61 protein-coding genes and 1 pseudogene (1 of these 62 running past the window's edge) are annotated in these 55,901 nt (G+C 70.9%); 56 read left to right on the top strand and 6 right to left on the bottom strand.

The window, feature by feature from the left end; translation table 11 throughout:
* The 5 genes from GQS09_RS03325 to GQS09_RS03305 all read left to right on the top strand — a co-directional run.
* On the top strand, positions 1-958 hold the 3' portion of the coding sequence (locus tag GQS09_RS03325) for a hypothetical protein (protein WP_165984440.1). The gene continues 59 nt to the left of window position 1, outside the view; only the last 958 of its 1,017 coding nucleotides appear in the window; its start codon lies beyond the left edge, outside the window; its stop codon occupies positions 956-958.
* Positions 959-1,299: 341 nt separating this feature from the next.
* The gene (rplJ, locus tag GQS09_RS03320) at positions 1,300-1,851 is read left to right on the top strand and encodes a 50S ribosomal protein L10 (RefSeq protein ID WP_165984439.1); all 552 of its coding nucleotides are present in this window, start codon (positions 1,300-1,302) and stop codon (positions 1,849-1,851) included.
* A gap of 105 nt (positions 1,852-1,956) precedes the next feature.
* Positions 1,957-2,346 carry a 50S ribosomal protein L7/L12 gene (rplL, locus tag GQS09_RS03315; protein ID WP_165984438.1) on the top strand — a complete coding sequence of 130 codons (390 nt, stop codon included), beginning with the start codon at positions 1,957-1,959 and terminating at the stop codon, positions 2,344-2,346.
* Between the two features lie 612 nt (positions 2,347-2,958).
* Positions 2,959-6,444: a DNA-directed RNA polymerase subunit beta gene (rpoB, locus tag GQS09_RS03310; protein ID WP_165984437.1), complete on the top strand. Its 3,486-nt coding sequence runs from the start codon at positions 2,959-2,961 to the stop codon at positions 6,442-6,444.
* Positions 6,445-6,551: 107 nt separating this feature from the next.
* Positions 6,552-10,454 (top strand): DNA-directed RNA polymerase subunit beta', encoded by a 3,903-nt coding sequence (locus GQS09_RS03305; protein ID WP_165984436.1) that lies wholly within the window; start codon positions 6,552-6,554, stop codon positions 10,452-10,454.
* A 268-nt stretch (positions 10,455-10,722) separates the two neighbouring features.
* Here the strand turns inward: GQS09_RS03305 and GQS09_RS03300 are convergent, their stop codons facing one another.
* From GQS09_RS03300 to GQS09_RS30245, 3 genes are all read right to left on the bottom strand, one after another.
* Positions 10,723-11,928: an ABC transporter substrate-binding protein gene (locus GQS09_RS03300; protein ID WP_165984435.1), complete on the bottom strand. Its 1,206-nt coding sequence runs from the start codon at positions 11,926-11,928 to the stop codon at positions 10,723-10,725.
* Between the two features lie 129 nt (positions 11,929-12,057).
* Positions 12,058-12,438 carry a hypothetical protein gene (locus tag GQS09_RS03295; RefSeq protein WP_165984434.1) on the bottom strand — a complete coding sequence of 127 codons (381 nt, stop codon included), beginning with the start codon at positions 12,436-12,438 and terminating at the stop codon, positions 12,058-12,060.
* Positions 12,439-12,676: 238 nt separating this feature from the next.
* A complete protein-coding gene (locus GQS09_RS30245) occupies positions 12,677-13,606 on the bottom strand; it encodes an LCP family protein (RefSeq protein WP_165984433.1) in 930 nt (309 codons plus the stop codon).
* A 667-nt stretch (positions 13,607-14,273) separates the two neighbouring features.
* On the opposite strand from GQS09_RS30245, the gene rpsL reads away from it, so the two are divergent.
* From rpsL to truA, 42 genes are all read left to right on the top strand, one after another.
* The gene (gene rpsL, locus GQS09_RS03285) at positions 14,274-14,645 is read left to right on the top strand and encodes a 30S ribosomal protein S12 (RefSeq protein ID WP_093836613.1); all 372 of its coding nucleotides are present in this window, start codon (positions 14,274-14,276) and stop codon (positions 14,643-14,645) included.
* Between the two features lie 3 nt (positions 14,646-14,648).
* The gene (rpsG, locus tag GQS09_RS03280) at positions 14,649-15,119 is read left to right on the top strand and encodes a 30S ribosomal protein S7 (RefSeq protein ID WP_093836614.1); all 471 of its coding nucleotides are present in this window, start codon (positions 14,649-14,651) and stop codon (positions 15,117-15,119) included.
* Positions 15,120-15,158: 39 nt separating this feature from the next.
* Positions 15,159-17,276 (top strand): elongation factor G, encoded by a 2,118-nt coding sequence (fusA, locus tag GQS09_RS03275; RefSeq protein ID WP_165984432.1) that lies wholly within the window; start codon positions 15,159-15,161, stop codon positions 17,274-17,276.
* 263 nt (positions 17,277-17,539) lie between these two features.
* Complete coding sequence (tuf, locus tag GQS09_RS03270) at positions 17,540-18,733, top strand: elongation factor Tu (protein ID WP_165984431.1); 1,194 nt, start codon at positions 17,540-17,542, stop codon at positions 18,731-18,733.
* A gap of 380 nt (positions 18,734-19,113) precedes the next feature.
* On the top strand, positions 19,114-19,476 hold the full coding sequence (locus tag GQS09_RS03265; protein WP_165984430.1) for a DUF485 domain-containing protein: 363 nt from the start codon (positions 19,114-19,116) through the stop codon (positions 19,474-19,476).
* Positions 19,476-21,176 (top strand): cation acetate symporter, encoded by a 1,701-nt coding sequence (locus GQS09_RS03260; protein ID WP_207957405.1) that lies wholly within the window; start codon positions 19,476-19,478, stop codon positions 21,174-21,176. Before GQS09_RS03265 ends, GQS09_RS03260 begins: the two co-directional genes overlap by 1 nt.
* A 495-nt stretch (positions 21,177-21,671) precedes the next feature.
* Positions 21,672-22,751 (top strand): sensor histidine kinase, encoded by a 1,080-nt coding sequence (locus GQS09_RS03255; protein WP_243761069.1) that lies wholly within the window; start codon positions 21,672-21,674, stop codon positions 22,749-22,751.
* Positions 22,752-22,917: 166 nt separating this feature from the next.
* Positions 22,918-23,802, top strand: coding sequence for a LytTR family DNA-binding domain-containing protein (locus tag GQS09_RS03250; RefSeq protein WP_165984429.1), 885 nt, complete (start codon positions 22,918-22,920; stop codon positions 23,800-23,802).
* Entirely contained in the window at positions 23,799-24,290 is a 492-nt protein-coding gene (locus GQS09_RS03245; RefSeq protein WP_207957404.1) for a hypothetical protein, read from the top strand. The genes GQS09_RS03250 and GQS09_RS03245 overlap by 4 nt, the downstream gene beginning before the upstream one ends.
* On the top strand, positions 24,287-25,777 hold the full coding sequence (locus tag GQS09_RS03240) for a cation acetate symporter (RefSeq protein WP_165984428.1): 1,491 nt from the start codon (positions 24,287-24,289) through the stop codon (positions 25,775-25,777). Before GQS09_RS03245 ends, GQS09_RS03240 begins: the two co-directional genes overlap by 4 nt.
* 424 nt (positions 25,778-26,201) lie before the next feature.
* A complete protein-coding gene (rpsJ, locus tag GQS09_RS03235) occupies positions 26,202-26,510 on the top strand; it encodes a 30S ribosomal protein S10 (protein WP_016473429.1) in 309 nt (102 codons plus the stop codon).
* A 16-nt stretch (positions 26,511-26,526) separates the two neighbouring features.
* Positions 26,527-27,186 carry a 50S ribosomal protein L3 gene (gene rplC, locus GQS09_RS03230; protein ID WP_165984427.1) on the top strand — a complete coding sequence of 220 codons (660 nt, stop codon included), beginning with the start codon at positions 26,527-26,529 and terminating at the stop codon, positions 27,184-27,186.
* Between the two features lie 5 nt (positions 27,187-27,191).
* Complete coding sequence (rplD, locus tag GQS09_RS03225) at positions 27,192-27,875, top strand: 50S ribosomal protein L4 (protein ID WP_165984426.1); 684 nt, start codon at positions 27,192-27,194, stop codon at positions 27,873-27,875.
* The gene (gene rplW / locus GQS09_RS03220) at positions 27,875-28,222 is read left to right on the top strand and encodes a 50S ribosomal protein L23 (RefSeq protein WP_165984425.1); all 348 of its coding nucleotides are present in this window, start codon (positions 27,875-27,877) and stop codon (positions 28,220-28,222) included. Before rplD ends, rplW begins: the two co-directional genes overlap by 1 nt.
* A 33-nt stretch (positions 28,223-28,255) precedes the next feature.
* Positions 28,256-29,092, top strand: a complete 837-nt coding sequence (gene rplB, locus GQS09_RS03215; RefSeq protein ID WP_165984424.1) for a 50S ribosomal protein L2 — start codon at positions 28,256-28,258, stop codon at positions 29,090-29,092.
* 12 nt (positions 29,093-29,104) lie between these two features.
* Complete coding sequence (rpsS, locus tag GQS09_RS03210; protein WP_165984423.1) at positions 29,105-29,386, top strand: 30S ribosomal protein S19; 282 nt, start codon at positions 29,105-29,107, stop codon at positions 29,384-29,386.
* Between the two features lie 46 nt (positions 29,387-29,432).
* On the top strand, positions 29,433-29,780 hold the full coding sequence (rplV, locus tag GQS09_RS03205) for a 50S ribosomal protein L22 (protein WP_165984422.1): 348 nt from the start codon (positions 29,433-29,435) through the stop codon (positions 29,778-29,780).
* Positions 29,780-30,652: a 30S ribosomal protein S3 gene (gene rpsC, locus GQS09_RS03200; protein WP_165984421.1), complete on the top strand. Its 873-nt coding sequence runs from the start codon at positions 29,780-29,782 to the stop codon at positions 30,650-30,652. The genes rplV and rpsC overlap by 1 nt, the downstream gene beginning before the upstream one ends.
* Positions 30,653-30,658: 6 nt before the next feature.
* On the top strand, positions 30,659-31,078 hold the full coding sequence (gene rplP / locus GQS09_RS03195) for a 50S ribosomal protein L16 (protein WP_165984420.1): 420 nt from the start codon (positions 30,659-30,661) through the stop codon (positions 31,076-31,078).
* Positions 31,078-31,302 (top strand): 50S ribosomal protein L29, encoded by a 225-nt coding sequence (gene rpmC / locus GQS09_RS03190; protein ID WP_093836627.1) that lies wholly within the window; start codon positions 31,078-31,080, stop codon positions 31,300-31,302. The genes rplP and rpmC overlap by 1 nt, the downstream gene beginning before the upstream one ends.
* Positions 31,302-31,595 (top strand): 30S ribosomal protein S17, encoded by a 294-nt coding sequence (gene rpsQ, locus GQS09_RS03185; RefSeq protein ID WP_165984419.1) that lies wholly within the window; start codon positions 31,302-31,304, stop codon positions 31,593-31,595. The genes rpmC and rpsQ overlap by 1 nt, the downstream gene beginning before the upstream one ends.
* Positions 31,596-31,693: 98 nt before the next feature.
* A complete protein-coding gene (rplN, locus tag GQS09_RS03180; RefSeq protein ID WP_093836629.1) occupies positions 31,694-32,062 on the top strand; it encodes a 50S ribosomal protein L14 in 369 nt (122 codons plus the stop codon).
* 3 nt (positions 32,063-32,065) lie between these two features.
* The gene (rplX, locus tag GQS09_RS03175; RefSeq protein WP_165984418.1) at positions 32,066-32,389 is read left to right on the top strand and encodes a 50S ribosomal protein L24; all 324 of its coding nucleotides are present in this window, start codon (positions 32,066-32,068) and stop codon (positions 32,387-32,389) included.
* Positions 32,389-32,955, top strand: coding sequence for a 50S ribosomal protein L5 (gene rplE / locus GQS09_RS03170; RefSeq protein WP_165984417.1), 567 nt, complete (start codon positions 32,389-32,391; stop codon positions 32,953-32,955). Before rplX ends, rplE begins: the two co-directional genes overlap by 1 nt.
* 5 nt (positions 32,956-32,960) lie before the next feature.
* Entirely contained in the window at positions 32,961-33,146 is a 186-nt protein-coding gene (locus tag GQS09_RS03165; protein ID WP_004571834.1) for a type Z 30S ribosomal protein S14, read from the top strand.
* 181 nt (positions 33,147-33,327) lie between these two features.
* Entirely contained in the window at positions 33,328-33,726 is a 399-nt protein-coding gene (gene rpsH, locus GQS09_RS03160) for a 30S ribosomal protein S8 (RefSeq protein ID WP_165984416.1), read from the top strand.
* Positions 33,727-33,749: 23 nt separating this feature from the next.
* Positions 33,750-34,289 carry a 50S ribosomal protein L6 gene (gene rplF / locus GQS09_RS03155; RefSeq protein ID WP_165984415.1) on the top strand — a complete coding sequence of 180 codons (540 nt, stop codon included), beginning with the start codon at positions 33,750-33,752 and terminating at the stop codon, positions 34,287-34,289.
* A gap of 3 nt (positions 34,290-34,292) precedes the next feature.
* Entirely contained in the window at positions 34,293-34,676 is a 384-nt protein-coding gene (rplR, locus tag GQS09_RS03150) for a 50S ribosomal protein L18 (protein ID WP_165984414.1), read from the top strand.
* Positions 34,677-34,728: 52 nt separating this feature from the next.
* The gene (gene rpsE, locus GQS09_RS03145; protein WP_165984413.1) at positions 34,729-35,331 is read left to right on the top strand and encodes a 30S ribosomal protein S5; all 603 of its coding nucleotides are present in this window, start codon (positions 34,729-34,731) and stop codon (positions 35,329-35,331) included.
* Positions 35,331-35,513: a 50S ribosomal protein L30 gene (gene rpmD, locus GQS09_RS03140; RefSeq protein ID WP_165984412.1), complete on the top strand. Its 183-nt coding sequence runs from the start codon at positions 35,331-35,333 to the stop codon at positions 35,511-35,513. Before rpsE ends, rpmD begins: the two co-directional genes overlap by 1 nt.
* A 1-nt stretch (position 35,514) precedes the next feature.
* Entirely contained in the window at positions 35,515-35,979 is a 465-nt protein-coding gene (gene rplO, locus GQS09_RS03135; protein ID WP_165984411.1) for a 50S ribosomal protein L15, read from the top strand.
* A 269-nt stretch (positions 35,980-36,248) separates the two neighbouring features.
* A complete protein-coding gene (gene secY / locus GQS09_RS03130; RefSeq protein ID WP_165984410.1) occupies positions 36,249-37,553 on the top strand; it encodes a preprotein translocase subunit SecY in 1,305 nt (434 codons plus the stop codon).
* Positions 37,553-38,206, top strand: coding sequence for an adenylate kinase (locus tag GQS09_RS03125; protein ID WP_165984409.1), 654 nt, complete (start codon positions 37,553-37,555; stop codon positions 38,204-38,206). The genes secY and GQS09_RS03125 overlap by 1 nt, the downstream gene beginning before the upstream one ends.
* 124 nt (positions 38,207-38,330) lie before the next feature.
* Entirely contained in the window at positions 38,331-39,167 is an 837-nt protein-coding gene (gene map / locus GQS09_RS03120) for a type I methionyl aminopeptidase (RefSeq protein WP_165984408.1), read from the top strand.
* Positions 39,168-39,492: 325 nt separating this feature from the next.
* The gene (gene infA, locus GQS09_RS03115; protein ID WP_093836641.1) at positions 39,493-39,714 is read left to right on the top strand and encodes a translation initiation factor IF-1; all 222 of its coding nucleotides are present in this window, start codon (positions 39,493-39,495) and stop codon (positions 39,712-39,714) included.
* Positions 39,715-39,774: 60 nt separating this feature from the next.
* Positions 39,775-39,888 (top strand): 50S ribosomal protein L36, encoded by a 114-nt coding sequence (gene rpmJ / locus GQS09_RS03110; protein WP_009740505.1) that lies wholly within the window; start codon positions 39,775-39,777, stop codon positions 39,886-39,888.
* A 207-nt stretch (positions 39,889-40,095) separates the two neighbouring features.
* Positions 40,096-40,476 (top strand): 30S ribosomal protein S13, encoded by a 381-nt coding sequence (gene rpsM / locus GQS09_RS03105; protein WP_165984407.1) that lies wholly within the window; start codon positions 40,096-40,098, stop codon positions 40,474-40,476.
* A gap of 66 nt (positions 40,477-40,542) precedes the next feature.
* A complete protein-coding gene (rpsK, locus tag GQS09_RS03100) occupies positions 40,543-40,947 on the top strand; it encodes a 30S ribosomal protein S11 (RefSeq protein ID WP_093836643.1) in 405 nt (134 codons plus the stop codon).
* 27 nt (positions 40,948-40,974) lie between these two features.
* The gene (gene rpsD, locus GQS09_RS03095; protein ID WP_165984406.1) at positions 40,975-41,601 is read left to right on the top strand and encodes a 30S ribosomal protein S4; all 627 of its coding nucleotides are present in this window, start codon (positions 40,975-40,977) and stop codon (positions 41,599-41,601) included.
* A gap of 166 nt (positions 41,602-41,767) precedes the next feature.
* A complete protein-coding gene (locus GQS09_RS03090) occupies positions 41,768-42,790 on the top strand; it encodes a DNA-directed RNA polymerase subunit alpha (RefSeq protein WP_165984405.1) in 1,023 nt (340 codons plus the stop codon).
* Positions 42,791-42,975: 185 nt separating this feature from the next.
* On the top strand, positions 42,976-43,539 hold the full coding sequence (gene rplQ, locus GQS09_RS03085) for a 50S ribosomal protein L17 (protein ID WP_165984404.1): 564 nt from the start codon (positions 42,976-42,978) through the stop codon (positions 43,537-43,539).
* Between the two features lie 110 nt (positions 43,540-43,649).
* On the top strand, positions 43,650-44,513 hold the full coding sequence (truA, locus tag GQS09_RS03080) for a tRNA pseudouridine(38-40) synthase TruA (protein WP_165984403.1): 864 nt from the start codon (positions 43,650-43,652) through the stop codon (positions 44,511-44,513).
* Between the two features lie 47 nt (positions 44,514-44,560).
* Here truA and GQS09_RS03075 read toward each other — a convergent pair whose 3' ends face one another.
* Positions 44,561-45,493, bottom strand: coding sequence for a hypothetical protein (locus tag GQS09_RS03075; RefSeq protein WP_165984402.1), 933 nt, complete (start codon positions 45,491-45,493; stop codon positions 44,561-44,563).
* Positions 45,494-45,837: 344 nt separating this feature from the next.
* On the opposite strand from GQS09_RS03075, the gene rplM reads away from it, so the two are divergent.
* From rplM to glmM, 3 genes are all read left to right on the top strand, one after another.
* A complete protein-coding gene (rplM, locus tag GQS09_RS03070) occupies positions 45,838-46,281 on the top strand; it encodes a 50S ribosomal protein L13 (RefSeq protein WP_165984401.1) in 444 nt (147 codons plus the stop codon).
* Positions 46,282-46,322: 41 nt separating this feature from the next.
* Positions 46,323-46,838 (top strand): 30S ribosomal protein S9, encoded by a 516-nt coding sequence (gene rpsI, locus GQS09_RS03065; RefSeq protein WP_165984400.1) that lies wholly within the window; start codon positions 46,323-46,325, stop codon positions 46,836-46,838.
* A 204-nt stretch (positions 46,839-47,042) separates the two neighbouring features.
* Positions 47,043-48,431, top strand: a complete 1,389-nt coding sequence (gene glmM, locus GQS09_RS03060) for a phosphoglucosamine mutase (RefSeq protein WP_165984399.1) — start codon at positions 47,043-47,045, stop codon at positions 48,429-48,431.
* Between the two features lie 38 nt (positions 48,432-48,469).
* On the opposite strand, the gene coaA is transcribed toward glmM, so the two are convergent.
* Positions 48,470-49,459 (bottom strand): type I pantothenate kinase, encoded by a 990-nt coding sequence (coaA, locus tag GQS09_RS03055; protein WP_165984458.1) that lies wholly within the window; start codon positions 49,457-49,459, stop codon positions 48,470-48,472.
* 160 nt (positions 49,460-49,619) lie between these two features.
* Here coaA and GQS09_RS03050 point away from each other — a divergent pair, with 160 nt between their 5' ends.
* From GQS09_RS03050 to tsaE, 5 genes and pseudogenes are all read left to right on the top strand, one after another.
* Positions 49,620-50,333: a glucosamine--fructose-6-phosphate aminotransferase gene (locus GQS09_RS03050; protein WP_207957402.1), complete on the top strand. Its 714-nt coding sequence runs from the start codon at positions 49,620-49,622 to the stop codon at positions 50,331-50,333.
* The gene (locus tag GQS09_RS03045) at positions 50,330-50,698 is read left to right on the top strand and encodes a holo-ACP synthase (RefSeq protein ID WP_165984398.1); all 369 of its coding nucleotides are present in this window, start codon (positions 50,330-50,332) and stop codon (positions 50,696-50,698) included. The genes GQS09_RS03050 and GQS09_RS03045 overlap by 4 nt, the downstream gene beginning before the upstream one ends.
* Positions 50,699-50,892: 194 nt before the next feature.
* Positions 50,893-52,322 (top strand): annotated as a pseudogene (locus GQS09_RS03040) (NAD(P)H-hydrate dehydratase).
* A gap of 136 nt (positions 52,323-52,458) precedes the next feature.
* On the top strand, positions 52,459-53,736 hold the full coding sequence (gene alr, locus GQS09_RS03035; protein ID WP_165984397.1) for an alanine racemase: 1,278 nt from the start codon (positions 52,459-52,461) through the stop codon (positions 53,734-53,736).
* Positions 53,737-53,747: 11 nt separating this feature from the next.
* A complete protein-coding gene (gene tsaE, locus GQS09_RS03030; RefSeq protein WP_165984396.1) occupies positions 53,748-54,347 on the top strand; it encodes a tRNA (adenosine(37)-N6)-threonylcarbamoyltransferase complex ATPase subunit type 1 TsaE in 600 nt (199 codons plus the stop codon).
* A 49-nt stretch (positions 54,348-54,396) separates the two neighbouring features.
* Here tsaE and GQS09_RS03025 read toward each other — a convergent pair whose 3' ends face one another.
* Positions 54,397-55,053, bottom strand: a complete 657-nt coding sequence (locus GQS09_RS03025) for a hypothetical protein (protein WP_165984395.1) — start codon at positions 55,051-55,053, stop codon at positions 54,397-54,399.
* 205 nt (positions 55,054-55,258) lie between these two features.
* Here GQS09_RS03025 and tsaB point away from each other — a divergent pair.
* On the top strand, positions 55,259-55,901 hold a 643-nt coding region (gene tsaB / locus GQS09_RS03020; RefSeq protein ID WP_165984394.1), incomplete at its 3' end, for a tRNA (adenosine(37)-N6)-threonylcarbamoyltransferase complex dimerization subunit type 1 TsaB.

Here is a 55,901-nt window from a genome sequence, read left to right as displayed (position 1 = left end):
GCTGGTCGTCACCGCGGCCTGCAGCGGCTCGTCCGGGGAAGCGCCCAAGGCGCGCTCCGAGAAGGACTCCGCCCGTTCGCAGAGCGCCGCGGTGGAGGCGCTGCAGGCCACCGCCAGGAAGAGCCAGGAGGCCCGTTCCGCGGTCTTCGAGTCCGTCACCACCATGGACATCATGGGCATGGACGGGATGGAGACGTCGGTGGGCGGCACCATCGGCTGGCAGCCGCTCGCCATGGATGCCACCGCGGACATGAACGGCTACATCCAGGCGATGCTGGACCTGTTCGCCGAGCTCGCCGCCGAGGACCCGGAGGCGTCCGGGGAGCTGGACCGGCTCGCCGAGCTCGACGCCACCATGCGTGTCCGCCTGGTCGACAATGTGATGTACATGAGCAGCCCGCTGATGGAGGAAGGGCTGTCCGGCAAGTCCTGGATCAAGGTCGACCTGGAACAGGCGATCGCGGAGGAGGGCGAACCGCAGCTGGACCGGATGCTGGACCAGCTCAACAGCGCCTCGTACAGCCCGGCCGCCCAGGTGGGGCTGATGCTGGAGTCCCCTGACATCGAGTGGAAGGGCGAGGAGACCCTGGACGGGGCCACCGTCAACCGCTACGAGGGGACCCTCACCGCCGAGGACCTGATGGCCATGGACCCGTCCACGGAGTTCCTCTCCGAGGAGGAGCTGGAGCTGATGCGCTCGGAGCTGGCCGAGTCCGGGGACGAGGAGTACCAGCTGGCCATCTGGGTGGACGAGAACGACTACCCGGTGCGGATCGACATGACCATGGAGATGCCCGAGGGGTCGGTGGTGCAGTCCACCCGGTACAGCGACTACGGCGCCGCGCCGGCCGTGGAGCACCCCCCGGCCGGGGACGTGGTCGACGCCGCGGAGCTGGAGGAGGGCTTCGACCCCTTCGGCCTGGACGCTCTCGGGTCCGGCGCAGGCCCCCGCGCCTGAGCCGCCCGCCCGCACACCGCGCCCCGCGCAGCCTCGCCCTCCCCGTGCCCGCCGTCCGGCGGGCACGGGGAGGGCGATTTGCCTGGCGGGAGCGGCGTCGCCTACTCTTGCCGTGAAGCCAGAGACCGCTGGTTGCCGCCGGGCCGAACCCGGTGGCCGAAGGATCCGCGAACGCGGACAGCCCGCGCAGGTGACGAGGAAGACCACGCCGCTTCCGGCCGGGGCCCCGCCCCGGGAACCGGTTCGCGGATGTTGCGCCCCGTGCCCTGCGCCGGGGCTTTTTCTGCATCTCGCCTCCCCTTCCGAGCGGTCCGACATTCCCGGAAGGAGGGCAGAGGTTCATGGCAGCACCCGACAAGATCGCGGCCGTTGCGGAGATCAAGGAGAAGTTCGAGAACTCCACCGGCGCGGTCGTCACCGCCTACGTCGGTCTGAGCGTGGCGCAGATGAAGGATCTGCGCCGGGCCCTGGGCGAGAACGCCCAGTACCGTGTGGCGAAGAACACCCTGACGAAGATCGCGGCCAACGAGGCCGGGATCACCGAGCTGGATGCCTACTTCTCCGGCTCGACCGCGGTGGCGTTCGTCACCGGTGACCCGGTCGCCACGGCGAAGAGCCTTCGGGACTTCGCCAAGGACAACGACGCGCTGGTCATCAAGGGCGGCGTGCTCGACGGCAAGCCCCTGACCGCCGAGGACATCCAGAAGCTTGCGGACCTCGAGTCCCGCGAGGTGCTGCTCGCCAAGCTGGCCGGTGGCATGAAGGCGTCCATGGCCAAGGCCGCGGCGACCTTCCAGGCCCCGCTCTCGAAGTTCGTCCGCACCGCGGACGCGCTGCGCAGCAAGGTCGAGCAGGGCGGTGCCGGAGCCCCGGCGCCCGCCGACGCCGAGTGAGGCCGGCCACACCGGCTCCGCACCCGGCCTGGCGGGCCAGACCCGCCGCACTCACCATCCGGCAGACATTCCGGCACCAGCCGATCTAGTGGAAGGACCGCCATCATGGCGAAGCTCAGCCAGGACGAGCTGCTCGAGCAGTTCGAGACCATGACCCTGATCGAGCTCTCCGAGTTCGTGAAGAAGTTCGAGGAGAAGTTCGACGTCGAGGCCGCCGCCCCGGTCGCCGTGGCCGCCGCTGGGGGTGCCGCCGCCGGCGGTGCCGCCGAGGCCGCCGAGGAGAAGGACGAGTTCGACGTCGTCCTGACCGCCGCCGGCGACAAGAAGATCCAGGTCATCAAGGTCGTGCGCGAGCTGACCTCGCTGGGTCTGAAGGAGGCCAAGGAGCTGGTCGACGGCGCCCCCAAGGCGGTGCTGGAGAAGGCCAGCAAGGCCGACGCCGACAAGGCCAAGGAGTCCCTGGAGGGCGCCGGCGCCTCGGTCGAGCTCAAGTGACCTCGCTCGTCTGACACCGGACCGGTCCGCGTCCCGGGCGACGCGGATCAACCGGACCGCGCGAAGGGCGATCACCCGATGGGGTGGTCGCCCTTCGTCGTGCTGGACACGGGGTTGCCCTGTCGGCGGCGGCGGGTATGGTGATCTTCGGTTCCGCGTCGTCCCGGGGGTCCCGGGCTCCCCCCGGGGGCCCGCCGCCGCACGGTCCCCTTGACGAACCGCATCCGCCGCGCGATTCTCAGGACGCACTTCACGCGTACGGGCATGGCACGGCGGAGCGGGTCCCGCGATTCGGGTCGCATTCGATGCATGGATAGGTGCGGAAGCGGGAAGTGATGCGGCAGACGGTGTCGTCCGGCTACGAGGAAGCCGCGGCGCCGCGCTCCGGTTCACGAGGCGGCCGGAGCGGACGGCAGGCGGTATGCGCGTGTCTGCGCGCACTACAGTGGCCTGCCGGATCGAGGGACGGTGACGATCCCCGGATCCGGCAGTGGACATCAGTGGGTCTTGTGGCTACACTGTCCCTTTGCGCTGCCTAATAGCCGCCCCCTGCCCGTCACCAGGGGGACAGGTATGCGCGCAGAGAGTCCGAGCCCTCGGAAGGACCCCCTCTTGGCCGCCTCGCGCAACGCCTCGACTGCACAGACTCAGAACGGCAACGGCACAGCTCCGCCGCGTGTCTCGTTCGCGAAGATCAAGGAACCGCTGCAAGTTCCCGACCTCCTTGCGCTGCAAACCGAGAGTTTCGACTGGCTGCTCGGCAACGCGGCCTGGCAGAGCCGCGTCGAGGCCGCGCTGGAGCGTGGGCAGGATGTCCCCACCAAGTCCGGACTGGAGGAGATCTTCGAGGAGATCTCGCCGATCGAGGACTTCTCCGGGTCGATGTCGCTGACCTTCCGCGACCACCGCTTCGAGCCGCCGAAGAACTCCATGGACGAGTGCAAGGAGCGCGACTTCACCTACGCCGCTCCGCTCTTCGTCACCGCCGAGTTCACCAACAACGAAACCGGTGAGATCAAGTCCCAGACGGTCTTCATGGGCGACTTCCCGCTCATGACCACCAAGGGCACCTTCATCATCAACGGCACCGAGCGGGTGGTGGTCTCCCAGCTCGTCCGCTCGCCCGGCGTCTACTTCGACTCCAGCATCGACAAGACCACCGACAAGGACATCTTCACCGCCAAGATCATCCCCTCCCGGGGTGCCTGGCTGGAGATGGAGGTCGACAAGCGCGACATGGTCGGCGTGCGCGTGGACCGCAAGCGCAAGCAGTCGGTGACCGTGCTGCTCAAGGCGCTGGGCTGGACCTCCGAGCAGATCCTGGAGGAGTTCGGCGAGTACGAGTCCATGCGCGCCACCCTGGAGAAGGACCACACCCAGGGCCAGGACGACGCGCTGCTCGACATCTACCGCAAGCTGCGCCCCGGTGAGCCGCCGACCAAGGAGGCCGCCCAGGCGCTGCTGGAGAACCTCTACTTCAACCCCAAGCGCTACGACCTGGCCAAGGTCGGCCGCTACAAGATCAACAAGAAGCTGGGCGGCAACGAGCCGCTGGACGCCGGCGTCCTCACCATCGAGGACATCGTCAACACCATCAAGTACCTGGTGAAGCTGCACGCCGGGGAGACCGAGACGACCGCGCAGGGCGGCCAGACCATCGTGGTCGAGACGGACGACATCGACCACTTCGGCAACCGGCGGCTGCGCACCGTGGGCGAGCTCATCCAGAACCAGGTGCGCACCGGTCTGGCCCGTATGGAGCGGGTGGTCCGGGAGCGGATGACCACCCAGGACGTCGAGGCGATCACCCCGCAGACGCTGATCAACATCCGGCCGGTGGTGGCCTCCATCAAGGAGTTCTTCGGCACCAGCCAGCTGTCCCAGTTCATGGACCAGACCAACCCGCTCTCCGGGCTGACCCACAAGCGGCGGCTGTCCGCGCTGGGCCCGGGCGGTCTGAGCCGGGAGCGGGCCGGCCTGGAGGTCCGGGACGTGCACCCGTCGCACTACGGCCGGATGTGCCCGATCGAGACCCCGGAAGGCCCGAACATCGGTCTGATCGGCTCGCTGGCCGCCTTCGGCCGGGTGAACGCCTTCGGCTTCGTGGAGACCCCCTACCGCCGGGTGACGGGCGGTGTGGTCACCGACGAGGTCGACTACCTCACCGCGGACGAGGAGGACCGCTTCGTCATCGCCCAGGCCAACGCGCCCCTCACCGAGGAGATGACCTTCGCGGAGAACCGGGTGCTGGTCCGCCGCCGCGGCGGCGAGGTCGACTACGTCCCCGGCTCGGACGTGGACTACATGGACGTCTCGCCGCGCCAGATGGTGTCGGTGGCCTCGTCCATGATCCCGTTCCTGGAGCACGACGACGCCAACCGCGCGCTGATGGGCTCGAACATGATGCGGCAGGCGGTGCCGCTGATCCAGGCCGACTCCCCGTTCGTGGGCACCGGCATGGAGTACCGCGCCGCCACCGACGCCGGTGACGTCATCGTGGCCGAGCAGGACGGCGTGATCACCGAGGTCTCCGCCGACTACATCACCTGCCAGAACAACGACGGCACCCACGTCACCTACCGGCTGTCCAAGTTCCACCGCTCCAACCAGGGCACCTGCTACAACCAGAAGGTCCGGGTCTCCGAGGGCGACGAAGTGGTGGCCGGCCAGGTCATCGCCGACGGCCCGTCCACCCAGAAGGGCGAGCTGGCCCTGGGGAAGAACCTGCTGGTCGCCTTCATGTCCTGGGAGGGCTACAACTACGAGGACGCGATCATCCTCTCCCAGCGCCTGGTCCAGGACGACGTGCTGACCTCGATCCACATCGAGGAGCACGAGGTCGACGCCCGGGACACCAAGCTGGGCCCGGAGGAGATCACCCGCGACATCCCGAACGTCTCCGAGGAGGTCCTGGCGGACCTGGACGACCGGGGCATCGTGCGGATCGGCGCCGAGGTGGTGGCCGGCGACATCCTGGTCGGCAAGGTCACCCCCAAGGGCGAGACCGAGCTGACCCCGGAGGAGCGGCTGCTGCGCGCGATCTTCGGCGAGAAGGCCCGCGAGGTCCGTGACACCTCGCTGAAGGTCCCGCACGGCGAGTCCGGCACCGTCATCGGTGTGCGGATCTTCGACCGCGAGGAGGGCGACGAGCTGCCCCCGGGCGTCAACCAGCTGGTCCGGGTCTACGTGGCCAAGAAGCGCAAGATCACCGACGGTGACAAGCTGGCCGGCCGGCACGGCAACAAGGGTGTCATCTCCAAGATCCTCCCCGTCGAGGACATGCCGTTCCTGGAGGACGGCACCCCGGTCGACATCATCCTCAACCCGCTGGGCGTGCCCTCCCGGATGAACCCCGGCCAGGTGCTGGAGATCCACCTGGGCTGGCTCGCCTCCCAGGGCTGGGACGTCAGCGGGCTGGACGAGAACTGGGCCAGGCGCCTGGACGCGGCGGGTTACGGCAGCGTGCCGCAGCGCTCCAAGGTGGCCTCCCCGGTCTTCGACGGCGCCCGCGAGGAGGAGCTGTTCGGCCTCTTCCGGCACGCCAACCCCAACCGGGACGGCGACCGCATGGTGCAGCCCACCGGCAAGGCCAACCTGTTCGACGGCCGCTCCGGCGAGCCGTTCCCGGAGCCGGTCTCGGTCGGCTACATGTACATCCTCAAGCTGCACCACCTGGTGGACGACAAGCTGCACGCCCGCTCCACCGGCCCCTACTCCATGATCACCCAGCAGCCGCTGGGCGGCAAGGCCCAGTTCGGCGGCCAGCGCTTCGGTGAGATGGAGGTCTGGGCGCTGGAGGCCTACGGCGCGGCCTACGCCCTCCAGGAGCTGCTGACCATCAAGTCCGACGACGTCACCGGCCGGGTCAAGGTCTACGAGGCGATCGTCAAGGGCGAGAACATTCCGGAGCCCGGCATCCCGGAGTCCTTCAAGGTGCTCATCAAGGAAATGCAGTCGCTGTGCCTCAATGTCGAGGTGCTCTCCAGCGACGGCATGTCCATCGAGATGCGCGACACCGACGAGGACGTCTTCCGCGCCGCGGAAGAGCTCGGCATCGACCTGTCCCGGCGCGAGCCGAGCAGCGTCGAAGAGGTCTGACGGGCCGGGCCGGGCACCCCTTGCCACCGGGCGGGGAGTGCCCCGGCCCCACCCCGGACCCCGACAGACCAATTGATGACACGAGACCCTGAGAGGGATTGACGAGAGTGCTCGACGTCAACTTCTTCGACGAACTGCGGATCGGCCTGGCCACCGCCGACGACATCCGTCAGTGGTCGCACGGCGAGGTCAAGAAGCCGGAGACCATCAACTACCGCACCCTGAAGCCCGAGAAGGACGGACTCTTCTGCGAGAAGATCTTCGGCCCCACCCGGGACTGGGAGTGCTACTGCGGCAAGTACAAGCGCGTCCGCTTCAAGGGCATCATCTGTGAGCGCTGCGGCGTCGAGGTGACCCGCGCCAAGGTGCGCCGGGAGCGGATGGGCCACATCGAACTGGCCGCGCCCGTCACCCACATCTGGTACTTCAAGGGCGTTCCCTCGCGGCTGGGCTACCTGCTGGACCTGGCCCCGAAGGACCTGGAGAAGGTCATCTACTTCGCCGCGTACATGATCACGTACGTGGACGAGGAGCGGCGCACCCGTGACCTGCCCTCCCTGGAGGCACACGTCTCCGTGGAGCGGCAGCAGATCGAGCAGCGCCGGGACGCCGACCTGGAGGCCCGCGCCAAGAAGCTCGAATCCGACCTGGCCGAGCTGGAGGCCGAGGGCGCCAAGGCCGACGCCCGCCGCAAGGTGCGCGAGGGCGCCGAGCGGGAGATGAAGCAGCTCCGCGACCGCGCCCAGCGCGAGATCGACCGCCTGGACGAGGTCTGGAACCGCTTCAAGTCGCTCAAGGTCCAGGACCTGGAGGGCGACGAGCTGCTCTACCGCGAGCTGCGCGACCGCTTCGGCACCTACTTCGACGGCTCGATGGGCGCCGCCGCCCTGCAGAAGCGGCTGGAGACCTTCGACCTCGACGCCGAGGCCGAGAAGCTGCGCGAGATCATCCGGACCGGCAAGGGCCAGAAGAAGACCCGGGCGCTGAAGCGCCTCAAGGTCGTCTCGGCCTTCCTGCAGACCTCCAACAGCCCCAAGGGCATGGTGCTGGACTGCGTCCCGGTGATCCCGCCGGACCTGCGCCCGATGGTGCAGCTGGACGGCGGCCGGTTCGCCACCTCCGACCTGAACGACCTCTACCGCCGGGTGATCAACCGCAACAACCGGCTGAAGCGTCTGCTGGATCTCGGCGCGCCCGAGATCATCGTCAACAACGAGAAGCGGATGCTCCAGGAGGCCGTGGACGCCCTGTTCGACAACGGCCGGCGCGGCCGTCCGGTCACCGGGCCGGGCAACCGTCCGCTGAAGTCGCTGTCCGACATGCTCAAGGGCAAGCAGGGCCGGTTCCGCCAGAACCTGCTGGGCAAGCGCGTCGACTACTCCGGCCGGTCGGTCATCGTGGTCGGCCCGCAGCTCAAGCTGCACCAGTGCGGCCTGCCCAAGGCCATGGCGCTGGAGCTGTTCAAGCCGTTCGTGATGAAGCGGCTGGTGGATCTCAACCACGCGCAGAACATCAAGTCGGCCAAGCGCATGGTGGAGCGCCAGCGCACGGTCGTGTTCGACGTGCTGGAAGAGGTCATCGCCGAGCACCCGGTGCTGCTGAACCGGGCGCCCACCCTGCACCGGCTGGGCATCCAGGCCTTCGAGCCGCAGCTGGTGGAGGGCAAGGCGATCCAGATCCACCCGCTGGTCTGCACCGCCTTCAACGCCGACTTCGACGGCGACCAGATGGCCGTGCACCTGCCGCTGTCCGCGGAGGCGCAGGCCGAGGCCCGCATCCTGATGCTGTCCTCGAACAACATCCTCAAGCCGGCCGACGGCCGGCCGGTGACCATGCCCACCCAGGACATGATCATCGGTCTGTTCTTCCTCTCCTCCGGCCCCGAGGGCCGCGAGCTCAAGGGCGAGGGCCGGGTGTTCGCCTCCACCGCCGAGGCGCTGATGGCCTTCGACGCGGGCGAGCTGGCGATCCAGTCGCCGATCGAGATCCGCTTCCCGGTGGGCACCGTGCCGCCGCGCGGCTGGACCCCGCCGGAGAGCGCCGAGGGCGGACCCGAGGAGTGGCAGCCCGGGGACGGCTTCCGGCTCAAGACCACCCTGGGCCGGGCGCTGTTCAACGAACTGCTGCCCGACGACTTCCCGTACGTGAACTACGCGGTCGGGAAGAAGCAGATCTCGGAGATCGTCAACGAGCTCGCCGAGCGCTACCCGAAGATCGTGGTGGCCGCGGTGCTGGACAACCTCAAGGCGGCCGGTTACTACTGGTCGACCCGGTCCGGTGTGACCATCGCGGTCTCCGACATCGTGCTGCCCGCGCAGAAGCCGGAGATCCTGGCCCGCTACGAGGCCCAGGACGAGAAGGTGCAGAAGCAGTACGAGCGCGGCCTGATCACCAAGGACGAGCGCACCCAGGAGCTGATCGCGATCTGGACCAAGGCGTCCAACGAGGTCGCCGAGGCCATGCAGGCCAACTTCCCGAAGACCAACTCCATCTTCATGATGGTGGACTCCGGGGCCCGCGGAAACATGATGCAGATGCGGCAGATCGCCGGTATGCGCGGCCTGGTGTCCAACGCCAAGAACGAGACCATCCCGCGTCCGATCAAGGCGTCCTTCCGGGAGGGCCTGTCCGTGCTGGAGTACTTCATCTCCACGCACGGCGCCCGGAAGGGTCTGGCGGACACCGCCCTGCGGACCGCCGACTCCGGCTACCTCACCCGGCGTCTGGTGGACGTCTCGCAGGACGTCATCATCCGCGAGGAGGACTGCGGCACCGACCGCGGCCTGAAGCTGGCCATCGCCGAGCGCGGCGCGGACGGCGTGCTGCGCAAGGCGGAGAACGCCGAGTCCGCCGTGTACGCCCGCTGCCTGGCCGAGGACATCGTCCAGGACGGGAAGGTGCTGGCCACGGCCGGCGCCGACCTGGGCGACGTGATGATCGACGAGCTGGTCGCGCACGGGGTCGAGGTCGTCAAGGTCCGCTCGGTGCTCACCTGCGAGTCCGCGGTCGGCGCCTGCGCCATGTGCTACGGCCGTTCGCTGGCCACCGGCAAGCTGGTGGACATCGGTGAGGCGGTGGGCATCATCGCCGCCCAGTCCATCGGCGAGCCCGGCACCCAGCTCACCATGCGGACCTTCCACACCGGTGGTGTGGCCGGTGAGGACATCACCCAGGGTCTGCCGCGTGTGGTCGAGCTGTTCGAGGCCCGCCAGCCCAAGGGCGCGGCCCCGATCTCCGAGGCCACCGGCCGGGTGCGGATCGAGGAGACGGAGAAGACCAAGAAGATCGTCGTCACCCCCGACGACGGCTCGGACGAGGTCTCCTACAACGTCTCCAAGCGGGCCCGGCTGCTGGTCGAGGAGGGCGGCCACATCGAGGTCGGCCAGCCGCTCACCGTCGGCGCGGTCAACCCGCACGACGTGCTGCGCGTGCTGGGCCAGCGGGCCGTCCAGATCTACCTGGTCGGCGAGGTCCAGCGGGTCTACAACTCGCAGGGTGTGTCCATCCACGACAAGCACATCGAGATCATCGTCCGGCAGATGCTGCGCCGGGTGACGATCATCGAGTCCGGCGACGCCGAACTGCTGCCGGGCGAGCTGGTGGAGCGGTCGCGCTTCGAGTCGGAGAACCGCCGGGTGGTGGCCGAGGGCGGGCAGCCGGCCTCCGGCCGTCCGCAGCTCATGGGCATCACCAAGGCGTCGCTGGCCACCGAGTCGTGGCTGTCGGCGGCGTCCTTCCAGGAGACGACCCGGGTGCTGACCGACGCGGCGATCAACGCCAAGTCGGACTCCCTGATCGGCCTCAAGGAGAACGTGATCATCGGTAAGCTCATCCCGGCCGGTACGGGCCTGTCCCGGTACCGCAACATCCGGGTGGAGCCGACCGAGGAGGCCAAGGCCGCGATGTACTCGTCCGTCGGCTACGACGACATCGACTACTCGCCCTTCGGCCCGGGCTCCGGCCAGGCCGTCCCGCTGGACGACTACGACTACGGCCCCTACAGCCCGTGACCGCCATGACCGGCTGAGGCTGGATGCACCGGTGGCCCCGCGCATCGTGCGCGGGGCCACCGGCGTGTGGTCAGCTGCTCACCGGCCACCGGCCGCCGGGCAGTCTGCGGTGTCGCGGCTCCCGCCCGTTCTCCCGGGCAGGACCACCACGGCGCGCCCCGGTGCGGTGCGGCAGCCCCATGGGCCCTCACCGCAGTCCGGCCCGGGTGCTCCGGACGGACTGCCGGTGCGGCCGGTTCCGGTTCCGGAACCGGAGCGGCGGGGGAGACTACCGGGCGGCGATGAGATCGCCGGTGAGGGGGAGGCCGGGGTGGCCGGCGTTGCTCACCAGGGCGAGGCGCGGGCCGTCCGGGCCGGGGTGCCACTGGCCGCCGGTCAGGGGCAGGAGCGCGATGTTCGGGGCCGGCCCCCGGGACCAGTCGAGAGTGCCGGCGATGGTGTCCACGGGTGTTTCGCCGATGGCCTGTGCGACGGACGCGCGGTCCGTGGGATCGGCCGCGGTGGTCAGCGCGTGGTGGGCGGTCTCCAGCAGGGCGTGCGCCAGGCCCAGGGGCTGGAGCCAGGGGCTGCCGGTGGCCTGCCGGTAGGCGTCGGCGAGTTCCGCGCAGGTGGTGCCGTCCAGGCTGGAGCGGCAGGGGTGGTCGGGGCTCCAGTACACGAGTGTGGCCACGCGCGCGTCGGCGAGTTCGCCGTGCACCCCGGGAGCGGCGGTGCGGGTATGCGGGTAGGTCAGCCAGCGCGAGCAGGTGATCAGCCGGGGGCGGAGCCCCGCCTCGCGGGCCCGGCGGTGGAAGAGGGCCAGGTCGGTGGCGGTGGCGGCGCTGGTGATGATGCCGGCGCCGCTCTCGCGCATCCGGTCCACCTGCGCGCGGAAGTCCGCGGCCGGTTCCCGGTAGGCGCCGAGGTCGGCCAGGGTGTGCCCGTGCGCGGACGCCACGGGCGGGAAGCCGTACCGTTCGTGGCGCAGCAGGGTGCCCTGCAGATCGTCGTTCCACAGGCAGCCGATGGGGCCCCGGTGACCGGTCCGTTCCCACAGGCCGGCGAAGACGCGGGCGATGTCGTCCAGCCCCCAGGCGAAGTGGTACGTCCAGCGGAACCGGTGCCCGGGACCGGCGCCGCGCGCGTGAAGGTACGCCTGCCAGGGGAAGGTGGTCGAGACGCAGGGCACCCCCTCCTGCTCGCAGGCGTCGGTGACGGCCGGCAGCACGCGGGTCCCGGCCATGGCGAGCACGATGTGCGCGCCGTCCTGCCCGGCCAGTTCGCGGACCGCCTGCCGAGCTGCCCGCGAATCGGAGCGGGAGTCACGCACGGTGACGGTCACGGCGTGGCGGCGGCCCCCGCTGCGCACCTGCGGCAGCCGTGGGGCCAGTGTGCGGGCAACGTACAGCAGCGGTGCCCCGAGGGGCGCCAGCCGCCCGGTCAGCGGTGCCACCACCCCGATGCACAGAGAAGAAGACGACGACACAGAAGGCATATCAGACCACTTCGCTCGCCCTGCTCGGTTCCTGTCCTGTGGTGTTGCGCGGCCGGTGCCCGCCGGATCTGGGGAATCGGGCGGCGGGCGCCGGGCCCTTCCCCGTACCGCCGGGGTGCCGTGGACCCCTCAGTGGCCGGAGCGGTCCACGGTGACGCAGGTGGTGCGGGTGAGGATCGCCACGGTTTCGTTGCCGCAGTTGTTGCTGTGGCCGGAGGCGTTGCGGGCGAACAGGAGGTTGGACAGCAGACCGCCGACGGGGCCGGCGTGGTCGCCGCCGCCGTGGCCGGTGTCCTCGGTCACGCAGGTCAGCTCCTTCAGGAGTCCCAGCTTGCCCGTGCCGCAGAGATTGGCGTGGCCGGAGGAGTTCCTGCCGGAGAGGTTGGACAGCAGACCGCCCACCCCGGTGTCGCTGTCGCCGTCAAGGGCGGTCGCCGTGCCGGCGGGGAGTGCCAGCAGGATCGCCGCTGCCGAGGCCGCCACGGCCAGATGCCGTGCTCCGTACGTCATCGTTGGTTTCCTTCTCCTGGATCGGGTCTCGGCCGGGTCGCCGAGTTCACCAGGCGAAACGATGCTGCAAGCGATCGGTACGGGTGGTGGCCGGCTGATCACCTGTCCGGATGATCAGTGGGTACTCCGATGGGATGGCTGGGGGCGCGGGCCGCCGTGGGCTGTGGGCGCCGGCGCCGGTTGTCCAGCGGGTCCTCCCGCACCACGTCGCGCAGCGTGAACGCCCCCCCTCGGTGGCTCAGCGGACGGTCTGCCCGAGCAGCGGCGGGGCCTCCCCGGAGGCGAGGAACTCCTCCATGGTGTCGGTGCGCATGGCGTCCCACAGGGGGGCGGCGGCCTCCCAGTCCAGCAGCACCACGGACTGGCCCTGGACGGTGCCGGTGCCGATGACCGGGGCGTTCATGAAGCTGATGTCGGAGCTGCGCACCGAGCGCAGCTCCCAGGCCAGCGCGCGCATGTCGCCGTTGGAGAGCCGGTCGTCCACGCTGACCACCTCGCCGATGGTCTCCATCAGCCCGTTCAGCCGCCCCACGTCGGTCATGGTGTCGCCGGACAGCGTCTGGGCCAGCAGCGAACGCAGGAAATGCTGCTGGCGGCGGGTGCGGTCGAAGTCGCCCTGCGGCAGGTTCTTGCGCTCCCGGACATAGGCCAGGGCCTGCTTGCCGTTCATGGTCCGGCCGTCGATGGTGACGCCGCCGACCGCGTCGGTCAGCTCCCGGAAGCCGGACCAGTCCAGCACGGCGAGGTGGTCGATACGCAGATCGGTGTACTCCTGGACGGTCCGCACCAGCAGCGGGGTGCCGCCCCAGGAGTAGGCGGCGTTCAGCTTGGCCTCGCCGTGCCCGGGGATCTCCACCCAGGTGTCGCGGGGGATGGAGACCAGGGTGGCGGAGGAACGGTCGCCGGGTATGTGCATCAGCATCATGGTGTCGCTGCGCGCCGCCCCGGCCTGCCAGGCCGGTCCCGGACCGGCGTCCGGCTCGCTCTCCGCGTCCAGGCCGATCAGCAGGTAGATCTGGGCGTCGCCGGCCGAGCGGGGCGGCTGCTCCTCCTCCGGCAGGTCCGGCAGGGCGTCCGGGATGCGGTCCACCGAGTCGAAGGTCTGCTCCGTCTTCCACCACAGCCAGCCGATCCCGGCCAGCACCAGGGCCAGCAGCGCGGCCGTCACCCCGAGCAGGATCCGCGGCCACCGGCGGCGGCTGCGCCGCACCGGGGCCTCGGGGCCGCCGCCCGCGCCGCCGTCACCGGGCCCGCCGGTTGCACCGGGTGCGCCGTCCGCGGGTGTAGGGTCGGCAGCGGCCCCGCGGTCCGGTCCGGCCGATGGCTCCGGGACCGCCGTCCCGCCGCCTCCGCGTCCGTCCGCCCGCCCCCGACCTTCCGCCCCGGCCGTCTCCGGCCGGTCGCTCGCACTGGTGCCACGCACGGCGTCCGCAACGGATCTGCCGCCGTCCCCTCCTGTTTCCATTCACACATTGTGCCCATCTCCCGCTGCACAGGGGGAGTTTCGCAACAGGTTCCGCCGGTGGGCGGCGGGGCCGGGAGCGGGGGGCGGCTGGGCGCGTCTTGCTGTTTTGACCCAGGCGGACGGGCTGGGTAGGCTCTGACCTTGTGCCTGGGCTGTCCCCTGCGCGCTCACGTTTTCCCGCCCTGTCGCGGGGTGAGGCCGGACGGGGCGGACGTCAAGCCGGTGCATCCTCTCCCGGACAACACTCCCCGCCCGGCGGGCGGGCAAAACCCGCGGGATGATGGACGGGCGCCGACACGCCCGACCGCGTGGGTCGGTCGCGTGGCCCAGGTTAGCTTTACCGAGACGGCACACAGAAACCGGAGAAACTGTGCCAACGATCCAGCAGCTGGTCCGCAAGGGCCGGCAGGACAAGGCCGAGAAGAACAAGACGCTCGCGCTGAGCGGGTCCCCCCAGCGGCGCGGCGTCTGCACGCGTGTCTTCACCACCACCCCCAAGAAGCCGAACTCGGCCCTGCGCAAGGTCGCGCGTGTGCGTCTGACCAGCGGGATCGAGGTCACGGCTTACATTCCGGGTGAGGGCCACAACCTCCAGGAGCACTCCATCGTGCTGGTGCGCGGTGGCCGGGTCCGGGACCTGCCGGGTGTTCGCTACAAGATCATCCGCGGTTCCCTGGACACCCAGGGCGTCAAGAACCGCAAGCAGGCCCGCAGCCGCTACGGCGCCAAGAAGGAGAAGTAAGCAATGCCTCGTAAGGGCCCTGCCCCGAAGCGTCCGGTCATCATCGACCCGGTTTACGGATCCCCCCTGGTGACGTCCCTGATCAACAAGGTGCTGCTGCACGGCAAGCGCTCCACCGCCGAGCGCATCGTGTACGGCGCCCTGGAGGGCCTGCGGGAGAAGACCGGCAACGACCCGCTGATCACCCTCAAGCGTGCGGTGGAGAACGTCAAGCCGACCCTTGAGGTGCGTTCCCGCCGGGTCGGCGGTGCGACCTACCAGGTGCCGGTCGAGGTCCGGGCGTCCCGGTCCGCCACGCTGGCGCTGCGCTGGCTGGTCGGGTACTCGCGCGCCCGCCGGGAGAAGACCATGACCGAGCGGCTGATGAACGAGCTGCTCGACGCGTCCAACGGCCTGGGCGCCTCGGTCAAGAAGCGCGAGGACACCCACAAGATGGCCGAGTCCAACAAGGCCTTCGCGCACTACCGCTGGTAGTCGCTACCCCATCGAGAACCGAGAGAAGACTGAAGCCTCATGGCTACCACTTCACTTGACCTGGCCAGGGTCCGCAACATCGGGATCATGGCCCACATCGACGCGGGCAAGACGACGACCACCGAGCGGATCCTGTACTACACGGGCGTCAGCTACAAGATCGGTGAGGTCCACGACGGCGCTGCCACGATGGACTGGATGGCCCAGGAGCAGGAGCGGGGCATCACCATCACCTCCGCGGCCACCACCTGTCACTGGCCGCTGGAGAACGTGGACCACACGATCAACATCATCGACACCCCCGGGCACGTGGACTTCACCGTCGAGGTGGAGCGTTCGCTGCGGGTGCTGGACGGTGCGGTGACCGTGTTCGACGGGGTCGCCGGTGTGGAGCCGCAGTCGGAGACGGTGTGGCGTCAGGCCGACCGCTACGGCGTGCCGCGCATCTGCTTCGTCAACAAGCTGGACCGTACCGGCGCCGATTTCATGCGCTGCGTGGACATGATCGTGGACCGGCTGCACGCCACCCCGATCGTGATGCAGCTGCCGATCGGTGCCGAGGCGGGCTTCAAGGGCGTGGTCGACCTCGTCCGGATGAAGGCCCTGGTGTGGTCGGAGGAGGCCAAGCTGGGGGAGATGTACGACGTGGTCGACATCCCCGCCGGGCTGCAGGAGCAGGCCGAGGAGTACCGGGCCAGGCTGCTGGAGACCGTGGCCGAGAACGATGACGAGGCCATGGAGAAGTACCTGGAGGGCGAGGAGCTTTCCGAGGAGGAGCTCTACGCGGCGATCCGCCGGGCGACGCTGTCCTCCATCGGTGGTGGCACCACGGTCACTCCGGTGTTCTGCGGTACCGCGTTCAAGAACAAGGGTGTGCAGCCGCTGCTGGATGCGGTGGTGCGTTACCTGCCCTCGCCGCTGGATGTGGAGGCCATCGAGGGGCATGACCCGAAGGATGCGGAGAAGGTCATCTCCCGGCGGCCTTCGGAGGAGGAGCCGCTGTCCGCGCTGGCGTTCAAGATTGCCAGTGATCCGCATCTGGGGAAGCTGACCTTCATCCGGGTGTACTCCGGTGTCCTGGAGGCCGGCACTCAGGTGCTGAACTCGGTCAAGGGCAAGAAGGAGCGGATCGGCAAGGTCTACCGGATGCATGCCAACAAGCGGGAGGAGATCAGCCGGGTGGGTGCCGGTGACATTGTCGCCGTCATGGGTCTGAAGCAGACCACCACCGGTGAGACGCTCTCCGATGCGGCGCAGCCGGTGATCCTGGAGTCGATGGACTTTCCCACTCCGGTGATCGAGGTGGCGATCGAGCCGAAGTCCAAGGGCGACCAGGAGAAGCTGGGCGTGGCGATTCAGCGGCTGGCCGAGGAGGATCCGTCCTTCCAGGTCAAGACCGATGAGGAGACCGGTCAGACGATCATCGCGGGTATGGGCGAGCTGCACTTGGATGTGCTGGTCGACCGCATGAAGCGGGAGTTCCGGGTCGAGGCCAATGTCGGCAAGCCGCAGGTGGCCTACCGGGAGACGATCCGCCGGCCGGTGGAGAAGCTTGAGTACACCCACAAGAAGCAGACGGGTGGTTCGGGTCAGTTCGGCCGTGTGATCATCGCGGTCGAGCCGCTGGAGGGCGGCGGTTACGAGTTCGTCAACAAGGTCACCGGTGGCCGTATCCCCAAGGAGTACATCCCTTCGGTGGATGCGGGCTGCCAGGAGGCGATGGAGTTCGGTGTGCTTGCCGGCTACCCGCTGACCGGTGTGAAGGTGACCTTGCTCGATGGTGCCTACCACGAGGTGGATTCCTCGGAGATGGCGTTCAAGATCGCCGGTTCCATGGCCTTCAAGGAGGCCGCCCGCAAGGCCAGCCCGGCCCTGCTGGAGCCGCTGATGAAGGTGGAGGTCACCACGCCCGAGGACTACATGGGCGATGTGATCGGCGACCTGAACTCCCGCCGCGGCCAGATCCAGGCCATGGAGGACCGCAGTGGCGCCAAGGTCGTCAAGGCCCTGGTCCCGCTGTCGGAGATGTTCGGCTATGTCGGTGATCTGCGGAGCAAGACCTCCGGCCGGGCGAGCTACTCCATGGAGTTCGACTCCTACGGCGAGGTTCCCAAGAACGTCTCCGAGGAGATCGTGGCCAAGGCCAAGGGCGAGTAGGGCCGGGCACTCCGTCCGGTCTCACACCCCTTAAGCTGGACCAATAAGGCATACGGGGCATTTGCCCCCCCGGTCGGGTGGGCCGTGTCCGTCGCGGCCCGCCCGGCCGGAGCACCGTCCCGGCCTTCGAAGAGCCAGCCAAATCCCAAAGCGAAACGGTCAAGGGCGTCCCCCTCGGGGTCCTGACCGGTTCGGTCTACGACCATCTGGCCCTCTCCGCAAGACGCGGAGGGCGTACAGCACCAGTCCACAGGAGGACCCCAGTGGCGAAGGCGAAGTTCGAGCGGACTAAGCCCCACGTCAACATCGGCACCATCGGTCACATCGACCACGGCAAGACCACTCTTACCGCGGCGATTACCAAGGTGCTGGCTGACACGTACCCGGAACTCAACGAGGCGTCGCCGTTCGACCAGATCGACAAGGCGCCCGAGGAGCGGCAGCGCGGTATCACCATCTCCATCGCGCACGTCGAGTACCAGACGGAGAACCGTCACTACGCCCACGTCGACTGCCCGGGTCACGCGGACTACATCAAGAACATGATCACCGGTGCCGCCCAGATGGACGGCGCGATCCTGGTGGTGGCCGCCACCGACGGCCCGATGCCGCAGACCAAGGAGCACGTGCTCCTGGCCCGCCAGGTGGGTGTGCCGTACATCGTTGTCGCGCTGAACAAGGCCGACATGGTGGACGACGAGGAGATCCTGGAGCTGGTCGAGCTCGAGGTGCGCGAGCTGCTCTCCGAGTACGAGTTCCCCGGTGACGACGTTCCGGTGGTCCGCGTCTCCGCGCTGAAGGCGCTGGAGGGCGACGCCGAGTGGGCGAAGACCATCGTCGAGCTGATGAAGGCCGTCGACGAGAGCGTGCCGGAGCCGGAGCGCGAGACCGACAAGCCGTTCCTGATGCCGATCGAGGACGTCTTCACCATCACCGGCCGCGGTACGGTCGTCACCGGCCGTATCGAGCGCGGTGTGCTGAAGGTCAACGAGACCGTGGACATCATCGGTATCCACGAGACCAAGACCACCACCACCGTCACCGGCATCGAGATGTTCCGCAAGCTGCTCGACGAGGGCCAGGCCGGTGAGAACGTCGGTCTGCTCCTCCGCGGTGTCAAGCGCGAGGACGTCGAGCGCGGCCAGGTCGTCATCAAGCCGGGTTCGGTCACCCCGCACACCGAGTTCGAGGCGCAGGTCTACATCCTGTCCAAGGACGAGGGCGGCCGGCACACGCCGTTCTTCAACAACTACCGCCCGCAGTTCTACTTCCGGACCACCGACGTGACCGGTGTGGTGAACCTCCCCGAGGGCACCGAGATGGTCATGCCGGGCGACAACACCTCGATGCGCGTGGAGCTGATCCAGCCCATCGCCATGGAGGAGGGCCTGAAGTTCGCCATCCGCGAGGGTGGCCGCACCGTGGGCGCCGGCCAGGTCACCAAGATCCTCAAGTGATCTGAGGACCACCAGGGCAGAAGTCCACAAGGGCCCCGGTCCGCCGTATCAGCGGCGGACCGGGGCCCTTGGCCGTCCCCGCCGCCGGACCGCACCGGGCTCGCCCACCACGGCGCGCCGGGACGGCGCGCGGCGGCGCAGCGGGCCGGAAAACCGCCGGGCCCCGGAGCACCGGTCGCCGTGCTCCGGGCCCGGCGGGCGTCCCGCCGTCCGTTCGGCGTCCGTTCGGCGCATGGCGGCCGTCCGTTCGGCGCGGGACCTCAGCTTTCGGCGACTGGGCCGGTAAGGGCACTGCCCAGGGAAAGTGAGCTTCCTTACATTCCCACGACACGTGCCTCGTTCATCAGGCCGACATATCGTCCCCGAAACAGGAGCCGGACATGAGCTCTTCCCACGCCTTGCACGAATCCACCGATCCACCCCGTGGAGATCTCCAGGCCCGCTCGGTGACCATGCACAGCGACCCACGCTTCCTGGAGCTGCGCAGCCGGCTGCTGAAGTTCGTCGGTCCGATGAGCATCGCGTTTTTCGCCTGGTACCTGCTCTATGTGGTGATGTCCGCCTACGCCCGCGACCTGATGGGCACCAAGGTCATCGGCAGCTTCAACTTCGCCCTGGTCTTCGGTGTCCTGCAGTTCGTCTCCACCTTCGGCATCGCCTACTGGTACGCCCGGTTCGCCACCCGCCGCATCGACCCGCTCGCCGACGAACTGCGCGAGGAGCTCGAGGAGGGCGGCCGCTGATGATGACCTTCGCCCAGGAGGCGTCCTCCTCCGGACGCCTGATCACCGTCATTCTCTTCACCGTCATGATCGCGGCCACCATCGGCATCACGGTGTGGGCCAGCAGATACACCCGGACCGCGGCCGATTTCCATTCCGGCGGCCGCGAATTCACCGGCATGCAGAACGGCTTCGCCATCGGCAGCGACTACATGTCGGCGGCGTCCTTCCTCGGCATCGCCGGCATCATTTCGCTCTCCGGTTACGACGGCTTCCTGTACTCCATCGGATTCCTGGTGGCCTGGCTGGTGGCACTGCTGCTGGTGGCCGAACTGCTCCGCAACTCGGGCCGGTTCACCATGGCCGACGTGCTCTCCTACCGGATGCGGCAGCGCCCGGTGCGGACCGCGGCCTCGGTCTCCACGCTGACCGTGTCGATCTTCTATCTGCTGGCGCAGATGGTCGGCGCGGGTGCGCTGATCGCCCTGCTGCTCGGCATCAAGCCGGGCGAGACCTACCTGGGCATGAGCGCCGACACCGCCAAGATCATGGGCATCATCATCGTCGGCATTCTGATGATCGTGTATGTGACCTTCGGTGGCATGAAGGGCACCACCTGGGTGCAGATCGTCAAGGCGGTCATGCTGATGGGCGGCGCCGCCCTGCTGACCGTGCTGGTGCTGGCCATCTACGGCTTCGACCTGGCCAAGCTGATGAACGACGCGGCCGATGCCAGCGGTGTGGGGGCCGCGTTCCTGGAACCCGGGCAGCGCTACGGGGTGGATGTCGCCGGCGACGCCTGGCAGACCATGATCAACAAGCTGGACCTGATCTCCCTGGGTCTGGCCCTGGTGCTGGGCACCGCCGGTCTGCCGCACATCCTGATCCGCTTCTACACCGTGCCGGACGCCAAGACCGCCCGGAAGTCCGTCAACTGGGGCATCGGCCTGATCGGCACCTTCTACCTGATGACCCTGGTGCTGGGCTTCGGTGCCGCCGCCCTGGTCGGCAAGGAGGCCATCACCGCGCAGAACGCGGCCGGCAACACGGCCGCACCGCAGCTCGCCGAGGAGGTCGGCATCCACTTCGGCGGCGAGTTCCTGGGCGCGGTGATGCTGGCCCTGATCGCCGCGGTGGCCTTCGCCGCCATCCTCTCCACGGTGGCCGGCCTGACCATCGCGTCCTCCTCCTCGCTCGCCCACGACCTGTACAACAGCGTGATCAAGCGCGGCAGGGCGACCGAGCAGCAGGAGGTCCGGGTCGCCCGGCTGGCCGCCTTCGGGGTCGGCGTGGCCGCCATCATCCTGGCGATCTTCGCGCAGAACCTGAACGTGGCCTTCCTGGTGGCGCTGGCCTTCGCCATCGCGGCCTCGGCCAACCTGCCCACCATCCTGCTCAGCCTGTTCTGGAAGCGGTTCAACACCACCGGTGCGCTGTGGGGCATCTACGGCGGTCTGCTCAGCGCCGTCGGCCTGGTGTTCTTCTCGCCGGTGGTCTCCGGAAAGGTCGACGCCGAGGGCAACTCCCTCTCCCTCTTCCCCGCCGGGGTCGACTTCGCCTGGTTCCCGCTGTCCAACCCGGGCCTGGTCTCCATCCCGCTCGGACTGCTGTGCGCCGTCGTCGGCACCCTGCTGTCCAAGGAGACGGACGAGGACCGGTTCGCCGAGCTCCAGGTCCGCGCCCTCACCGGCGCGGGCGCGGAGAAGGCGGTCGTGCACTGAGCCGCATCCGATGAGGCTTGGACGCACGTCCACGGGCCGGTGCGCCGTTCGGGCGCGGCGCGCCGGCCCACTCCCCAGGTCCGTCCCGTCGAACAGCACCCCTGTGGTCGCCCCGGCGGGACGGATCGGGGATCACGGGCGGCGGTGCCCGAGCACCGCCGCCCCCCTGAGCGCGGGGCGGCCTCTTCCCCCGCACCGCCTGCCCGGCCCGGTCGTCCCGCTCACGGACGCGGGCCGGGCGGGCGCCCATACCCCGGCCGGCGGCGCACCGGCCGGGGGAGCCGGCGCGGCGCGGCGGCTCCCCTTCCGCAGACGACGAGATGGCCGACGGGAGCCGGACCGGGAATGCCTGAATGGGACGCCGACTGGCTGCCCGACTGGCCGCCCGACTGGCCGCCCGGCGGCCCCGCCGTACCGGCTCAGTGGCCGGACCACCGGAATTCCGCCATACCGGGCTCTACCTGCCGTCGCCTCCACTGGGCTAGCGTGCGGCCCATGCTGGAGCGGATGCGCCGTCGCAACGTCCCCGCGGGGGAGACCGCGGTGGTGCTGACGGCTGCCCGGCACATCGCCGAGGATCTCGCCGAGGGCCTGCACGGCCGCCGCGCCGCCTCCGCCGCCGCCCGGCTGCGCCGCCTGCTCGGCGCCCGCGCCGTGCTGCTGGCCGACCTGGACGGGGCCGTGGCCTGCTCCGGCGCCCGGCCCGAGCCCGACGACATCGGCGCCCTGCTCGCCCAGGCCTATGAACACGCCACCCCGGCCCAGCGCGAGGGCTGGACCGCGGCCCCGCTGCTGGTCGCCGGCGAACTGGCCGGTGCGCTGGCCGCCTCCGGGGCGGCCGAGTCCGATCTGGTGGCCGCGGCCGACCTGGTGGCCCGCTCCCTGGACCACGCCGCCCTGCGCCGCGCCCGGGCCCGCATCGCCCAGGCCGATCTGCGCACCCTGCGCGCCCAGATCTCCCCGCACTTCCTGCACAACGCGCTGGCCGTGATCGCCGCCCGGATCCGCAGTGACCCGGACCGGGCGCGCACCCTGCTCACCGACTTCGCCGACTACCTGCGCTACAGCTTCTCCGCCAAGGGCGACTACGCCACGGTCGCCGACGAGCTGCAGGCCGTGCACACGTATCTGGAGCTCCAGCGGGCCCGGTTCGACGACCGGATGGAGATCACCGTGCGGATGGCGCCGGAGATCCTGCCGGTGGCCATCCCGTTCCTGATCATCCAGCCGATCGTGGAGAACGCGGTGCGGCACGGGCTGGAGCCCAAGCCGGGCAAGGGCTCCATCACCGTCTCCGGCTTCGGGGAGGGGCCGCTGTGCGTGATCGAGGTGGAGGACGACGGGGTGGGCATGGAACCGGAATTCGCCCAGGCGATCCTGGCCGGTACCGGGTCGCCGGCCCTGGGAGTGCCCCCGCGTGAGGCGTGGGGGAGGGTCGGACTGGCCAATGTGGACCAGCGGCTGCGCACCGTCTACGGGCCGGAGCACGGGCTGGTGATCGAGACGGCACCGGGCAGCGGCACCAAGGTGCTGGTCCGCATCCCCCGCTTCATGAGAGGAGTGACGCTCGACTGACCGGCCGTGACGGCAGGAATGTCCGCTTTACGGGTGCACGGCCGTTTCCGCGGAGAACGTGTGCCGGGGGATTCCCTTCTGCCCGTTCCGTGGGGTTTGCTGCTGTCATTGCCACTCCGGCTCTCTGCCGGTTCGTTCCGTTTTCCGCCCCTTGCGAGGAGAACCGATGACTGGACCCAGCGGAACCGCCGCCGTTGCCGAGACCGCCCCGCCCGGCGGCTCGGAGCTGCGGGCGCTGGTGGTCGAGGACGAGACCTCCACCCGCCAGGAACTGGCCGGCATGCTGGAGCGCTTCCGGGAGATCGGCACCGTGCAGCAGGCCGACAGCGGCGAGGCCGCGGTGCGGCTGATCGGCACCGCGGGCTACGACGTGGTCTTCCTCGACATCTCCATGCCCGGCCTGGACGGCATGGAGGTCGCCCGGGTGCTCAACATGCTCTCCGAGCCGCCCGCCATCGTCTTCGTCACCGCTTCCGAGACCCACGCGGTGGAGGCCTTCGGCGTGGGCGCCGCCGACTACCTGCTCAAACCGGTGCGCCCGGAGCGGCTGGCCGAGGCCGTCGGCCGGGTGCGCCGCCCGCGCCGCTCACCGGCCGCCGCCCCGGGCGGCACCGGGACCGGGTCCGGCCCCGCCCCGGGCCCCGGCCCCGGCGCGGCCACCGGTGCGGCCACCGCGCCCACCGACGAACTCTCCGTGGTGCAGATCGAGACCGGCCGGCACACGGTCTTCGTGCACCGCGACGACATCCAGTACGCCGAGGCGCACGGGGACTATGTGCGACTGCACACCCGGGACGGCGTGCATCTGATCCGGCTCTCCCTGTCCTACCTGGAGGACGTCTGGGGCCCGGCCGGATTCGTCCGGGCCCACCGCGGCTACCTGGTCGCCGTCCGCTGGATCCGCGACCTGCGGGTCACCAGCAGCTCCGGACTGCTGGCCTGCACTCCGGCCGGTGACGTGCCGGTCAGCCGCCGGCACGCGCGGGCGCTGAAGGAGCGGCTGCTGGCCGCCGTGCGGGACGCCGGGCAGCACGCCCGGCCGCCCCGGTGACCTCCGCGCGCCGGGTCCGCATCACCAGTCCGCAGACCCGGATCGCGCTGTCCCGGCGGCACCGGCCGGCCCAGCATCTGCTGCCGCTGCCGCACGGGGACGACGCCGACCGGCGGGCGGACGCCGAGGCGCGCAAGGTCTTCGTGCGCCAGCGGCGGCTGGCGGTGCGCACCCTGGCACTGCTGATCACGCTGCTGTTCGGGCTCAGCGGGGTGCTCGCCCTCTCGCCCGCGCTGGACCAGGTGTCGCTGTACGGCATGCCGGTGTCCTGGCTGATGCTGATGACCGGCAGCTATCCGGTGCTGCTGCTCATCGGCTTGCTGCACGTCCGCGCCGCGGAACGGATCGAGGACACCTCCTTCTGGCACTTCCGCGACGCCTCCGGGGGGAACGGCCACCGCTCCTCCGCGGCGGCGCCGCCGTCCGCCGCCCCCGCCGGCACGGGCCCGGCGGACGGCATCCGGTCCGAGCGGCGGGAGTGGCGGTGACCGGGCTGCTCGCCATCCTGCTGCTGCTGGCCACCAGCATGGCCATCGGCGTCTACGGGGTGCGGGCGGCCCGCTCCACCCCGGACTTCCTGGTCGCCTCGCACCGGGTCAAGCCCGGCTGGAACGCCATGGCCATCGCGGGGGAGTACGTCTCGGCCGCCTCGGTGCTCGGCCTGGCCGGGCTGATGCTGAAGAACGGCGTGGGCACCCTGTGGTACGCGGTCGGGTTCACGGCCGGCTATGTGGCGGTGGCCGCGCTGGTGGCCGGACCGATGCGCCGCTCCGGCGCCTACACCGTGCCCGACTTCGCCGACTACCGGCTCGCCTCGCAGACCATCCGCAAACTCTGCGCCGTGATCGTGCTGGTGATCATGTGGCTCTACCTGGTGCCGCAGTTCAAGGGCGCGGGCGTGGTGCTGCACCTGGTCTCCGGCACCCCGTACTGGGTCGGGGTGGTGCTGGCCGGGCTGGTGGTCAGCGTCTCCATCGTCACCGGCGGGATGCGCGCCGCCACCTATGTGCAGGGCTTCCACTACCTGGTCAAGCTGCTCTTCATCGCGGTGCCCGCGGTGGTGCTGATCTTCTCCTCCGGGGCCGGTGCGCGCGCCGAGGCGCTGCATGTCGACCTCGGCGACTGGAGCCGGCCGCTGCTGGACGTGGGCGACTCCGGCCACCCGCTGCTGGCCACCTGGTCGGTGCTGCTGGCCACCACCCTGGGCGCGGTCGGGCTGCCGCACGTCATCATGCGCTTCCACACCTCCTCCACGGCCCGGGTGGCCCGCCGGGTGGCGGTCGGAGTGATCGTGCTGCTGGGGGTGTTCTACCTCTTCCCGGCGGTCTACGGGCTGCTGGGCCGGGTCTTCACCCCGGACCTAGTGGAGAGCGGCGACACCGACACGGTCACCGTGGTGCTGCCCGGGGCCATCGTCCCCGGCACCTGGGGCACCCTGCTCACCGCCGTGGTGGCGGCCGGCGCCTTCGCCGCCTTCCTGTCCACCTCCTCCGGGCTGCTGCTGGCGCTGGCCGGCGGGCTCTCCCACGACCTGGCCCGCACCGGCACCTCGGGGCTGGGGCTGCGCCGGCTCCGGCTGGCCGTGGCGGGCGGCGCGCTGGTCGCCGTGCTGCTGTCCCTGCCGGCCGCGGCGGTGGACATCAATGTGCTGGTCGGCTGGGCCTTCGCGGTGGCCGCCTCGACCTTCTGCCCGCTGCTGGTGCTGGGCATCTGGTGGCGCGGTCTGACCACGGCCGGGGCCGCGGCCGGGCTCGCCGCCGGGGTGCTGGCCTCGACCGGAGCCGCGCTGGCCTCGGTGTTCGTCTCCCCGGGGCACGGGGTCGTGGCGGTGCTGCTGGCCCAGCCCGCCGCCTGGACGGTGCCGTTCTCCTTCGCGGTGATGTACACCGTCTCGCGCATCCCGCGCTTCGGCACCCCGCCGCCCTGGGCGGAGCGCGCCGTGCTGCGCCTGCACACGCCCCTGCGCAGCAGTTGAGCGCGCCCGGCGGGGCAGTGCTGTGACGAGGATCACGGCGCTGAGCGGCGGGACGGGCCGATTGGCGGTGGCTGTGTCCGGTATGGCACACTGGCCAGGTTGCTCGGTCGAGTGCCGATGCCGCGCGCCTCCCGCCGGGAGGACCGGAAGCGAGTCCCACTGTATTCGTCGTCCCATGAATGCCCTGGTCAAAGGGGCGGGGCGGAAGTACCGGGATCTTCCGGGAAGCGTGGGCGGGGTGCCGGCCAGGCGCCTGGCTTCAAGCCTCCCCCTCCTCCTCCCCGGGGAAACCTCCAGGGGGGATCTGCTGTGCGGTGAAATCCGCCCGGCAGTGCGACACGCCCGACCGCGTGGGTCGGAGGGAGAGGACCACTGGAGCCGGGTCCCGGAAGAGCTCAACGAGAGACAGGACAACGAAGCAGCCATGGCGGGACAGAAGATCCGCATCCGGCTCAAGGCCTACGACCACGAGGTCATCGACAACTCGGCGAAGAAGATCGTCGAGACGGTGACCCGTACCGGTGCGTCGGTCGCGGGCCCGGTGCCGCTGCCCACTGAGAAGAACGTGTACTGCGTCATCAAGTCGCCGCACAAGTACAAGGACTCGCGCGAGCACTTCGAGATGCGTACCCACAAGCGTCTGATCGACATCCTCGACCCGACGCCCAAGACCGTTGACTCGCTGATGCGCCTGGACCTGCCGGCCGGCGTCGACATCGAGATCAAGCTCTGAGGGGCGGGTGATCAAGATGACTGCGACCGTGCAGACCAAGCAGATCAAGGGCCTGCTGGGCGAGAAGCTCGGTATGACCCAGGTGTGGGACGAGAACAACCGTGTGGTGCCGGTGACCGTGGTCAAGGCCGGGCCGTGCGTCGTCACCCAGGTGCGGGTGAACGACCGGGACGGCTACGACGCCGTCCAGATCGCCTTCGGCGAGATCGACCCGCGCAAGGTCAACAGGCCGCTCAAGGGCCACTTCGCCAAGGCCGGGGTCACCCCGCGCCGTCACCTGGTGGAGATCCGCACCGCGGACGCCGCCGAGTACTCCCTTGGCCAGGAGCTGACCGCCGAGGTGTTCGAGTCCGGCATCAAGGTCGACGTGACCGGCACCTCCAAGGGCAAGGGCACCGCCGGTGTCATGAAGCGCCACGGCTTCCGCGGCGGCAAGGCCAGCCACGGTGCCCACCGGGTGCACCGCAAGCCCGGCTCGATCGGCGGCTGCGCCACGCCGGGCCGTGTCTTCAAGGGCATGCGGATGGCCGGCCGCGCCGGCAACGAGCGGGTGACCACCCAGAACCTGACCGTCCACGCCGTTGACGCGGAGAAGGGCCTGCTGCTCATCAAGGGCGCGGTGCCCGGTCCGAACGGCGGCCTCGTCCTGGTCCGCAGCGCGGCCAAGGGGGCCTGAGGAACATGAGCACCGTTGACATTCTTTCGCCGGCCGGCGAGAAGACCGGGACCGTCGAGCTCCCCGCGGAGATCTTCGACGTGCAGGTCAGCATTCCGCTGATCCACCAGGTCGTCACCGCCCAGCTGGCCGCTGCCCGGCAGGGCACGCACAAGACCAAGACCCGCGGCGAGGTCCGCGGCGGCGGCCGCAAGCCGTACCGCCAGAAGGGCACCGGCCGCGCCCGCCAGGGTTCCACCCGGGCGCCGCAGTTCGCCGGCGGTGGCGTGGTGCACGGCCCCGTGCCGCGCGACTACAGCCAGCGCACGCCCAAGAAGATGAAGGCCGCCGCACTGCGCGGTGCGCTGACCGACCGGGCCCGGCACAACCGGGTGCACGTGGTGACCGGCCTGGTGGACGGCGACATCTCCACCAAGGCCGCCCGGACCCTGCTGGGGAAGATCAGCGGCCGCAAGAACGTGCTGCTGGTCGCCGAGCGGAGCGACGAGGCCGCCTGGCTGTCCGCCCGCAACCTGCCCCAGGTGCACATCCTGGAGCCGGGCCAGCTCAACACCTATGACGTGCTCGTCTCCGACGACGTGGTCTTCACCAAGGCGGCGCTGGACGCCTTCGTGTCCGGCCCGGTCAAGGGCGGCAAGGCCGTGGCCCGCGAGGACGAGGCCAAGGAGCTGGAAGGGAGCGCCGCCTGATGAGCGACCTCACCAAGACCGCCGAACCGACCGCGGACGTCACGAGCAAGACCTTCACCGACCCGCGGGACATCCTGCTGCGCCCGGTGGTCTCCGAGAAGAGCTACGCGCTGCTCGACGAGAACAAGTACACCTTCATCGTCGACCCGCGGGCCAACAAGACCCAGATCAAGCAGGCCGTCGAGGCGGTCTTCTCGGTCAAGGTCGCCTCGGTCAACACCATCAACCGGCAGGGCAAGCGCAAGCGCACCCGCACCGGTTACGGCCGGCGCGCCGACACCAAGCGCGCCATCGTGACCCTTGCCGAGGGCGAATCCATCGACATCTTCGGCGGCCCGGTCTCCTGACGGGGACGGGCAGTCACCAACGAGGACTGAGAAATGGGAATCCGCAAGTACAAGCCGACGACTCCGGGCCGCCGTGGCGCCAGCGTCGCCGACTTTGTCGAGATCACGCGGTCCACGCCGGAGAAGTCGCTGGTCCGCCCGCTGCACAGCAAGGGCGGCCGGAACAACTCCGGCCGGGTGACCGTCCGCCACCAGGGCGGCGGCCACAAGCGGGCCTACCGGGTCATCGACTTCCGCCGTCATGACAAGGACGGCGTGCCGGCCAAGGTCGCGCACATCGAGTACGACCCCAACCGCACCGCGCGCATCGCGCTGCTGCACTACATGGACGGCGAGAAGCGCTACATCATCTGCCCGCAGGGCCTGAAGCAGGGCGACCGGGTGGAGAACGGCGCGGGCGCCGACATCAAGCCCGGGAACAACCTGCCGCTGCGCAACATCCCGGTGGGTACCGTCATCCACGCGGTGGAGCTGCGGCCCGGTGGCGGCGCCAAGCTCGCCCGCTCCGCCGGTTCCTCCATCCAGCTGCTGGCGCGCGAGGGCACCATGGCGCACCTGCGCATGCCCTCCGGCGAGATCCGGCTGGTGGACGCCCGCTGCCGGGCGACCGTCGGCGAGGTCGGCAACGCCGAGCAGTCGAACATCAACTGGGGCAAGGCCGGCCGGATGCGCTGGAAGGGCGTCCGTCCGACCGTCCGCGGTGTGGTGATGAACCCGGTGGACCACCCGCACGGTGGTGGTGAGGGCCGCACCTCGGGCGGCCGTCACCCGGTGTCCCCCTGGGGCAAGAAGGAAGGGCGTACCCGCTCGCCCAAGAAGGCGAGCAACAAGTACATCGTCCGCCGCCGCAAGACGAACAAGAAGCGCTAGGAGCGGGTGGAGATGCCGCGCAGTCTGAAGAAGGGGCCGTTCGTCGACGACCACCTCATGAAGAAGGTGGACGCCCAGAACGAGGCCGGCACCAAGAACGTCATCAAGACCTGGTCCCGCCGCTCGATGATCGTCCCGGACATGCTGGGTCACACGATCGCCGTGCACGACGGCCGCAAGCACGTCCCGGTGTTCGTCACCGAGTCGATGGTCGGTCACAAGCTCGGCGAATTCGCGCCGACCCGCACCTTCCGCGGGCACGTGAAGGAAGACCGCAAGTCGCGCCGCCGCTGAGGGCGCGGGGTGAGATTCGATGACAGATACTGTTGAAGGGACAACCATGGAAGCCAGGGCTCAGGCGCGGTACATCCGCGTCACGCCCATGAAGGCCCGCCGTGTGGTGGACCTCATCCGTGGGCTGGACGCCACGGAGGCCCAGGCGGTCCTGCGATTCGCCCCGCAGGCCGCGAGTGTGCCGGTCGGCAAGGTGCTGGACAGCGCCATCGCCAACGCCGCGCACAACTACAACCACAGCGACGCCTCGACGCTCTACGTCTCCCAGGCGTACGTCGACGAGGGCCCGACCCTGAAGCGGTTCCAGCCGCGCGCCCAGGGCCGCGCCTACCGGATCCGCAAGCGGACCAGCCACATCACCGTGGTCGTCAGCAGCAAGGAAGGGACCCGGTAATGGGCCAGAAAGTCAACCCGCACGGGTTCCGGCTCGGCGTCACGACCGACTTCAAGTCGCGCTGGTACGCCGACAAGCTGTACAAGGACTACATCAAGGAAGACGTCGCGATCCGCCGCATGCTCACCCAGGGCATGGAGCGGGCCGGCATCTCCAAGGTGGAGATCGAGCGCACCCGTGACCGGGTCCGGGTGGACGTGCACACCGCACGCCCGGGCATCGTGATCGGCCGCCGGGGCGCCGAGGCCGACCGCATCCGCGGCCGGCTGGAGAAGCTCACCGGCAAGCAGATCCAGTTCAACATCCTCGAGGTCAAGAACCCCGAGACGGACGCCCAGCTGGTGGCCCAGGCGGTCGCCGAGCAGCTGTCCTCCCGGGTGTCCTTCCGCCGCGCCATGCGCAAGTCCATGCAGGCGGCCATGAAGGGCGGGGCCAAGGGCATCAAGATCATGTGCTCCGGCCGGCTGGGCGGCGCCGAGATGTCCCGCTCCGAGTTCTACCGTGAGGGCCGGGTGCCGCTGCACACCCTGCGTGCCAACGTGGACTACGGCTTCTTCGAGGCCCGCACCACCTTCGGCCGCATCGGTGTGAAGGTCTGGATCTACAAGGGCGACGTCAAGAACATCTCCGAGGTGCGTGCCGAGAACGCCGCGGCCCGGGCGGGCAACCGTCCCTCCCGCGGTGCGGGCGCGCCGGGCGGTCCGGGCGGCGGCCGCGGCCGCGGCGGCCGGGGCGGGCGCAAGCCGCAGGGCCAGCAGGGTCAGCAGGGCGGCGGCCAGCAGGGCCAGCAGGCCCAGGGCGACCAGGCCCCGAAGACCGACGTTCCCAAGGCCGAGGCCGCCGCCCCGGCCGCGGAGAACAAGGAGGGCTGAGCAACCATGCTGATTCCGCGCAAGGTCAAGCACCGCAAGCAGCACCACCCGAAGCGCAAGGGCATGGCCAAGGGCGGCACCGAGGTCACCTTCGGCGAGTGGGGCATCCAGGCGGTCACCGGCCACTACGTGACCAACCGGCAGATCGAGGCCGCGCGTATCGCCATGACCCGGCACATCAAGCGTGGCGGCAAGGTGTGGATCAACATCTACCCGGACCGCCCGCTGACCAAGAAGCCCGCCGAGACCCGCATGGGTTCCGGCAAGGGCTCGCCGGAGTGGTGGATCGCGAACGTCAAGCCCGGCCGGGTGATGTTCGAGCTGTCCTACCCGAACGAGAAGATTGCACGTGAGGCGCTCACTCGCGCTGCTCACAAGCTTCCGATGAAGTGCCGGATCGTTCGGCGCGAAACAGGTGAGGCGTGATGGCGGTCGGTACCAAGGCCACCGAGCTGCGGCAGCTCAACGACGACGAGCTCGTGATCAAGCTGCGCGAGGCCAAGGAGGAGCTGTTCCGGCTCCGTTTCCAGGCGGCGACCGGTCAGCTGGAGAACAACAGCAGGCTGAAGGCCGTCCGCAAGGACATCGCCCGGATCTACACCCTGATGCGTGAGCGCGAGCTCGGCATCGAGACGGTGGAGGGCGCCTGATGAGCGAGGACCAGAACAACGTGACGGAAACGACGACCGAGGAGCGCGGCCGGCGCAAGGTCCGTGAGGGCCTCGTCGTCAGCGACAAGATGGACAAGACCGTCGTCGTCGCTGTCGAGGACCGGGTCAAGCACGCGCTGTACGGCAAGGTCATCCGCCGTACCAGCAAGCTCAAGGCGCACGACGAGCAGAACGCCGCGGGCATCGGCGACCGCGTTCTCCTGATGGAGACCCGGCCGCTGTCCGCGACCAAGCGCTGGCGCGTCGTCGAGATCCTCGAGAAGGCCAAGTAATCAGGTAATCCCCTGAGTTTTCTCAGGACGAGTTCCGCCAGGCTCGGCAGGGGCCGCAGGGCCCCTGCCGGGAACCGGCAGACGATCAGGAGACAGACGTGATCCAGCAGGAGTCGCGACTGCGGGTCGCCGACAACACCGGTGCGAAGGAGATCCTTTGCATCCGGGTGCTCGGCGGCTCCGGTCGGCGCTACGCGGGTATCGGTGACGTCATCGTCGCCACCGTCAAGGACGCGATCCCCGGTGGCAACGTGAAGAAGGGCGATGTCGTCAAGGCGGTCATCGTGCGCACCGTCAAGGAGCGCCGCCGCCCGGACGGCTCGTACATCCGCTTCGACGAGAACGCCGCCGTCATCATCAAGAACGACGGCGACCCCCGTGGCACCCGTATCTTCGGCCCGGTCGGCCGGGAGCTGCGCGAGAAGAAGTTCATGAAGATCATCTCGCTCGCGCCGGAGGTGCTGTAACCGATGAAGATCAAGAAGGGCGACCTGGTCCAGGTCATCACCGGCAAGGACAAGGGCAAGCAGGGCAAGGTCATCGTGGCCTACCCCCGCGAGAACCGGGTCCTGGTCGAGGGTGTCAACCGGGTCAAGAAGCACATCAAGGCCGGACAGACCGCGCGCGGTTCCAAGACCGGCGGCATCGTGACGACCGAGGCCCCGATCCACGTGAGCAATGTCGCGCTCGTGGTGGAGAAGGACGGCAAGAAGGTCACCACCCGCGTCGGCTACCGCTTTGACGACGAAGGCAACAAGATCCGCGTTGCCCGGCGGACCGGTGAGGACATCTGATGACTGCCACTGCAACCGCGAACGCGCCGCGCCTGAAGACGCGGTACCGCGAGGAGATCGCGGGCAAGATGCGTGACGAGTTCAAGTACGCCAACGTCATGCAGATCCCGGGTCTGACCAAGATCGTGGTCAACATGGGTGTGGGCGAGGCCGCCCGCGACTCCAAGCTGATCGAGGGCGCCATCCGCGACCTCGCCACGATCACCGGCCAGAAGCCGGCCGTGACCAAGGCCCGCAAGTCCATCGCCCAGTTCAAGCTGCGCGAGGGCCAGCCGATCGGCGCGCACGTCACGCTGCGCGGCGACCGGATGTGGGAGTTCCTGGACCGGCTGCTGTCGCTGGCGCTGCCGCGCATCCGCGACTTCCGCGGCCTGTCGCCCAAGCAGTTCGACGGGCGGGGCAACTACACCTTCGGTCTGACCGAGCAGGTCGTCTTCCACGAGATCGACCAGGACAAGATCGACCGGGTCCGGGGCATGGACATCACCGTGGTCACCACGGCCCAGACCGACGAAGAGGGCCGCGCGCTCCTTCGTCACCTCGGATTCCCGTTCAAGGAGAGCTGACAGACATGGCGAAGAAGGCTCTGATCGCCAAGGCCGCTCGCAAGCCGAAGTTCGCCGTGCGTGCCTACACGCGCTGCCAGCGCTGCGGCCGGCCGCACTCCGTCTACCGCAAGTTCGGCCTGTGCCGGGTGTGCCTGCGCGAGATGGCGCACCGCGGCGAGCTGCCGGGGGTCACCAAGTCGTCCTGGTGACGGCACGCGACCCGACGACCTCCATGGCCGGCGGGGCGGACGCCCCGCGCACGCCCCGCCGCCATGAGCCCAGCGGACCGGCCGTACGGCGGCGGCCCGCACAGATCACGACTACGCCGTAGGTCCCCGCCGCGCTACCGGCGGCGGAGAAACCCCGGCGAGAGAGGCCCAAGGCCATCACATGACCATGACCGATCCGATCGCAGACATGCTCACGCGTCTGCGGAACGCGAACTCGGCCTACCACGACTCCGTGCTCATGCCGCACAGCAAGATCAAGGCGCGCATGGCGGAGATCCTCCAGCAGGAGGGCTACATCAGCGGCTGGCGCACCGAGGACGCCCGGGTGGGCAAGAACCTGGTGCTCGAGCTCAAGTACGGCCCCAACCGGGAGCGCTCGATCGCCGGCCTGAAGCGGATTTCCAAGCCGGGCCTGCGGGTCTACGCGAAGTCCACCGGCCTGCCGCGGGTGCTCGGCGGCCTCGGCGTGGCGATCATCTCCACGTCGCACGGCCTGCTCACCGACAAGCAGGCGCAGAAGAAGGGTGTGGGCGGGGAAGTCCTCGCCTACGTCTGGTAACGGAAGGGAACGGAGGACAAGCAATGTCGCGTATCGGCAAGCTGCCCATCCCGGTTCCCGCCGGTGTGGACGTCACCATCGAGGGCCGCACGGTCGGTGTGAAGGGTCCCAAGGGCTCGCTGTCGCACACCGTGGTCGAGCCGATCGAGGTCGAGCGCGCGGAGGACGGCACCATCGTCGTCACCCGCCCGAACGACGAGAGCCGGAACAGGGCGCTGCACGGCCTGTCCCGCACGCTGGTGGCCAATCTGATCACCGGGGTGACCGAGGGCTACATGAAGCGTCTGGAGATCAGCGGCGTCGGCTACCGCGTCCAGGCCCGGGGCTCCAACCTGGAGTTCGCGCTGGGCTACAGCCACCCGATCACGGTGGAGGCCCCCGAGGGCATCACCTTCACGGTGGAGACCCCGACCCGGCTGACCGTGCAGGGCATCGACAAGCAGAAGGTGGGCGAGGTCGCCGCGCGCATCCGCCGCCTGCGCAAGCCGGACCCGTACAAGGCCAAGGGCATCAAGTACGAGGGCGAAGTCATCCGGCGCAAGGTCGGAAAGGCTGGTAAGTAAGCCATGGCATACGGTGTGAAGATCGCCAAGGGCGAGGCGCGCAAGCCCGCCGCCCGCAAGCGCCGGCACATCCGGATCCGCAAGAAGGTCGCGGGTACTCCGGTGCGTCCCCGGCTGGTGGTGACCCGTTCCAACCGTCACATGGTGGCTCAGGTCATCGACGACGAGAAGGGGCACACGCTGGCCTCGGCCTCCTCGCTGGACGTCGCCATCCGCGGGGTGGACGGCGACAAGAGCGACAAGGCCCGCAAGGTCGGTGCACTGGTCGCCGAGCGGGCCAAGGCGGCCGGTATCGAGGCCGTGGTGTTCGACCGCGGCGGCAACCGTTACGCGGGGCGGATCGCCGCCCTGGCGGACGCCGCCCGCGAGGCCGGACTCAAGTTCTGAGCTGGTCCCGAAGCCAGTCGGAAAGCTGGCGGAGTAGAGAGAGGTAATTCCAATGGCTGGACCCCAGCGCCGCGGTGGCGGCGCCGGTGGCGGCGAGCGGCGGGACCGGAAGGGCCGGGACGGCGGCGCTGCTGCCGAGAAGACCGCGTTCGTTGAGCGCGTTGTCGCGATCAACCGTGTCGCCAAGGTCGTCAAGGGCGGCCGTCGCTTCAGCTTCACCGCGCTGGTCGTGGTGGGCGACGGTGACGGCACCGTGGGTGTGGGCTACGGGAAGGCGAAGGAGGTTCCGGCCGCCATCGCCAAGGGTGTCGAGGAGGCCAAGAAGAACTTCTTCAAGGTCCCGCGGATCCAGGGCACCCTGCCGCACCCGATCCAGGGTGAGGCCGCCGCGGGTGTGGTGCTGCTCAAGCCGGCATCGCCCGGTACCGGTGTGATCGCCGGTGGCCCGGTGCGTGCCGTGCTGGAGTGCGCCGGCATCCACGACGTGCTGAGCAAGTCCCTGGGCTCGTCGAACCCGATCAACATCGTGCATGCCACGGTGGCCGCACTGAAGGGCCTGCAGCGCCCCGAGGAGATCGCCGCCCGCCGTGGCCTGCCGCTGGAGGACGTGGCTCCCGCCGCTCTGCTGCGGGCGCGTGCCGGGGTGGGTGCGTAATGGCCCGCCTGAAGATCACGCAGACCAAGTCGTACATCGGCAGCAAGCAGAACCACCGGGAGACGCTGCGGACCCTCGGTCTGCGGCGGCTGAACCACTCGGTGGTGAAGGAGGACCGTCCCGAGATCCGCGGCATGGTGCAGACCGTGCGGCACCTCGTGACGGTCGAGGAGGTCGACTGAGATGGCTGACTCCCAGGAGAGCAAGCCGCTGAAGCTGCACAACCTGCGGCCGGCCCCGGGCGCCAAGACCGCCAGGACCCGGGTGGGCCGTGGTGAGGCGTCCAAGGGCAAGACCGCGGGCCGCGGCACCAAGGGCACCAAGGCCCGTTACCAGGTGCCGGTCGGCTTCGAGGGCGGGCAGCTTCCGCTGATTCAGCGGCTGCCCAAGCTCAAGGGCTTCCGGAACCCGAACAAGAAGTATTTCCAGGTGGTGAACCTCGACAAGCTCGCCGCGCTGTACCCCGAGGGCGGGGAGGTGACCGTGGCCGATCTGGTGGCCAAGGGCGCCGTGCGCAAGAACGAGCTGGTCAAGGTGCTCGGCCAGGGTGAGATCTCGGTGGCGCTGACGGTGACGGTGGACGCCGTCTCCGGCTCCGCCAGGGAGAAGATCACCGCGGCCGGCGGCACCGTCACCGAACTGCTCTGACCTTTCGGGAAGTCACCGGAAGGTGCCGGGCAGGCACAACGATGCGGACCGGGGGCGCTGCGCGTCCCCGGTTCGTGTCGTTCCGGGCCGGGGTGATGCCCCGGTATGGTTGCCTGCGGTGTTGACTTCCCCGGCCTTTGTGCCGTGGGGTGTGCAGTACACCGAGTACCACCCGAGAACCACCCCTTGCAGTACCCGTCCCGCATCACCGTTGTTGGATCAAGACCGTCACCCCTCTCGCGAGCATCGCGGGGGGCGCAGGAGGAGCCGTGCTCACCGCGTTCGCCCGGGCGTTCCAGACCCCCGACCTGCGCAAGAAGCTGCTGTTCACGCTCGGCATCGTGGTGCTGTTCCGTTTCGGAGCGCACATCCCGACCCCTGGTGTGAGCTATCAAAATGTCCAGGAGTGCGTGGCCGGGCAGGACAGCTCGGGTCTCTTCGGGCTGATCAACATGTTCAGCGGTGGCGCGCTGATGCAGCTGACCATCTTTGCGCTGGGCATCATGCCCTACATCACCGCCTCCATCATTCTCCAGCTCCTGGTCGTCGTCATCCCGCGGCTTGAGGCGCTGAAGAAGGAGGGCCAGTCGGGACAGGCCAAGATCACGCAGTACACGCGTTATCTGACCGTGGCGCTGTCGGTGCTCCAGGCCACCGGCCTGGTGGCCACCGCCCGCAGCGGGCAGCTCTTCCCGGGCTGCACCGCGGACATCATCCCGAACGACTCCATCTTCACCGCCGTGGTGATGGTGGTCTGCATGACCGCCGGCACCGTGCTGCTGATGTGGCTGGGCGAGCTGATCACCGACCGCGGCATCGGCAACGGCATGTCGATGCTGATGTTCGTCTCCATCGCGGCCGGCTTCCCCGGCTCGCTGTGGGCCATCAAGACGAGCGGCGAGCTGGCCGACGGCTGGATCGAGTTCGGCGTGGTCGTCGCCTGCGGCCTTGCCATCGTGGGCCTGGTGGTCTTCGTGGAGCTCGCCCAGCGCCGGATTCCGGTGCAGTACGCCAAGCGGATGATCGGCCGCCGCTCGTACGGCGGCACCTCGACCTACATCCCGCTGAAGGTCAACCAGGCGGGTGTGATCCCTGTGATCTTCGCCTCGTCGCTGCTGTACATCCCGCTGCTGCTGGTCCAGTTCACCGATTCCACCGCCGGCTGGGCGGACTGGATCCGGCGGAACTTCCAGACCATGGACAGCCCGACCTACCTGATCACCTACTTCCTTCTGATCGTCTTCTTCGCCTTCTTCTACGTGGCCATCACCTTCAACCCCGAAGAAGTGGCCGAAAACATGAAGAAGTATGGTGGGTTCATCCCCGGGATCCGGGCAGGTAGGCCCACGGTCGAGTACCTGAGCTATGTGCTGAACCGCATCACATGGCCGGGTTCGCTCTACCTGGGTCTGGTCGCACTGGTTCCAGCCGTGGCCCTGATCATGTTCAACGCGCAGGGCGATTTCCCGTTCGGCGGTACCTCGGTACTGATCATCGTGGGCGTCGGCCTGGAGACGGTTCGGCAGATCGAGAGCCAGCTCCACCAGCGTAATTACGAAGGGTTCCTCCGCTGATGCGTATCGTTCTCGTCGGGCCCCCGGGCGCGGGCAAGGGCACGCAGGCCGCGCTGCTCGCCCAGCGTCTCGGCATTCCGCACATCTCGACCGGTGATCTGTTCCGCGCCAACCTCTCCCAGGGCACCGAGCTGGGGCGCAAGGCGAAGGCGTACATGGACGAGGGGCGGCTGGTACCCGACGAGATCACCGTGGGAATGGCGGCCGAGCGGATGGCCCGGCCGGACGCCGGGCACGGCTTCGTGCTCGACGGCTTCCCGCGGAACATCGCGCAGGCGGAGGCGCTGGACAAGCTGCTGCGCGAGACCGGGCAGACGCTGGACGCGGTGCTGGACCTGGAGGTGCCGGAGGAAGAGGTGGTGCGGCGGATCGCCGGCCGCCGGCTGTGCCGCACGGACTCCTCCCACATCTTCCACGTCCAGTACAACCCGCCGCGGACGGACGGCGTCTGCGACGTCTGCGGCGGCGAGCTGTACCAGCGGGACGACGACCGCGAGGAGACCGTCCGCAAGCGGCTGGAGGTCTACCGCGAGGAGACCGAGCCCATCATCGGCCACTACCGCGCCCAGGGGCTGGTGCGGACGATTTCCGCACAGGACGGCGTCGCCGAGGTGACCGACCGGGCGCTGGCGGCGCTCCCGGTGCGGGACTGAGCCTTCACGGGCCCGGGAACGCCGCTCCGCAACCGGCCGGGTGGGCTGCCACCCGGCCGGTACGCTTGTCGAAGCCGTACCGGCAGCCGCGCACCGAGCAGCGCAAGGAAGAGGAACCGACCCCATGGTGGAACTGAAGACGCCCGAACAGATCGCCAGCATGCGGGCGGCCGGTCTGGTCGTGGCCGAGATGCACCGCCGGTGCGCCGAGGCCGCGGTGCCCGGGGCCACCACCAAGGAGCTGGACGAGATCGCCGCCCGGGTGCTGGCCGATCACGGTGCCAAGCCGAACTTCCTGGGCTACGGCGGCTTCCCCGGCAACATCTGCACCTCGGTGAACGAGGTGGTGGTGCACGGCATCCCCACCGAGAACCGGGTGCTGGCCTCCGGTGACATCCTGTCCATCGACGCCGGCGCGATCGTGGACGGCTGGCACGCCGACGCCGCGGTCACCGTGTTCGTGGGCGAGGGGCACGGCGCCGAGCTGACCGAGCTGAGCCGGGTCACCGAGGACTCGCTGTGGGCGGGCATCGCGGCCATGCGCAAGGGCGGCCGGCTGGTCGACATCTCGCGGGCGATCGAGGGCTATGTGCGCCGCCAGCCGCGGCCCGCCTCCGGCCGCTACGGCATCATCGAGGACTACGGCGGGCACGGCATCGGCAGCCAGATGCACATGGACCCGCATCTGCTGAACTATGTGGACCGGCGGCGCGGCCGCGGGCCCAAGCTGGTTCCGGGCATGTGCCTGGCGATCGAGCCGATGCTCTCGCTGGGCACCAGCAAGACGCATGTGCTCTCCGACGACTGGACCGTGAAGACCAATGACGGTTCGTGGTCGGCGCACTGGGAGCACTCGGTGGCGCTGACCGAGGCCGGGCCGCTGGTGCTGACCGCGCCGGACGGCGGCCGGGAGCGGCTGGCCCGGCTCGGGATCACCGCCGCCCCCGACCCGCTGGCCTGAGCACGCGGGCCTGAGCACACCGGCCTGAGCACGCCGGCCTGCGGCGCGCGGGGTCCGGGAGGGCCGCCGCCGGGCGCCGCTGATCCCTCCTCGCCCCGTGCTCGCCCCCTCCTGCCCGGGGGTGCGGGGTCTGCCGCCGGGTGCGGGCCGGCGCGGAGGGCCGGGGAGCCGATCCGGGAAAGCGGCTTAATGATCTTGCGGCCGGGGAACACATCCCTGGATTCGTGTTTCCGGGCCGCCTGCCGTAGACTGGCTAGTCGGTCCTGGTACGCCTGCGTATTGGGGCTGTCCAGGTAGCCGATCCCGGAAGGTGAAGCGCACAGGCATGGCCAAAAAACAGGGGGCCATCGAGATCGAGGGCACCGTCGTCGAGTCCCTGCCGAACGCAATGTTCAGGGTGGAACTGGCGAACGGCCACCAGGTCCTCGCGCACATCAGCGGCAAGATGCGCATGCACTACATCCGCATTCTTCCCGACGACCGAGTCGTGGTGGAGCTGTCTCCGTACGACCTCAGCCGCGGGCGGATCGTCTACCGCTACAAGTAGTCCCTGCGCCCCTGCCCGGGGCGTGGGGATCGTGGATCAAGACCCGGAGAACCTCAGACCATGAAGGTCAAGCCGAGCGTCAAGAAGATCTGCGACAAGTGCAAGGTGATCCGCCGTCACGGCCGGGTCATGGTCATCTGCGAAAACCTGCGCCACAAGCAGCGCCAGGGCTGACGCGGCGACCACCGCCTAGCACCCACAGCAGCACTTCTCGGCACCTCACAGCGACAGCAAGCACCGCAGCAGCCCGACCCCCCGCCTGGCGGGGACGCCACCCCCGGTCCGGAGGCCGGGGACCCGGCCCGCCCGGTCTGATCCGGAGCCGGCCCGGGACCGGTGCTGCGGCAGACCTCCGACAACGAGAATCAGGAGAGCCATTCGATGGCACGCCTTGTAGGCGTTGACCTGCCGCGCGAGAAGCGCGTCGAGGTCGCCCTCACGTACGTCTTCGGCATCGGCCGGACCCGCTCCCAGGAGACCCTGGCCACCACCGGTATCAGCCCGGACACCCGGGTCCGCGACCTGACCGAGGAGGAACTGGTCAGGCTCCGCGACCACGTGGAGGCCAACTACAAGACCGAGGGTGACCTCCGCCGGGAGATCCAGGCGGACATCCGCCGCAAGGTCGAGATCGGCTGCTACGAGGGTCTGCGTCACCGCCGCGGCCTGCCGGTGCACGGCCAGCGGACCAAGACCAACGCGCGCACCCGCAAGGGCCCGCGCCGCACCATCGCCGGCAAGAAGAAGCCGGGCAAGAAGTAGTCCGCACCGGACCGCCGATCACCAGGTCCCGTTGCCGGACCGACCACCTCCAGGGAGTAAGCCTCTATGCCTCCTAAGGGCCGTACCGCGGGCACCAAGAAGGTGCGCCGCAAGGAGAAGAAGAACGTCGCCCACGGGCACGCCCACATCAAGAGCACGTTCAACAACACCATCGTCTCGATCACCGACCCGCAGGGGAACGTGATCTCCTGGGCCTCCGCCGGCCACGTCGGCTTCAAGGGCTCGCGCAAGTCGACGCCGTTCGCCGCCCAGATGGCCGCCGAGAACGCCGCCCGCCGTGCCCAGGAGCACGGCATGCGGAAGGTGGACGTGTTCGTGAAGGGTCCCGGCTCCGGCCGGGAGACCGCGATCCGTTCGCTCCAGGCCACCGGCCTGGAGGTCGGGTCCATCCAGGACGTCACGCCCACGCCGCACAACGGCTGCCGCCCGCCCAAGCGCCGGCGCGTCTGACCAGCAGGAACAGGAGATCAGTAGACAATGGCGCGTTACACCGGGGCCGACTGCAAGCGTTGCCGTCGGGAAAAGCAGAAGCTCTTCCTCAAGGGAGCCAAGTGCGAGAGCGCAAAGTGCCCGATCGAGATCCGTCCTTACCCCCCGGGTGAGCACGGGCGCGGGCGCACCAAGGACTCCGAGTACCTGCTGCAGAAGCGCGAGAAGCAGAAGGCCGCCCGTATCTACGGCGTGCTGGAGAAGCAGTTCCGCGGGTACTTCAACGAGGCCAACCGCCAGCAGGGCAAGACGGGTGAGAACCTGCTGCGCATCCTGGAATCCCGTCTGGACAACGTGGTCTACCGGGCCGGCCTGGCCAAGTCCCGCGACCACGCCCGTCAGCTCGTCCGGCACGGCCACTTCACCGTGAACGGCCGGAAGCTGGACATCCCTTCGGCGCGGGTGTCGGCCAACGACATCATCGAGGTGCGGGAGTCCTCCCGGAACCTCACGCCGTTCCAGGTGGCGCAGGCCGAGGCCGGGGACAAGAACGTTCCGGCCTGGCTGGAGGTCATTCCCTCCCGGCTGCGGATCCTGGTCCACTCCCTGCCCGAGCGCCCGGTGATCGACACCCAGGTGCAGGAGCAGCTCATCGTCGAGCTCTACTCCAAGTAACGGTTTCCGTTACCCGGAGCAAGGGCCCGAAGGGGTGACGGGCGGAACCGCGGCATTCCGCGGTTCCGCCCGTACCCTTGAAACAACCGGACACACCCGCACTCCCCAGGCACATCCATCTGGCTCGGCATCAAATAGCGGGTGCCGAAGACTGGAGACATCACTCATGCTGATCGCTCAGCGTCCCACCCTCACCGAAGAGGTCGTCGACGAGTTCCGCTCCCGGTTCGTGATCGAGCCGCTGGAGCCGGGCTTCGGCTACACCCTCGGGAACTCCCTGCGGCGCACGCTGCTCTCCTCCATCCCCGGCGCGGCCGTCACCAGCATCCGCGTCGACGGCGTGCTGCACGAGTTCTCCACCGTGCCGGGCGTCAAGGAGGACGTGACCGACCTGATCCTCAACATCAAGCAGCTCGTCGTCTCCTCCGAGCACGACGAGCCGGTCGTGATGTACCTGCGCAAGCAGGGCCCGGGTCTGGTCACCGCGGCCGACATCGCGCCCCCGGCCGGCGTCGAGGTGCACAACCCCGACCTGGTGCTGGCCACCCTGAACGCCAAGGGCAAGCTGGAGATGGAGCTGACCGTGGAGCGCGGTCGCGGCTATGTCTCCGCCGCCCAGAACAAGCAGGCGGGCCAGGAGATCGGCCGCATCCCGGTCGACTCCATCTACAGCCCGGTGCTGCGGGTCACCTACAAGGTGGAGGCGACCCGTGTGGAACAGCGCACCGACTTCGACAAGCTGATCGTCGACGTGGAGACCAAGGAGTCCATGCGTCCGCGGGACGCGGTGGCCTCCGCGGGCAAGACCCTGGTCGAGCTGTTCAGCCTGGCCCGCGAGCTCAATGTGGACGCCGAGGGCATCGACATGGGCCCGTCCCCGACGGACGCGGCGCTCGCCGCCGACCTGGCGCTGCCGATCGAGGAGCTGGAGCTCACGGTCCGCTCCTACAACTGCCTCAAGCGTGAGGGCATCCACACCGTGGGCGAGCTGGTGGCCCGCTCCGAGGCGGACCTGCTGGACATCCGCAACTTCGGCGCCAAGTCGATCGACGAGGTCAAGGCCAAGCTGGCCGGCATGGGCCTGGCCCTGAAGGACAGCCCGCCCGGCTTCGACCCGACCACGGCCGCCGACGCCTTCGGTGCCGAGGACGAGGGCGACACCGGCTTCGCCGAGACCGAGCAGTACTGATCCGGCGACCGCGGTATCCCGCGGTCCCGCATCACCGACGAACGGAACCGCGCGAGCGGTGACGAACCGGCTTCCGGCGGCCGTCCCGGCACGGGGCGGACCGCCGGAGACCCGGCGGACAGCAGTCCGTCCGGGCCCTGACACCGGTGCCTGGCACGGCCGGTGCAGAACCGAGGAGAGAGACAATGCCGAAGCCCACCAAGGGTGCCCGGCTGGGCGGCAGCCCGGCCCACGAGCGGATGATGCTCGCCAACCTGGCCACCGCGCTCTTCGAGCACGGCCGGATCACCACCACCGTGGCCAAGGCGCGCCGGCTGCGCCCGGTCGCGGAGCGGCTGATCACCAAGGCCAAGAAGGGCGACCTGCACAACCGCCGTCTGGTGCTGCGGACCATCCGGGACAAGAGCGTGGTGCACACGCTCTTCACCGAGATCGGCCCGAAGTTCGCCAACCGCCCGGGCGGCTACACCCGGATCACCAAGATCGGCCCGCGTCGCGGCGACAACGCCCCGATGGCGGTCATCGAGCTGGTGGAGGCCCTGACCGTGCAGCAGGAGGCGGTCGGCGAGGCCGAGGCCGCCACCCAGCGGGCGGTCAAGGAGAAGGACGCCGAGGGTGCCGAGGCCGCCAAGGCCGATCTCAGCAAGAAGGACGCCGAGGGTGCCGAGGCCGCCAAGGCCGACCTCACCAAGAAGGACGCCGAGGGTGCCGAGGCCGGCGAGTCCGGCGAGGAGCAGAAGGAAGCCTGACGGCATCCGGCCGTTCCCGCGCACGGGTCCGCTCCCGCACCGGAGCGGGCCCGTGCCGCATGGGGGGCGGCCCGCCGGCGACTGGGCCAGTGAGCTGATGAGGGGCGCCGATGAGTGACGCGCTGCCACCCGGGGTGGTGCGGGTGCGGCTGGACCTGTCCTACGACGGCACGGACTTCCGGGGCTGGGCCCGGCAGCGCGAGGGGCAGCGCACCGTGCAGCAGGAGCTGGAGGACGCGCTGCGCATCGTCACCCGCTCCGCGCACGGCTTCGAGCTGACCGTGGCCGGGCGGACGGACGCCGGGGTGCACGCCCGCGGGCAGGTGGCCCATGTGGACCTGCCGGACTGGCTCTGGGCGGAGCAGCGGGACAAGCTGCTGCGCCGGCTGGCCGGGCGCCTGCCGCAGGACATCCGGGTGTGGCGGGTCGGCGAGGCGCCGCCGCACTTCGACGCTCGTTTCTCAGCGGTCTGGCGGCGCTATGTCTACCGGGTGAGCGACCACCCGGCCGGCGTCGATCCGCTGCGCCGCCGCTTCGTGCTCTGGCACGACCGGCCGCTGGACGTGGAGGCCATGAACGCCGCCTCGCAGCTGCTGCTCGGGGAGCACGACTTCGCCGCCTTCTGCCGGAAGCGGGAGGGCGCCACCACCATCCGCGCGGTGCAGCTGCTGCGCTGGGAGCGCCGGCCGGACGGGGTGCTGGAGGGCACGGTGCGGGCGGACGCCTTCTGCCACAACATGGTGCGCTCGCTGGTCGGGGCGCTGCTGTTCGTCGGGGACGGGCACCGGCCGCCGGAGTGGGCGGCGGAGGTGCTGGCCGCCCGGGTGCGGGACTCGGCGGTGCGGGTGGTGCGCCCGCACGGCCTGACCCTGGAGGAGGTCGGCTACCCGCCGGACGACCGGCTCGCCGCCCGGGCCGCCGCCGCCCGCACGCTGCGCGCGCTGCCCGGCCGGGACCCGGCCGGCGCGGGCTGACGCACGGACCGGCCGGTGCGGGTGCCGGTGCGGGGAGCCGGTGCGGGTCAGTCCGTGCTGCTGCTGCGGCGGTTGCGCTCCTCCACCAGGGCCTCGGCGGAGGCGGAGGCCTGGCTCTCCCCGCGCTGCACGATCCGGGCGTGGGCGTGGGTGTTGCCGTCCCGGGAGGCCTGCCGGGACGGGGTCTCCTCGCCGCTGTCCGGGGTGCCGTCGGAGTTGCCCGCGATGGTGAGATAGACGTAGCGGCCGATCTGGTTGCGGGTGACCCGGCAGCCGCCGCGCTGGCAGAACTCGGGGGCGTCACCGCCGGTCAGCGGGAGCAGATGGGCGGCGCCGCCGATCTCGCCGGCCGCTTCCTTGGCCGCCTTGGCCTCGGCCTCTCCCGGGAACTGGGCCACCCCGATGGTCACCGCCACGCCGTCGGCCGTGTAGGTGGCGCGCAGCATGGTCAGGCAGCCGTTCCCGGTCAGCACCGAGGTCAGCTCCGGGCTGGCGGCCTCGGTGCAGTCCAGGGACGTCTGCGCGGCCCGCTTGGCGTACTCCCGGCCGTCCACGGTCATGGTGTCCCCGGCGTAGAAGCCCTCTTCGGTGAAGGGCGCCAGATCCTTGTCGGCGTCGCTGATGAACTCCACCGGCTGGGGGATCGGCGGCAGCGAGGTCTCCTGGAAGGACGGTTCGGGGTGGGTGGTCTCGGCCGGCAGGTCGTCCGTGCTGGGCAGCTCGGAGGCGCTGCGGTCGGAGCCGTTCCCGCCGCCGCCCTGGCCGACGATGGCCAGCGCGACCCCGGTGCCGATGGCCAGCGCGGCCAGTGCGCCGCCGCCGGTCAGCAGCCAGCGCCGGCGCCGGCGGGCCCGTGCCGCCTCCTCGGCCAGGGCGCCCCAGTCCGGGGTGCCGCCCGGCGGCTCCGATGCGGCGGGCGGGCCGCTGTGCCACTGCGGGTACTGCTGCTGCCCGCCGTTCCCCCACTGCCCGTAACTCATGCGACGCATCTTAGGGAAAACCGTTTGTCCGGGCCGCACCCGGATGGTCACAATCCCCGCACCGCCGCCACCGTCCGGTCGCACCCTCACCCCCGGCGGCCCCGTACGTGACACGATGCTGCGCGCCCGGCGCCCGGCCGTTTTGACCGGCCCTGCCCGGGGCAGGTACCCTGACTGGTCGATATGCGTATGGCTTGCTCGATCTCACGTGAGGGGCCTTACGCGGAGACCGCGCGATCGCAGCGGTCAGTCCCCGGCTCGCGTCACCGAGGTCTGGCCTGCGCTGCCGACTCCCGCGTGATCCTTCTGTAAGGAATCACTCACCACTAGCGAAGGCTACGACCGTGCGTACGTACAGCCCCAAGCCCGGCGACGTTGAGCGTCAGTGGCACGTCATCGACGCCCAGGACGTGGTGCTCGGCCGCCTGGCGTCCCAGGCCGCGACCCTGCTCCGGGGGAAGCACAAGCCGGTTTACGCGCCCCACGTCGACACCGGTGACTTCGTCATCATCATCAACGCCGACAAGGTGCACCTCTCCGGCAACAAGCGGACCCAGAAGCTGGCCTACCGCCACTCCGGCTACCCCGGCGGTCTGCGTTCCGTCCGCTACGACGACCTGCTCGCCAAGAACCCGGAGAAGGCCGTGGAGAAGGCCGTCCGGGGCATGCTGCCCAAGAACACCCTCGGCCGTCAGATGCTGAAGAAGCTGAAGGTCTACGCGGGCACCGAGCACCCGCACGGCGCCCAGAAGCCCGTGCCGTTCGAGATCACCCAGGTCGCGCAGTAGTCCGGCCACCACTGACAGAAGGAATCCGAGGAGAGTCAACCGTGGCCGACACCACTGAGTTCGACGCGCAGATCGACACCGACGAGCCCGAGGTCCAGGAGTACACCTCCGAGTCCGCTCCGGTGGAGGAGCTCAGCTCCGAGTCCCTGGCCTCCCGCTTCGGCGAGGCCCAGCCCGGTGCCGGCACCGGCCGCCGCAAGAGCGCCGTGGCCCGCGTCCGCATCGTGCCGGGCTCCGGCAAGTGGAAGATCAACGGCCGTCCGCTGGAGGTGTACTTCCCCAACAAGGTGCACCAGCAGGAGGTCAACGAGCCGTTCAAGGTCCTGGAGCTGGACGACCGCTACGACGTCGTCGCCCGCATCACCGGCGGCGGCACCTCCGGCCAGGCCGGCGCCCTGCGGCTCGGCGTGGCCCGTGCGCTGAACGAGGCCGACGTCGACAACCACCGCGGTCCGCTGAAGAAGGCCGGCTTCCTGACCCGTGACGCCCGTGCGGTCGAGCGGAAGAAGGCCGGTCTGAAGAAGGCCCGCAAGGGCACCCAGTACAGCAAGCGCTGATCCGCCCGATCCGCACCGCTTGTTCGGCGCCCCGCCGGCACCCCGTGCCGGCGGGGCGCCGTCGTGTGCGCCCGGCGTGCCGCGGGCCCGGAACCCCATAGCACGGGCGAGGCTGGTGGCGGCGCAACGTGACGAGCAGGTGAAGCCGCCGGATAGGGTTGTCCGGGCGGGGCCCGCCGGCGGAAAAGACTCGGAGGAACGACAGTGGGACGACTCTTCGGCACGGACGGGGTACGCGGCGTCGCCAATGTGGAGCTGACCGCCGAGCTGGCGCTCGGGCTGTCGGAGGCGGCGGCCCGCGTGCTCACGGACGCGCAGGAGGCGGCCGGCGGCGAGGCCCGGCGGCCGGTGGCCGTGGTGGGCCGTGACCCGCGTGCGTCCGGGGAGTTCCTGGAGGCCGCCGTGGTGGCCGGGCTGGCCGGGGCGGGCGTGGACGTGCGCCGGGTCGGCGTGCTGCCCACCCCCGCGGTGGCGTATCTCACCGGTTCGCTCGGCGCGGACTTCGGCGTGATGCTGTCCGCCAGCCACAACCCCATGCCCGACAACGGCATCAAGTTCTTCGCCCGCGGCGGGCAGAAGCTGGCCGACGAGCTGGAGGACCGCATCGAGGCCGCGTACCGGGAGGCCGCCGAGGGCAAGCCCTGGGACCGCCCGGTGGGCGCGGCGGTCGGCCGGATCACCGACCACGCGGGCGGCGCCGAGGACTACATCGGGCACCTGCTGTCCGCGCTGCCCGCCCGGCTGGACGGGCTCAAGGTCGTGGTGGACGCGGCGCACGGCGCGGCCTCACGGGTGGCGCCGGAGGCGTTCGCCCGGGCCGGGGCCGAGGTGGTGGCCATCGGCACCGACCCGGACGGGCTGAACATCAACGACGGCTGCGGCTCCACCCACCTGGACGCGCTGCGCGCGGCCGTGACCGAGCACGGTGCCGACCTGGGCGTGGCGGTGGACGGCGACGCCGACCGCTGCCTGGCCGCGGACGCCGCCGGCCGGGACGTGGACGGCGACCAGATCATGGCCGTGCTGGCGCTGGCCATGCGGGAGGCCGGGGCGCTGCGGCGGAACACCCTGGTGGCCACCGTGATGTCCAATCTGGGCCTGAAGCTGGCGCTGGAGCGGGAGGGCCTGCTGCTGCGCGAGACCGCGGTCGGGGACCGCTATGTGCTGGAGGAGATGAAGCGCGGCGGCTACTCGCTGGGCGGGGAGCAGTCCGGGCACGTGGTCGCCCTGGACCACGCCACCACCGGGGACGGCACGCTGACCGGGCTGCTGCTGGCCTCCCGGGTGGCGGCCACCGGGCGGCCGCTGGCCGAGCTGGCGGGCGTGGTGACGCGGCTGCCGCAGGTGCTGATCAATGTGCCCGGGGTGGACAAGGGCCGGGTCGCGGAGAGCGCCGAACTGGCCGCGGCGGTGGCCGGGGCCGAGCGGGAGCTGGGCACCACCGGCCGGGTGCTGCTGCGGCCCTCCGGCACCGAGCCGCTGGTGCGGGTGATGGTGGAGGCCGCGACCGCGGAGCAGGCGCAGCGGGTGGCGGAGGAACTGGCCGGCGTGGTCCGCACCGCTCTGGCCGTCGCCCCGGTCGGCAACGGCTAGCGCGGCGGCCGGTGCCGGCCGCCGCCGCGCCGGGGGTGCTAGAGCTTCCGCAGGGAGAGCCGCTGCACCCGGTGATCGGACCCCTTGCGCAGTATCAGGGTGGCCCGGCCGCGGGTCGGCACGATGTTCTCCACCAGATTGGGCTCGTTGATGGTCTGCCAGATGTTGCGGGCGTAGGCCAGGGCCTCCTCCTCGGAGACCTGGGTGTAGCGGCGGAAGTAGGAGGACGGGTCCTGGAAGGCGGTGCGGCGCAGCTTCCGGAAGCGTTCCAGGTACCAGCGCCGGATGTCGGCCGGCCGGGCGTCCACGTAGACGGAGAAGTCGAAGAAGTCCGCCACCGACACCCGGGTCCGGCCGTCGGTGCCGGGCAGCGCGGGCTGCAGCACGTTCAGCCCCTCGACGACGAGGATGTCCGGGCGGCGCACGGTCAGCCGCTCGCCGGGCACGATGTCGTAGACGAGGTGGGAGTAGACGGGGGCCTCCACCGTCTCCCGGCCGGCCTTGACGTCGGCCACGAAGCGGACCAGCGCACGCCGGTCGTAGGACTCGGGGAAGCCCTTGCGGGCCATCAGGCCGCGCCGCCGCAGTTCGGCGTTGGGCAGCAGGAAGCCGTCGGTGGTGACCAGCTCCACCCGGGGGTGCTCGGGCCACCGGGCCAGCAGCTCCTTGAGCAGCCGGGAGACGGTGGACTTGCCGACCGCCACGCTGCCGGCCACGCCGATCACGAAGGGCGTGGTGCGCGGCGCCTGGTCGCCCGGGGAGCCGAGGAAGGTGCGCAGCGCGTCGCGCAGTCCGTGCGCCGCGCCGACGTGGAGGTTGAGCAGCCGGGAGAGCGGCAGATACACCTCGCGGACCTCGTCCAGGTCGATGACGTCGCCCAGGCCGCGCAGCCGTTCCAGTTCCTCGGCGGTGAGCGGGAGCGGCGTGCGTTCGCGCAGCGCGCTCCACTCGGCGCGGCTGAGGTCCAGATACGGGCTGGCGTCGCCGCGGGCCGGGCGGCCGTTGCGTCCGGCGGGGAGGCCGGGCATGCCGTCGTCCGCCGGGGCCGCCGGCCGGGCGGGGCGGGCGGCCCGTGTCTCCGGCTGGATGTAGTCCGACACGCAGCCATCCTCCCACCCGGGCTTCCCCGCGCCGGGACGGGGCCGCAGCGGCCCGTGCGGGACGGGTGGCATCCCGTAGTCTGACCCCGTGAGCGGCATTGTCGGATACGTCGGGGGCCAGTCCGCGCTCGAAGTGCTGCTGGGCCAACTGCGCGCACTGGAGCGGACCGGACCGGGGAACGACGACTCGGTGGGCGTGGCGCTGCTCGCCGACGGCGGCCTGGCCGCCGCCAAGACGGCCGGCAAACTCGCCGACCTGCTGGCCCTGCTGGAGCGCCGCCCGCTGCCGAGCTGCGGCACCGGGGTGGCCCACATCCGGCGGGCCACGCGCGGCGCGCCCTCCGAGACCAACGCCCATCCGCAGCTGGACGAGGCCGGGCGGGTGGCGGTGGTGCAGGGCGGCACCCTGGACAACGCCGAGGCGCTGCGCGCCGAGGTGACCGGCCGCGGCCACCGGCTGGCCTCCCAGACCGACACCGAGGTGGTGGCGCACCTGCTGGCCGAGGCGTTCTCCTCCAGCGGCGAACTGGGCGAGGCCATGCGGCAGGTCGCCGGGCGGCTGCGGGGCGAGTTCGCCCTGGCCGCGCTGCACGCCGACGAGCCGGACGCGGTGGTCGCGGTGCGGCGGGGCGCGGGCCGGAGGCTGGCCGTCGGCCTGGGGCAGGGCGAGGCGTATCTGGTCACCGACCGGGCGCTGCTGGACGGGCTGCCGGTGTGGGAGGTCGTGGAGCCGGCCGAGGGCGAGGTCGCCGTGGTCCGCCGGGCGGGGGACGAAATCCGCTGCGATGTGGTGCCGGCGTGATCGTCGGGGTGGGCATCGACGTGGCGGAGATCGACCGCTTCGCCGCCGCCCTGGAGCGCACGCCGCAGCTCGCGGACCGGCTGTTCCTGGCGAGCGAGCTGTGGCTGCCCAGCGGTGAGCGGCGCGGTGTCGCGTCCCTGGCGGCGCGGTTCGCGGCCAAGGAGGCGCTGGCCAAGGCGCTGGGCGCGCCGCCGGGGCTGCGCTGGACGGACGCCGAGGTGTTCACCGAGCCCAACGGGCAGCCCCGGCTGCGGGTCGCCGGCACGGTGCTGGCCCGGGCCGACCAGCTCGGGGTGCGCACCTGGCACCTCTCCCTCAGCCATGACGCCGGCATCGCCTCCGCGGTCGTGATAGCCGAATCCTGAGGCCGCGAGGCGGCCGGCGGCATCGGCCGCCGCCCGGCATCCGGCGGCCGGCCGCCGTGGCGCGCGCCGGGAATTGCCGCCGGGAGGCCGGGCCGGGGAGGATCATTCGGCACAGCGGGCAGAGCGGGCAGAGCGGGCAGAGCGGCAGAGCGGGCACGGCGGTCCGGACCCGTCACGCGGCGGAGAGGCGAGGCATGCGGAGCGGTTATCACGTGGCGACCGTGCGGAGCGCGGAGCGGGCGCTGATGGCGCGGCTGCCCGACGGCACGCTGATGCGGCGCGCGGCGGCCGGGCTGGCCGCCGTCTGCGCCGAGGTGCTCGGCGCCCGGAGCGGCGGGCGGGTCTACGGCGCCCGGGTGGCGCTGCTGGCCGGCAGCGGCGACAACGGCGGCGACGCGCTGTACGCCGGGGCACGGCTGGCCGGCCGGGGCGCCGGGGTGACCGCGGTGCTGCTGCACCNGCACTGCTGCGCCGCGGCGGCCGGGCGGTCCCGGCCGGACAGGGCGGGCCGGTACTGCGCCGCGCCGACCTGGTGCTGGACGGCATCGTCGGCATCGGGGGCCGGGGCGGGCTGCGGCCGGCCGCAGCCGAACTGGCCGGGCTGGCCGGGGCGGGCCGGGCCGCCGTGGTGGCGGTGGACCTGCCCAGCGGTGTGGACCCGGACACCGGGGAGGTGCCCGGCGCCGCCGTGCGCGCCGATGTCACGGTCACCTTCGGCACCCACAAGCCGGGCCTGCTGATCGACCCGGGCCGCGAGTATGCCGGGGTGCTGCGCCCGGTGGACATCGGACTGGGCCCGGAGCTGGACCGGCTCGGCGCGCAGCCCGACGTGGTGGCGCTCCAGCACCGGGACGTGGCCGCGCTGCTGCCGGTGCCCACGGCGGAGAGCGACAAGTACCGGCGGGGTGTGGTGGGAGTGGCGGCCGGCTCCGGGCGCTACCCGGGCGCCGCGGTGCTGGCGGTGGCGGGCGCGCTGCGCGGCGGCGCCGGGGCGGTCCGCTATGTGGGCCCGCCCGGCGAGGCGGTGCTCGCCCGGTATCCCGAGACGCTCATCGGACGCGGCCGGGTGCAGGCATGGGTGGCGGGCCCGGGCCTGGGCGACGCCGCGGAGGCGCGTGAGCGGCTGGCCCACGCCCTGAGGGCGGACGTCCCGGCGGTGGTGGACGCGGACGGGCTGCGGCTGCTCGACGAGGCCCTGCCGCCGGGCGGGCGCTCCGCACCGCTGGTGCTCACCCCGCACGCGGGGGAGGCGGCGGCGCTGCTGGGCAGTGAGCGCGCCACGGTGGAGGCGCGGCGGCTGGCGTCGGTGCGGGAACTGGTCCGCCGTACCGGTGCCACGGTGCTGCTGAAGGGATCGACGACGCTGATCGCCGGGCCGCGGGGCCCGGTGTACGTCAACCCGACCGGCACCGGCTGGCTGGCCACGGCGGGCAGCGGCGACGTCCTGGCGGGGCTGATCGGCTCCCTGCTGGCGGCGGGGCTGGCACCGGGCGACGCGGCGGCGGCCGGTGCCTATCTGCACGGCCTGGCCGCCCGCACCCTGACGCCTCCGTACACCGCCTCCGAGGTGGCCGGGGCGCTGCCCGCCGCCTGGCACCGGCTCCGCGCACCGGGGCCGTCCTAGCCGTCCCCGTCCCCGTCCCGCCGCCACCGGGCGGGGCCGCGGGACAGCGGCGGAACGCCGCCCGGGTGCCCCGCCCGGCCGCCGCCGCGGCGGTGCGGGAGCGTGGCCGGGTCCGAGGGCTGAGAGACTGGGGAGGATGAGCGAGCAGTCAACCTCCTTTCCGGACGGTCTTCCGCGGGTGCGGGCCGAGATCGACCTTGACGCGGTGCGGTCCAACATCCGTGCGCTGCACGGTCTGGCCGCACGCAACCGCGCCGGTGTGATGGCCGTCGTCAAGGCCGACGCCTACGGCCACGGCCTGCTGCCCTGCGCCCGTGCCGCCCGTGCGGCGGGCGCGGCATGGCTGGGCACCGCCACCCCCGAGGAGGCCCTCGCCCTGCGCGCGGCCGGGGACACCGGCCCGGTGCTGTGCTGGCTGTGGACGCCGGGCGCCCCGTGGCGGGAGACCGTGGAGGCGGGCGTGGATATCTCGGTCGGCGCCGGCTGGGCGCTGGACCGGGCGGCCGCCGCCGCCCGGGCCGCCGGCCGGACCGCCCGCGTCCAGCTCAAGGCCGACACCGGCCTGGGCCGCAACGGCTGCCCGCCGGAGGACTGGCCCGCGCTGGTCGCCGCCGCCCGGGCCGCCGAGGCCGACGGCGCGGTCCGCGTCACCGGCCTGTGGTCGCACTTCGCCTGCGCCGACGAGCCGGGCCATCCGTCCATCACGGCCCAGCAGCGGGCCTTCGCGGACGCGCTGGAGCACGCCGAGCGGGCCGGGCTCCGCCCGGAGGTGCGGCACATGGCCAACTCCCCGGCCACCCTGACCCTGCCGGAGTCGCACTACGACCTGGTCCGCCCCGGCATCGCGGTCTACGGGCTGTCGCCCTCGCCCGAGGTGGGTCTGCCGCAGGACTTCGGGCTGCGCCCGGCCATGACGCTGCGGGCCGCGCTCGCCTCCGTCAAGCGGGTGCCCGGCGGCCACGGCGTCTCCTACGGCCACCACTACCTCACCCCCGGCCCGACCACCCTCGCCCTGGTGCCCGCCGGTTACGCGGACGGCATTCCGCGCCACGCCTCCGGTACCGGCCCGGTGCTGGTGGCGGGCAAGTGGCGCACCGTGGCGGGGCGGGTGGCCATGGACCAGTTCGTGGTGGATCTCGGCGGGGACACGGCCGGGGCGGGCGACGAGGCGGTGCTGTTCGGGCCCGGTGACGGCGGCGAGCCCACCGCCGAGGACTGGGCCCGGGCCTGCGGGACGATCGGCTACGAGATCGTCACCCGGATCGGCGCCCGGGTCCCCCGGGAGTACCGGGGCGCGGACCGCCCGGGGGAGGAGCCCGCGGCGGCGCCCGGAGCGGGCCGGGGCGCGGATTCCGGTGCCGGGCCGGGGAGAAACGTGGTCAATGCATCTGATTCTGTGCGCTCCGGCGCGTAGCATCCAGAACCATGAACGAGGTCTTGAGGGATGCCGAGGGCGCCACGGCCGGCGCACGGATCCCGGTGGACGGTCCGGAGGAGATGCGGCGGCTCGGGCGCGCGCTGGCGGCCCTGCTGCGCCCCGGAGACCTGGTGCTGCTCACCGGTGAGCTGGGCGCGGGCAAGACCACCCTCACCCGGGGCATCGGCGAGGGGCTGGGCGTGCGCGGCGCGGTGACCTCGCCGACCTTCGTGATCGCGCGGGTGCATCCGCCGCTGGGCGACGGCCCGCCCCTGGTCCATGTGGACGCCTACCGGCTGCACGGCGGCCTGGAGGAGATGGAGGACCTGGACCTGGACGTCTCGCTGCCGGAGTCGGTGGTCGTGGTGGAGTGGGGCGAGGGCCGGGTCGAGGAGCTCTCCGAGGACCGGCTGCACGTGGCCATCCACCGCCCCCTGGGCGGCGCCGACGGCCCGGAGCCCGGCATCGCCGCCGGAGCGGTGAACGGGAACGGGAACGGGACCGCGGCCGGGGACGAGCCCGAGGTGCGGACGGTGACCCTGGTCGGCGTCGGGGAGCGCTGGGCGGACCAGGACCTCAGCAGCCTGGTACCCGACCGCCTGGGCTAGCGGCCCGGCGGCACCGCCGGGCCGCAGGCGGTGGCCGGCCGCCCGCCGGTCAGCGGACCACGACGACCGGTACGCCGACGGTGGCGAACCGCCACATCCGGGTGCCGTCCTCGGCCGACTGCCGGATGCCTCCGGTGCGCTGGGGCGACTCCGGGTCGGGCACCGAGCCGTCCGTGGCCGTGCTGAAGCCGAACACGACCCCGTCGTCCGAGGTGTCGAAGACCACCACGTTCTCGATCGGCACGCCGTCCGAGCCGTTGAGGGCGGCGTAGCGGTTGCTGACCTCGTAGGTGCCGGGCTCGGGGTCCACGGAGCTGTGGAAGACCGGGTAGGTGTGCAGTATCCGGTCGCCCAGCCCGTCCTCGGCGGCGTCGACCAGCCAGACCCGCCGTTCGGCCAGCGAGTAGACGACCCGGCGGCCCGCGCCGGAGTCGGCGGGCAGCGGCGCCACCGCGGCCTGCTCGCCGTCCGCTCCGCTCCCGCTGCCACCGGTGCCCTCCGCCGCACCCGTGTCCCCGCTCTCCCCGTTCTCCCCGCTGCCCTCCGCGGCCTGCCCGCCGCCGCTGCCGCCGGACGCGGCCGGGGCCCCCTGCGGCCGGTCGGGCGCGGCCGACGCCTGGTATGCGAAGAAGCCCACCACGGCGAGCGCCAGCGCGGTCAGCACGGTCACAAAGACCCCGGGGGAGCCGGAAGTTCCACGCGCCACGATGTCCTGCCTTCTTCTGTGCCGCCTGCGGAAGATCGCCGGAACCGACGGTAGCAGCCGCCCCGCCCCGCCTCCGCCCGCGGCACGTCCCCCCGCCGCGGCCCCCGCGTTCCTCCGCCCCGGCCCGCCCGGTCGCACCGGGCGCCGGGTCCCGGACATTCCGCGGCCGCGTCACCGGGTCCCCGGAAAGAATTAGGCTTGCGGCGTGCTACTGCTCGCTCTGGACACCGCGACCCCCGCCGTCACCGTGGCCCTGCACGACGGGGAGCGGGTGCTCGCCGCCGCCGACCCCGTGGACGCCCGCCGTCACGGCGAGCTGCTGCTGCCCGGCATCGACCGGGTGCTGCGCGAGGCCGGCCGCTCCCTGGACGCGGTGACCGCCGTCGTGGTCGGCACCGGTCCCGGCCCCTACACCGGCCTGCGGGTCGGCCTGGCCACCGCGCAGGCCATCGGCGCCGCCCGTGAGCTGCCGGTGCACGGCCTGTGCACCCTGGACGGCATCGCCTACGCCACCGGGCTCGACGAGCCGTTCCTGGTCGCCACCGACGCCCGGCGCAAGGAGGTGTACTGGGCGCGCTACACCGACGCCCGCACCCGCGACGGGCAGCCCGCCGTGGACCGCCCGCAGGACATCGCCGACCGGGTGGCCGGGGTGCCGGCGGTGGGCGCGGGCGCGCTGCTCTACGCCGGCACGTTCACCGGCCTGCTGGGCGACGGCCGTCCGCTGCACGCCTCCGCCGCCGCGCTGGCCGCGCTCGCCGCCGAACGGCTGGCCGCCGGTGCCGGGCTGCCGCCGCCGCTGCCGCTGTACCTGCGCCGCCCGGACGCGCAGGTGCCCCGGAACTACA

The organism is Streptomyces sp. YIM 98790 (assembly GCF_011421595.1).
In the GTDB taxonomy this organism is placed as follows: Bacteria; Actinomycetota; Actinomycetes; order Streptomycetales; family Streptomycetaceae; genus Streptomyces.
The sequence above is the reverse complement of the archived record's forward strand: the minus strand, read 5'-3'. Positions and strand labels throughout refer to the sequence as shown.

Bases quoted from the DNA above. Each gene is read 5' to 3' on its own strand.
- rplJ (WP_165984439.1), top strand. From the start codon at position 1,300: ATGGCAGCACCCGACAAGATCGCGGCCGTTGCGGAGATCAAGGAGAAG.
- rplL (WP_165984438.1), top strand. From the start codon at position 1,957: ATGGCGAAGCTCAGCCAGGACGAGCTGCTCGAGCAGTTCGAGACCATG.
- GQS09_RS03300 (WP_165984435.1), bottom strand. From the start codon at position 11,928: ATGCCTTCTGTGTCGTCGTCTTCTTCTCTGTGCATCGGGGTGGTGGCA.
- GQS09_RS03295 (WP_165984434.1), bottom strand. From the start codon at position 12,438: ATGACGTACGGAGCACGGCATCTGGCCGTGGCGGCCTCGGCAGCGGCG.
- rpsG (WP_093836614.1), top strand. From the start codon at position 14,649: ATGCCTCGTAAGGGCCCTGCCCCGAAGCGTCCGGTCATCATCGACCCG.
- fusA (WP_165984432.1), top strand. From the start codon at position 15,159: ATGGCTACCACTTCACTTGACCTGGCCAGGGTCCGCAACATCGGGATC.
- GQS09_RS03265 (WP_165984430.1), top strand. From the start codon at position 19,114: ATGAGCTCTTCCCACGCCTTGCACGAATCCACCGATCCACCCCGTGGA.
- GQS09_RS03260 (WP_207957405.1), top strand. From the start codon at position 19,476: ATGATGACCTTCGCCCAGGAGGCGTCCTCCTCCGGACGCCTGATCACC.
- GQS09_RS03255 (WP_243761069.1), top strand. From the start codon at position 21,672: ATGCTGGAGCGGATGCGCCGTCGCAACGTCCCCGCGGGGGAGACCGCG.
- GQS09_RS03250 (WP_165984429.1), top strand. From the start codon at position 22,918: ATGACTGGACCCAGCGGAACCGCCGCCGTTGCCGAGACCGCCCCGCCC.
- rpsJ (WP_016473429.1), top strand. From the start codon at position 26,202: ATGGCGGGACAGAAGATCCGCATCCGGCTCAAGGCCTACGACCACGAG.
- rplC (WP_165984427.1), top strand. From the start codon at position 26,527: ATGACTGCGACCGTGCAGACCAAGCAGATCAAGGGCCTGCTGGGCGAG.
- rplD (WP_165984426.1), top strand. From the start codon at position 27,192: ATGAGCACCGTTGACATTCTTTCGCCGGCCGGCGAGAAGACCGGGACC.
- rplW (WP_165984425.1), top strand. From the start codon at position 27,875: ATGAGCGACCTCACCAAGACCGCCGAACCGACCGCGGACGTCACGAGC.
- rplB (WP_165984424.1), top strand. From the start codon at position 28,256: ATGGGAATCCGCAAGTACAAGCCGACGACTCCGGGCCGCCGTGGCGCC.
- rpsS (WP_165984423.1), top strand. From the start codon at position 29,105: ATGCCGCGCAGTCTGAAGAAGGGGCCGTTCGTCGACGACCACCTCATG.
- rplV (WP_165984422.1), top strand. From the start codon at position 29,433: ATGGAAGCCAGGGCTCAGGCGCGGTACATCCGCGTCACGCCCATGAAG.
- rpsC (WP_165984421.1), top strand. From the start codon at position 29,780: ATGGGCCAGAAAGTCAACCCGCACGGGTTCCGGCTCGGCGTCACGACC.
- rplP (WP_165984420.1), top strand. From the start codon at position 30,659: ATGCTGATTCCGCGCAAGGTCAAGCACCGCAAGCAGCACCACCCGAAG.
- rpmC (WP_093836627.1), top strand. From the start codon at position 31,078: ATGGCGGTCGGTACCAAGGCCACCGAGCTGCGGCAGCTCAACGACGAC.
- rpsQ (WP_165984419.1), top strand. From the start codon at position 31,302: ATGAGCGAGGACCAGAACAACGTGACGGAAACGACGACCGAGGAGCGC.
- rplX (WP_165984418.1), top strand. From the start codon at position 32,066: ATGAAGATCAAGAAGGGCGACCTGGTCCAGGTCATCACCGGCAAGGAC.
- rplE (WP_165984417.1), top strand. From the start codon at position 32,389: ATGACTGCCACTGCAACCGCGAACGCGCCGCGCCTGAAGACGCGGTAC.
- GQS09_RS03165 (WP_004571834.1), top strand. From the start codon at position 32,961: ATGGCGAAGAAGGCTCTGATCGCCAAGGCCGCTCGCAAGCCGAAGTTC.
- rpsH (WP_165984416.1), top strand. From the start codon at position 33,328: ATGACCATGACCGATCCGATCGCAGACATGCTCACGCGTCTGCGGAAC.
- rplF (WP_165984415.1), top strand. From the start codon at position 33,750: ATGTCGCGTATCGGCAAGCTGCCCATCCCGGTTCCCGCCGGTGTGGAC.
- rplR (WP_165984414.1), top strand. From the start codon at position 34,293: ATGGCATACGGTGTGAAGATCGCCAAGGGCGAGGCGCGCAAGCCCGCC.
- rpsE (WP_165984413.1), top strand. From the start codon at position 34,729: ATGGCTGGACCCCAGCGCCGCGGTGGCGGCGCCGGTGGCGGCGAGCGG.
- rpmD (WP_165984412.1), top strand. From the start codon at position 35,331: ATGGCCCGCCTGAAGATCACGCAGACCAAGTCGTACATCGGCAGCAAG.
- rplO (WP_165984411.1), top strand. From the start codon at position 35,515: ATGGCTGACTCCCAGGAGAGCAAGCCGCTGAAGCTGCACAACCTGCGG.
- GQS09_RS03125 (WP_165984409.1), top strand. From the start codon at position 37,553: ATGCGTATCGTTCTCGTCGGGCCCCCGGGCGCGGGCAAGGGCACGCAG.
- map (WP_165984408.1), top strand. From the start codon at position 38,331: ATGGTGGAACTGAAGACGCCCGAACAGATCGCCAGCATGCGGGCGGCC.
- infA (WP_093836641.1), top strand. From the start codon at position 39,493: ATGGCCAAAAAACAGGGGGCCATCGAGATCGAGGGCACCGTCGTCGAG.
- rpmJ (WP_009740505.1), top strand. From the start codon at position 39,775: ATGAAGGTCAAGCCGAGCGTCAAGAAGATCTGCGACAAGTGCAAGGTG.
- rpsM (WP_165984407.1), top strand. From the start codon at position 40,096: ATGGCACGCCTTGTAGGCGTTGACCTGCCGCGCGAGAAGCGCGTCGAG.
- rpsK (WP_093836643.1), top strand. From the start codon at position 40,543: ATGCCTCCTAAGGGCCGTACCGCGGGCACCAAGAAGGTGCGCCGCAAG.
- rpsD (WP_165984406.1), top strand. From the start codon at position 40,975: ATGGCGCGTTACACCGGGGCCGACTGCAAGCGTTGCCGTCGGGAAAAG.
- GQS09_RS03090 (WP_165984405.1), top strand. From the start codon at position 41,768: ATGCTGATCGCTCAGCGTCCCACCCTCACCGAAGAGGTCGTCGACGAG.
- rplQ (WP_165984404.1), top strand. From the start codon at position 42,976: ATGCCGAAGCCCACCAAGGGTGCCCGGCTGGGCGGCAGCCCGGCCCAC.
- truA (WP_165984403.1), top strand. From the start codon at position 43,650: ATGAGTGACGCGCTGCCACCCGGGGTGGTGCGGGTGCGGCTGGACCTG.
- GQS09_RS03075 (WP_165984402.1), bottom strand. From the start codon at position 45,493: ATGAGTTACGGGCAGTGGGGGAACGGCGGGCAGCAGCAGTACCCGCAG.
- coaA (WP_165984458.1), bottom strand. From the start codon at position 49,459: ATGCCCGGCCTCCCCGCCGGACGCAACGGCCGCCCGGCCCGCGGCGAC.
- alr (WP_165984397.1), top strand. From the start codon at position 52,459: ATGAGCGAGCAGTCAACCTCCTTTCCGGACGGTCTTCCGCGGGTGCGG.
- tsaE (WP_165984396.1), top strand. From the start codon at position 53,748: ATGAACGAGGTCTTGAGGGATGCCGAGGGCGCCACGGCCGGCGCACGG.